The organism is Dechloromonas aromatica RCB, assembly GCF_000012425.1.
In genome coordinates this window covers 254,108-311,778 of the sequence record NC_007298.1, presented here as the reverse complement: position 1 = coordinate 311,778, position 57,671 = coordinate 254,108, and the positions used below count along the sequence as shown (strand labels likewise).

The following is a 57,671-nucleotide window of genomic DNA, read 5'->3' as shown; positions in this document are numbered from 1 at the left end:
GAGCTATCTCGACGTCCGGCAGGCGCTGGATGAACTGGGCATCGATGACCAACTGGCCGCCGAAATCGGCATCCGACTGTACAAGGTCGGCATGGTCTGGCCGCTGGAACCGGAAGGCGTGCGGCAGTTTGCCGAGGGGCTGGAGGAAATCCTCGTTGTCGAGGAAAAACGCCAGCTGCTCGAATACCAGCTCAAGGAAGAGCTCTACAACTGGCGTGATGATGTCCGCCCCCGCGTCATCGGCAAGTTCGACGAAATCGGCGAGTGGTCGGAAGGCAACTGGCTGCTGCCGGCCGCCGGCGAGCTACCGGTCGCCACCATCGCCCGCGTCATCGCCGAGCGCATCGGCCGCTTCTTCACCTCGCCAACCATCGCTGCCCGCCTGAAAGTCATCGCCGACAAGCAGAAAGCCGCCCAGACGCCCATCGTGCTCGCCGAGCGCAAGCCGCACTTCTGCTCCGGCTGCCCGCACAACAGTTCGACCAAGGTGCCGGAGGGCTCGCGCGCCGTCGCCGGTATCGGCTGCCATTACATGGTGACGTGGATGGATCGCAGCACCTCGACCTTCACCCACATGGGCGGCGAAGGCGTGCCCTGGGTCGGTCAGGCGCCCTTCACCAGCGAAAAGCACATCTTCGCCAACCTCGGCGACGGCACCTATTTCCACTCCGGCCTGCTCGCCATCCGGCAATCCATCGCCGCCAAGGTGCCGATCACCTACAAGATCCTCTACAACGATGCCGTGGCGATGACCGGCGGCCAGCCGGTCGACGGCATCCTCAGCGTCGCCCGCATCACCCGCCAGCTGGAGGCCGAGGGCATAGCAAAGATGGTCATCGTCGCGGCCGAACCGGAGAAGTACGCCGAGATCGTCGACCTCGCCCCCAATGTGCCGATCCGCCACCGCGATGAACTGGACGCCGTGCAGCGCGAACTGCGCGACTATCCCGGCGTCTCGATCCTGATCTACGACCAGGTCTGCGCCACCGAAGCCCGCCGCCGGCGCAAGCGCGGCAAGATGCCGGCCATCAGCCAGCGCGTCTTCATCAACGAAGCCGTTTGCGAAGGCTGTGGCGATTGCTCGGTGCAATCCAACTGCCTGTCCGTCGTGCCGGTCGAAACAGCCTTTGGCACCAAGCGGCAGATTGATCAATCGTCGTGCAATCAGGACTTTTCCTGCCTGAAAGGCTTCTGCCCCAGCTTCGTCACCGTCGAAGGCGGCAAGTTGAAAAAAGGCAAGGCCGCCCAGCCGGATTCGGTGGATGCCGAAGACTGGCCGCTTTTGCCGGCCCCCGTTCTGCCTTCGACGGCCCAGCCCTACAACCTGCTGATCACCGGCGTCGGCGGCATGGGCGTCATCACCCTCGGCGCCCTGGTCGGCATGGCCGCCCACCTCGACGGCAAGGGCATCTCGACGCTCGACATGACCGGACTGGCGCAGAAGTACGGTGCCGTCTTTTCCCACCTGCGCATCGCCGACCGGCCGGAAGACATCCACGCTGCCCGCATCGCCACCGGTGAGGCACATGCCGTTCTTGGCGGCGATCTGGTCGTCAGCGCCGGCAGCGAGGCGCTGTCCAAGATGCTCGAAGGACGCACCCGAGCTGTCGTCAGTTGTACCGACACGCCGACCGCCGACTTCACCCGCAACCGCGACTGGCACTTTCCGCTGCCCGGGCTGCAAAAAAGCCTGACCGAAACGCTGGGCAGCGCAGCGGTCGATTTCATCGATGCCCAGCATCTTGCCACCCGGCTGATGGGCGACGCGCTCTACGCCAACATGCTGCTCCTCGGCTACGCCTGGCAAAAAGGTCTGGTACCGGTTTCCGCCGCCGCACTCGAGCAGGCCATCGAACTCAATGGCGCCGCAGTCACCGCCAACCGCGAAGCCTTCCTGTGGGGGCGGCGGGCAGCAGTCGCCCCGGAGAAAGTGGCCAAAATTGCTGGTCCGCTCGGCGGCCAACCCTTCGTCGAACTCACACTGGACGAGCTGATCGCCAGCCGCATCGCCCATCTCACGGCCTATCAGGATGCCAGCCTGGCCCACCGCTACGAAAACCGGCTGGCCAGCATCCGCGCCATCGGCAACGAGACTCTGACGCGCACGGTCGCCACGCAATACGCCCGCCTGCTCGCCCCCAAGGACGAATATGAAGTCGCACGCCTGTATGCCGCCAGCGATTTCCGGCAACGGCTGGCCGACACTTTCGATGGCGACGTCCAGCTTGCCTTCCACCTCGCACCACCACTTTTTTCCAAACCCGGCAGTGACGGCCGACCAAAGAAAATCCGCTTCGGCCCCTGGCTGATGCCAGTGCTCGGCCTTCTGGCCAAGGCAAGAAGGCTGCGCGGCAGTTGGCTCGATCCTTTCCGGTTTGGCCACGAAAAAGCCGCAGAGCGCAGCCTGTTAGCCGACTACGAAGCCGATCTTGATCTGATCAGCAGCCACCATAGCGCCGACAGTACATTGGCACTGGCCACGTGGCCGGCCGAGGTCAGAGGCTTCGGCCCGGTCCGCGCCGCGGCCGAGAGACAAGCCAGACAGGCAAGAGAAAGGGCGAGAACGGCCTTGATGGCATAAAATTCGGGGATGACCTCACCCCCACTTCGCCAATTCGCCCTGCAAGGGGCGGCGGCCATTCTTGTTCTCTCGCTGGCGTGGCCCTACTACGGACTGAATGACGAAGTCATGCCCTGGCTGCAGACCAGCCTGGCGATCGGTGGCGTCGCCCTGATCTTCGCCACGCTTTCCCGCCAGCCCTGGTGGTGGCGGGTCATCCACGCCGGTTTCATGCCGCTCGTCTGGTTCACCCACACGCTGGCCATCGATCCGGGCTGGTTCCTGCTCGCTGCCATCCTGCTGCTGCTCGTCTTTCGCGGCGCACTATCTGGACAGGTGCCGCTCTATCTATCCAACAAGCAGACCGTCGCCGCCTTGGCCGAACTGCTGGCCGCACGCGGCCCGACCCGCTTTCTCGATCTCGGCGCCGGTCTCGGCAGCACCACGGTGCCACTGGCCGACGCCCTCCCCGACAGCCATTTCACCGGCTACGAAAACGCCCCGCTGACCTGGCTGGTCGGCCGTTTTTTCAGCCTGGGCCGACCCAATATCCGTTGGCGCTGGGATGATCTCTGGATGGCAAAACTCGGTGACTACGACGTGGTCTATGCCTTCCTGTCGCCGGCTCCGATGCCTCGACTCTGGGAAAAGGTAAAAGCCGAAATGCAGCCAGGCAGCCTGTTCATCAGCAACAGTTTTCCAGTACCCGGCATGACGCCCGAGCGGGTCATTGAGGTCGACTGCACGCCACCTCGGCCGCTCTATTGCTACCAGCTGTAGCCCGCATGCCCAGCAGAAAGCCCGAAACTCTCGCCCTGAGCATTGCACTGGTCGGCACGCTGGTGGTTTTGCTTGTTTTTCTGGCCGACCTCGCCCTGGCACGACACCGCGACCTGGAATCCGGCGAACGTCGGCTCCAGCATTTCGGTCTGATGATGGCCGAGCATACCGCCCGGACTTTCGAAGCCGTCGACGTGCTGCTTCGCGAGACGGCAACCGATCTCTCGCACAGCCGCCGCGACTGGGAAACGTGGGATACCAGCAAGGGCTGGGAATACATTGCCCAGCGCCATTCGCGGGCCATGCCGCAGCTGCGGGACCTGATCATTTTTGATCGGTATGGCAACCAGCGCTTTATCTCGACCTTCTTCCCGGCCCCCCACATCAACGTCAAGGACCGCCCCTATTTCATCGCGCTTGAGGATGGAGCTGAGTCCTCCACCTTCGGCCCCTATATCGGCCGCAACAGCGGGCGTTACACCTACGCCATCGCCCGCCGCCTGACCGGTGACAACGGACATTTTGCTGGCGTCGTCTTTGCGGCCATGGAGCCGGCCTATCTCCAGGACTTCTGCTGGTCGAACCGGCTGTCCGACGATTTCGAAACCGTCCTCATCAACCAGAAAAGCGAAATCATCGCCTCCTGCCGCCCCTCCGACCTCAGCCGGCAATCGCCGATTCTCGGCGCCCAGGCCGCAGCAGTCTTGTACGGTGGCCAACTAAAGGGTTTCATTCCGGAGAATGGCTTGACCAGCGGCAACGGTTACCTGATCGCCGTATCCCAAGTCCCCGGCTTTACCGACCTGCGAGTTCTCAGCGTGATCCCGGAAAAGACACTGCTGGCCGCCTGGCACAACCGCCTGTTCGAACTGGGTACGCTGGCTCTGCTCGTCAGCATCGTCCTGCTCGTCACCGGACTGCTGGTTCGCCGCCAGGTTCGCGACATGGCGGCCATGACCGAGGAACTGGCGGCCAGCCACGATCTGCTCGAAGAACGCGTCCGCGAAGCTACCCAAGAGCTGGCCGGACAGAAGAATGCCGCCGAACGCGCCAACACGGCAAAGAGTCGCTTTCTCGCGGCGGCCAGTCACGACTTGCGCCAACCCTTGCATGCACTATCACTGTTCGCCACTGACCTGCAGCGCCAGATTCGCAGCGGCACCCCGCAGGAGCTGCCCCGGCTGGCCGAACAAATATCAGCCTCGACGACCATTCTTGGCGAACTGCTCGATTCGCTGCTTGATATCTCCCGACTCGACGTCGCCGGCATCAAGCCCGATAGCCGCCCAACCCCGTTGCAGCCGATCTTCGAGCGCCTCGCCAATTCCTTCCGGCGCGCCGCGACCGACCGCAATATGAGCTTGCGTTTCCATCCGACCACGCGATGGGTGGAAACCGATCCGATCATGCTCGAACGCATGATCGCCAATCTGGTATCCAATGCCTTGCGCTATACCCCGCCCGGCGGCAGCGTGCTGGTTGCCGCCCGCAACAGGGGCGACAGGGTGCTGATCGAAATCAGGGATAACGGTATCGGCATTGCCCCCCAACACCAGGCCGCCATTTTTGCCGAGTTCTACCAGGTCGGAAACACGGCCCGGGAACAGAACAAGGGGCTGGGATTGGGCCTGTCCATCGTCGATCGACTGGCCAAAGCGCTGGGGATCGAGGTAAAGCTCAACTCAAGGCAGGGGGAAGGAACCAAGTTCACGCTCAGCGTAGCGAGCAGCCAGCCAGTTGTTGCCGGGCCGGCCGCAAGCGACAAACCGCCACAAGCCGGCAAGGTTCACTGCATCGGCACCTCGGAAGAGATGCTGTCCTGCATCGAACTGATGAAACGCTGGGACTATGCCGTCAGCAGCGATGATGGCAGCCGGACCGAGCGCCGGCCCGAAGATGCCGTATTGATCGCTGAACCCGAACTCGCCGCCGCCGCCAGTGCCGAACTGGTGACCGGCATGCCCTTGGTTGTCCTGGTCCGTGACCCGGGCGCAAGCCTGCCGGCCGGGGCTCACGCGCTGCCCGTACCAGTGCGCCCAGCCAAGCTGCGGGCGCTACTGAACCAGCTTCAGAAGACGCTTTCGAAATCGATGCCGTAACGGGCAACGGCAACCAGCGCTTGCGTCCGGCTGCTGACGCCTAGCGCCTTGAATACCGCCGTCGCATGGATCTTGACCGTCCCCTCCGACAAGCCAAGCTGATCGGCAATGTCCCGGTTCGACAAGCCACGCACCATCAAGGCAAGCACCTGTCCCTGACGGTCAGTCAAGCCAATCTCGTCGGGACGCACCCCGTTTTTCGGCGGCGGCGGCACCGGCGTAGCGTCGTCCAGCCGTGCTGCCGACTGGCCGTTCGGCCGGAAGATGTTGCCGGCCAATACTTCGCGCACCGCCGAGAGCAAGGCCTCACCGGAGAAGGCCTTGGGAATGAATCCGGAAGCGCCCAGATTCAGCACGCGCGTAATGGTCGGCGTATCGTCGAAGGCCGACACGACAGCAACCGGCATGGCCGGGTAGCGGCGGCGCAGGATATCGAGACCGGCAAAGCCGTCGATTCCCGGCAGCGCCAGGTCGAGCAAGACCAGATCGAACTCACCTTCATTCTCGAGCACATTCAGCGCCGATTCGAAGTCCGCACTCTCCAGGACCTTTGCGCCAGCTTCGATCTGCCCAAGCAGGCGAACCAGACCTTCGCGAACCAGCGCATGATCTTCAACCACCAACAGCTTCAACATACCGTCCCCTTATTCAACAGGCCGCTAATTTATCATTTTGCATTACGAAGTGGTTTAAGATGATGTTATCCAACCGGAGGAGAAGAACATGGCCGAAGAACAGGTACACGACCCGCTCAATTTCATGCGCAACATGTGGGGCAATATGGGTTTCTCGCTCCCCGGCATGGTGGCGCCGACTTTCGATCTCGACGAACTCGACAAGCGCATCAAGGACATGAAGGCCGTCGAGGGCTGGCTGCGCATGAACCTGTCGATGCTGCAGATGACCATTCAGGGCCTGGAAATGCAGCGCACCACAGTCGGTGCGGTGCAGGCCATGGGCAAGATGGCCTCGGAAAGTGTCAAGGCCATGTCGCCGGAAGCCGCCGAAGCCGCACCGGCCGAAGCGCAGCCCAATGCCTTTTCCGATGCAGCCATGTGGCCATGGCAGATGATGCAGCAGATGCGCGACCAGATGCAGCAGTCGGCCGAAGCTGTTGCCCAGGCAGCCGCCGAAGAAGCAGAAGAGACAAAACCAAAGGCCAGGCGGCCCGCCGCCACCAAGAAGTAATCAGAGTCGAGCCAGCCACGCTGCCCACAGCGGCAGCGTGAGCATCGACCCCAGCGTGGTCGCCGAAATCAGCCAGGCAACACTACGGCCGTCGCCACCCATGCGCATGGCCAGAATATAGGCCGACGACGCCGTCGGTAGCGCCGCGAACAGCACCACCACCTGATAGTTGAGTCCGGACAGACCAAGTAGACTCCCCACGCCAAGCGCCACCAGCGGTAGTGCCAGCAGTTTCACCAGCACCAGCCACAACGAAAAACCCCGCACCCCCGGCGTACTTTCCAGCCGCAAGGCCGCGCCGACCGTGATCAGCCCGAGGGCAATCGAGGCATCGGCCAGGCGTCCGAGAAAGGCCTGCAACGGCGCCGGAGGCACGAAGCCGGCGAGGTTGAGCAGGAAGCCGGTCGCTGTTCCCCAGATCAGCGGATTGCGCGCCACTTCGCGCCACAGGCCAGCGTCGCCATGACGGGCCAGCATCCACACCGAGACCAGATTGGCGAACGGGACGGCGGCCCCGACGATCAAGCCCATGGTTGCAATGCCCGGCGAACCGAACAGCATGCCGGCCACGGCCAGCGCAATGTAGGAGTTGAAGCGGTAGGCGCACTGGAACATCGAGGCATAGGTCAGCGCCGGCAAGCGACTGAACAGCTTGGGCACAATGCCGAGCAGCATGCCGCCGGCCATCGCCGCCAAGGCCGTGGCGAGCAGCGGCAAGGCGGCGCCCAGATCGAGTCGGGTCTTGATGATGGCGTTGATCAGCAGTGCCGGAAACAGGATGAAATAGACCAGCTTCTCGACGCCGTTCCAGAAATGGTCGCCCAGATGCATCCAGCGGCGGATGGCCGCACCGAGCAGGATCAATGAAAAATCGGGAAGGAGCAGCAAGGCGGTATTCATCGCTCCATTTTAGAGGCTTGCCGCCCCGTCCCCAACTGTGGCCAACCACAGCTTGGTTGACCTGCTCAGGCAAACCCTAAATACTCGCCGGAACAAGGAGAAGAAAATGCATCCTGAATGGTGGCACTGGGTTGTCGGCGGCATCGTGCTGGTTCTCGCCGAACTGATCATCCCCTCGTTCTTCATCGTCTGGTTTGGTTTGGGCGCCCTGCTCGTCGGACTTCTGGCCCTGGCTTTCGACCTCTCGCTGACTGCCCAGCTGGCGACCTGGACCATTGCTTCGCTGGCCATGGTCGTGCTGTGGTTCCGCGTCTTCAAGCAAAGTTTCGTCAAGACCCGCTCGGGTACGGCCGATGGTGAGGCCATCGGCGAAATCGGTCTGCTGGTCAGTGCCGTCGCTCCTTTCGAGCGCGGCAAGGTTCGTTTTCAACGGCCGATCCTCGGCTCCGAGGAATGGGTTTGCCTGTCGGACACCGCCATCGCGGCGGGCGAGCGGGTCAAGGTGACGGCCGTCGAGGGTAGTTTCGTCAAGGTCAGCAAGGCTTAGAGGGATAGCAAAATGGATATGAATGCAGGATTTGTCGTCACACTGGCCATTCTGGTCTTTGTCGTCGTCACCATCGCCAAGGGCGTGCGCATCGTGCCGCAGGGCGAGGAGTGGATCGTCGAGCGGCTGGGCAAGTACCACGGCACGCTGAAACCGGGCCTCAACATCGTCATTCCCTACCTTGACAAGGTGTCTTACCAATTGGTGACCAAGGACATCATCCTCGACGTCCAGGAGCAGGAGGTCATTACCCGCGACAACGCGGTGATCCTGACCAATGCCATTGCCTTCATCAAGGTCACCGACCCGGTCAAGGCGGTCTATGGCGTCACCGACTTCTCCGAAGCCATCCGCAACCTGATCATGACCACGCTGCGCTCGATTGTGGGCGAAATGGAACTCGACGAAGCGCTGTCGTCGCGCGACAAGATCAAGGCCCGGCTGCGCGAAAGCATCGCCGACGAAGCGGTCGACTGGGGCCTGACCGTCAAATCGGTCGAAATCCAGGACATCAAGCCCTCGCAATCGATGCAGAAAGCCATGGAAATGCAGGCGGCGGCCGAGCGCGAGCGCAAAGCCGTCGTCACCCGCTCGGAGGGTGCCAAGCAGTCGGCCATTCTCGAAGCCGAAGCCCGCCTCGAATCGGCCAAGCGCGACGCCAACGCCCAGGTCATGCTGGCCGAGGCTTCAGCCGAGGCGATCCGGCGCATCACGGCCGCCATCGGCGACCAGACCGGCCCGATGTCCTACATGCTCGGCGAAAAATACATCGCGGCACTGGAACGCATGGGCGAAAAAGACAACGCCAAGCTTGTCGTCCTGCCGGCTGACCTTCAGGAGGCAGTACGCGGACTGTTTGGACGAAAAGGCTGATCCGGAAGCCGGGCATGAAAGGCCGGACCCGTCGCACTGAGCGATCACCGGTTCACCCGGGCCTACATCCGCTTTCAATACCTATACAAAACTTTGCATACAAATCTGCGGCAAGTGCTAACCTTCTGTCGCTCTTGTCATTTTCGGAACTTTCCGAAGATAAGGCTGCCCCACTGTTAAACCATAACCACATCTGAAGATTGGCCCCATCGCGGCATGATTGCACCGGCAAATGCCGGCGCCGATTCAGCCAGAAAAGAAAGCCATGCAGGAAAAAACGACTCGCCGTAGCCCTCAAGATAAGCCGGCGCCCCAGGCGATCAATCACGCCTATCTGGTGCACGGCGCAGTACACGAAATTTCAGGCCAAAGCGCGACACTTGACGAGGCTCTGCTCGGCAAGCTGTTTCGCCGCCGCCTGAAACGACTGGAGCGAGTCCTCGCTGCACATGGCGGGTCGATCATTCGGCAGATGCCACAAAGCCTGCTGGCATCGTTCGAGACCGCTGAAGCTGCCTTGTTCGGGTCTTGCGAAATGCAGCGCCGCTGCGCCGTGATCCCCCAAATTGCCGACACCCAGATCGCGCTCAAGATTGGCATTCACCTCGCCACGGCCGGAAGAGTTTCAACAAGTCCCGTCGATCCGGCCGAGGCCACCGCCAGCAAACTTTCTTCCCTGCTTGATGAAGCGAGCATCGTGATTTCCGAAAGCGTGGCGCAAGCACTGCCTGCCAACCTGCGGGACAAAACGGTAGCGGTTGCCAATGAAGGCTCGGAAATACCGGCTTATTCCATCGACTGGAATGCACTTCCGATGTTGCGCGCGACTCCCCAAAGAAAAGAAAGCATCCCTGAATCCAGTCCGACTCCCGATACTCAACGATCTGGAATAATCATTCGCCAGGGTGAGCGCACCCTCCGTTTCTCGACCGATCATCCGATGCTGACAATCGGCCGGGATCCCGCCAGCGATATTGCAATCAATTGCCCGAAAGCCTCTCGGCAGCATTGCCGCATCATCTATCGCCAGGGCAACTATGTGCTGGTAGACCTGAGCACGAACGGCACCTACGTTACCGCACACAACGCACCGGAAACGCTGATCCGTAAAGAAATGGTCACGCTCAACGGCAATGGCCGGATCAGCTTTGGCCAATCATGGCAACAGGGCAGCGACCACGCATTCGAGTTTGAGGTCAGCCTGATCGAGCCTTGATCCAGACCGGGAAGGCGAACTACTTCCCGCCATCCCCGTATTGCTTGCGCAACCGGTTCAAGCCCTGCTGGAATGCCGCAGCATCACCATAATCGAAGAAATTCGGATAGCGGTCATGCGAAGCCTTGATTCGTCGGGCATGCTTGATCGGGCACCAGTACTGTTCGGTGCGCGCCGCCACTTCCCGCGTATATGCCGCCACCCCGTTGCCGTATGAGCAGTAGAAGCAGTTGAATTTCTCGATGATGTTCAGGTAAGGCAGATCCTGGCGATCGAAAACCAGATAATCGGAACGCCGCACCTTGGGGATTCGGTAGATCGGAAAGCAGATCGCCTGATAAATACTGACAAACAGGTCCATCAGCAGAAAAGGCAACCAGCCCAGATAGATGATGGGAGCAGTCAGCACAACCAGGAAACGGGAGCGCAGCATGAAACGGAACAGGCCGGTCTTGTAGCGACGCTGCTGGCGAAGAAGCTCATCGGCCAGTTCCTGTTTCTTCTGCGCCCACTCCTCGCGCGTCTTTCGGTATTCCTCCTCAAGCTCATCCTGCAGACCATGGATTCGCTCCAGCAACTCGTCGATATTCTTGTTCATGATTTCTGACCTTTTGCCTGATTGGCCTGCTATCCCCGCAATTGATCGAGTGTGCCTGATCAAAGCGCCAGCGTCACGCCCGACAGCGGCCAATCTGGGCTTTTCCTGGAGACACCTGAGACTGGATAATAAGGGACATCCACTGGACTTAGCCGCCAACCGGCATCAACCCAAACTCTCCTCCGGAAAATCAATGCAAAACGCCCCAGAAACGAAAGCACGTGGCCCATTGGCCGGTATCAAGGTCATCGAATTCGCCGGTATCGGCCCCGGGCCTTTCTGCGGCATGCTGCTCGCCGACATGGGCGCCGAAGTCACCTTGCTCGAACGAGCCGGTGGCACCTTTGCCTCGCAACTGTTTGGCGGTGGGCGCAAGGCCGTGGCCAATCGCGGCAAAAAATCGCTGTGCATCGACCTCAAGCACCCGGAAGCCAAAAACCTGGTTTTCAAGCTGATTGCCGAGGCCGATGTGCTGATCGAGGGGTTCCGGCCCGGTGTCATGGAACGCCTTGGCTATGGCCCTAAGGTTTGTCTGAGCCTCAATCCGCGGCTGATCTATGGCCGCATGACCGGCTGGGGCCAAACCGGCCCGCTGGCTCCGCGTGCCGGTCACGATGCCAACTACGCCGCGATTGCCGGCGTGCTCGATACCGGCCGCCGCCATGGCGGCGCCCCCTGGGCCCCACCCACCCTGGTCGGCGACATGGGCGGTGGCGGCCTGATGCTCGCCTGGGGCATCGCCTGCGCGCTGCTTGAGGCTCAACGCAGCGGCAAAGGCCAGGTCATCGATGCTGCGATGTGCGAAGGCGCTGCCGTTCTCGCCCACGGACTGTTCAATCTCGAAGCGCTGGGCGAATGGGAAGGCCACTGCGCCATCGATTCGAGCGCGCCCTTCTACGACGTCTATGAATGCGCCGATGGCCTGTGGATCAGCGTTTGCCCACTTGAACCCCAGTTTTACGCGACCTTTGTCGAGCGCCTCGGACTGAGCGGTGATCCCGACTTTACTGGCCAGCAATATGACAAGACACGCTGGCCACTCATGCAGCAGCGGCTGGTCGAAATTTTCAAACGGGAACCACGCAAGCACTGGGAAGCGCTGTTCGATGACACGGACGATTGCGTGTGGCCGGTGCTGAGCATGAAGGAAGCCCCGGCTCACCCGCACAATCTGGACAGAGAGGCTTTTGTCGACGTCGCGGGGGTCAGGCAACCCGCCCCGGCCCCTCGCCTTTCGCGCACACCGGGAGCAATTCAGGCCCCGCCGCCGCTATTGGGGGAACATAGCCGTGAAGTTTTGACTTCGTTAGGGCTGTCCGACGTCGAAGTCGAACAGCTGGCGGCCAATGGCGTGGTCAGCGAGAAACGATAAACTCGAGTGCGAACAGGCTCACTGCTCGCAAACCCCGAGCAGATCGGCCTCCAGTTCGATTTCCATACCTTTTTCCAGCTTCCGGTCGAGGAACATGCCGCGATACAGCCGGCCGGCATTTTCAGCCTTCTTGGCATGCGGTGTTTCCCAATCGCTGACCCGGACACGAACGACACCAATCTGCTCGTCACGCTCCGCCACGTCCTGCGCCACGCAGGGGTAGGCAATGGCGTGGCGGTTGAATTCATCGCGGCTGTATTGCTCGATATTCTTGCCGGCTACCACCGGGCACTTGGCCAGGTGGCGCGACTGAACTTCCGCCGTAATCACTTCACCTTTGAGGTAGAAAATGGGATCGGTGACGATAAAACCGGCCCCGCCCTCTTCATAACGCACGCACTGCCCCGCCCTCAGCATCTCCGGCTGTTTGAACAGCAGCCGCGCGGATGGACGCAGGACAGGCTCGGCGGCCTGCGCCGAGAGCGCCAGCCAGGCCAGCGCAAGTACGAAAATTCGCATGAAAGATATCCGGATCAGTAGACCCGGCTATCTTCGATCACCTTCCCGTCGTTGGGCAAGCCCCCCGGTGCCGAAAAAGCAACTTCACCGCGCAACTTGGTCACTTCACGCAAGCTGCTGACCACGGCCTTGTCCAGAACCTCATTACCGGCTTCGATCTCGCAATACAGGACCATGCGATCCTGGCCGCCAGGATTATCAACCACCAGCCGCATGCGATAAATTTCCGGGTGACGTTCAGCGATCTCGGCCACCTGCTCCGGATGCACGAACATGCCCTTGACCTTGGTCGTCTGGTCGGCCCGACCGAGCCAGCCCCTGAGGCGGATATTGCTGCGCCCGCAAGGTGAGCGCCCCGGCAGGATGGCCGACAGGTCGCCGGTGGCGAAACGGATCAGCGGGTAATCCGGGCTGAAGGTGGTCACCACCACCTCGCCGACCTCACCGGGCTCGACCGGATCACCGGTGCCGGGACGGACGATCTCGACCAGCAACTCCTCTTCGACGACCAGTCCTTCCTCAGCCTCGGTTTCATAGGCGATGGCTCCGATATCGGCTGTGGCATAGCACTGACGAACCTTGATGCCACGCTCGTTGAGCCAATTGCGGGTGATACCCGGCAAGGCTTCGCCGGAAACCAGCGCCTTCTTCAGTGATGAAATGTCGGCACCGAGTTCCTCGGCCTTCTCGACGATGATGCGCAAAAAGGACGGTGTGCCAACATAGCCATCCGGCTTCAGGTCGACCATGGCCTGAACCTGCTGCTCGGTCTGGCCGACGCCCCCCGGGAAGACGGCACAGCCCAGCTTGCGTGCCCCGCCTTCCATCAGGAAAGCCCCCGGCGTGAAGTGATAGGAAAAACAGTTGTGCACCAGATCACCATGACGAAAACCAGCGGCATACAGCACCCGCGCCATGCGCCAATGATCCATGTCCATGCCCTGCAGCTCATAGATCGGCCCGGGCGAAGCAAATACCCGCTTGGCCTTGTGACGCGCCAAGGCGTTGAGTCCGCCAAACGGCGGATGCTTTTTCTGCAATTCGATCAGGTCACGCTTGCGGGTCAGCGGCAGCTTGGCCAGCGCCTCGCGCGTGATGCAGTCGAACGGATTGATGCCGGCCAGCGTCTGGAAATAATAGGACGTCGTTTCCTTGGCATGCGCCACCTGACGGGCCAGCTTGTCCATCAGATCGGCTTCGCGCTCATCCGGATCGCGGGTTTCGAGCGGATCGTAATAGCTCATTTCAAATTTCTCCGTTTTTTCCGGTTGACCGTGGCATTCGGCTTTTTAGCGAAACACCGAGACAGCCCGAGGGTTGCAAAGTAGCCCCGCAGGGCAAGGCGGAGGCCGGCGCCGTTGGCTCCTGCCAACAAGCCGGCCGACAACGCCGCCATGCGCGGCGCACTGCAACCCGTTAAGACAGCCAGCGTTTGCGGCGTCGATAGTGCTTTACGTCCTTGAAGGATTTTCGGCCAGCTGAACTCAGCCCCAGATAGAACTCCTTAACATCCTCATTGGTCCGCAGATCTTCCGCGTCCCCTTCCATCACCACCCGGCCGTTTTCCAAGATGTACCCGAAGTCGGCATAACGCAGCGCCACCATGGTGTTCTGCTCAGCCAGCAGGAAACTGACGTTCTCTCGGGTGTTCAGGTCCTTCACGATCTCGAAGATTTCCTCGACGATCTGCGGTGCCAGGCCCATCGACGGTTCGTCGAGCAGGATCATTTCCGGCTTGGCCATCAGCGCCCGGCCGATCGCGCACATCTGCTGCTCGCCACCGGAGGTATAGCCGGCCTGCGAGGTGCGTCGCGTCTTCAGGCGCGGGAAGTAGTGATAGACCTTTTCCAGGCTGTCTTTCAACTCGCCGCGCGAAATCGAGCGGGTGTAGGCGCCGGTCAGCAGGTTTTCCTCGATGGTCAGGTGGCCGAAACAATGGCGCCCTTCCATGACCTGAATGACACCGCGCTTGACCAGTTCGTTCGGAGTCAGCTGGTCGATACGATTACCTTTGTATTCGACCGAACCCTTGGTCACATCGCCGCGTTCGGCATGCAGCAGGTTGGAAATCGCCTTCAGGGTCGTCGATTTGCCGGCACCGTTGGCACCGAGCAAGGCGACGATCTTGCCTTTCGGCACGTTCAGCGACACGCCCTTGAGCACCAGGATCACGTGGTCGTAGATGACCTCAATGTTGTTGATGCTCAGGTAGTTGTCGGGCACGGCAGCGGCAGTTTGTGTATTCATCATCGTTTCCGATTCATGGGACGGAGAGAAAGAGCGAGGGCTCATGCCCCCACTCCCTCCTCCTGCCGTCTCATTTTTCCTTGGAGCAATCGCGCGGCGTGATGCCCTTTTCCTTGGCGTACTGCTTGGCAGAGGCCTGGAACAACGGGTGGATCAGCGATTTATTACCTTCAATCCAACCGGATACCGGCACCCACTTGGCACCATCCCACTGCTGGATCTTCACCTTGCCGGAACCTTCGTGGTTGTCGCAGGAGGTCTTGATTTCCGGCAGCAGGTCAGTGGCGCCCAAAGCCTTCAGGCGGGCATCGTTGATGTTCAGGTTTTCCAGCGCCCAGCGAGTCTGCTCGCCGTTCAGCGCCTTGCCCTTGCCATACTTCTCCTGACCCTTGCGGATCGCCTCGACCGACAGCACGGCGGCAGAAACACCACGGTTGTAGAGGACGGTGCCGATCTTGGCGACATCCTGCAGGTTGCCCTTGCCGGCGCCGTAGACCACCTTCTCGATGTCGGCGATAACCGGTACCTGCTTGCCGGCGACGTTCCAGGTCGCGGCCATGTAGCCCTTGGCGGCATCGCCGGCCGGGATGACGTCTTCCTCCGAACCGGTCCACCACGAGCCGATCATCTTGTCACGCGGGAAGCCGACCTTCTGGGCCGCCTTCAGCGCCGTCTGGTTCATCACGCCCCAGCCCCAGAACACCACGTAGTCCGGCTTTTCCTGGCGGATCTTCAGCCACTGGGCGCCCTGCTCGTTGCCTGGGTGGGCGACCGGAATCTGGACCAGCGTGAATTTGTTCAGCGATGCCTCGGCTTCCATCGCGATGATGGCTTCCTTGCCGTAGGCGGAGTCGTGATACAGATAAACGATCTTCTTGCCAGCCAGGTTGCCACCGTTCTTGTCCTTGATGAACTTGACGATGGCCGAGGCCTGCATCTGGTAGGTGGTGACCAGCGGGAAGGCATAGGGGAAGACCGAGCCATCGACCGCATCGGTCCGGCCGTAGCCCATCATGGCCAGTGGCAGCTTGTCCTGGGCCGACTTGTCGACCAGGGCGTAGGAGATGCCGGTCGACATCGTGTGGATCGGGCCGGCCGACTTGGCGGCCTTGCTCTTCAGGCGCTCATAGCACTCGACGCCCTTGGCGTTGTTGTATTCCGTTTCGCACTCTTCCCAGGTCATCTGAACGCCATTGACGCCCTTTTCCTTGATGTTGACGTAGTTCAGGTAGTCGATGAAGCCGCCGTAGAAGGCCTGGCCGTTCGAGCCATAGGGGCCGACGCGGTAGTCGATCAGCGGGAAGAATTGTTCTTCGGCGGCAGCTGCACCTTGAGACAGCATCGCCAGGGAAAGCGCAACAGCACTCAGGGCAGGTTTGAAGCTTTTAATCATGGTTTTGTCTCCTCTAGTTATAAAGTTGCGGCAAACCCGGCTTAGTGCGGGAACGGCCACAGGCGCAGCTTTTCCTTGGCGATTTGCCACAGACGGGCCAGCCCGTGCGGCTCAACGATCAGGAAGAACATGATCAGCGCACCGAACACCGTAATCTGGATGTGCGAGACGGTAGCGCTGGAAAACGGCAGACCGAACAGGTCGGCAAAAAACGGCAATGCGATATCGAGAAAGATCGGCAGCAAGAGAATGAAGGCCGCCCCCAGGAAACTGCCCATGATCGAGCCAACACCGCCGATGATGATCATGAACAGAATCTTGAACGACATTTCCAGCGAGAAGCCGTCCGGCTCGACCGAGCCGAGGTAGCAGAAGGCGTACATCGCACCGGCTACGCCGCAGTAAAACGAACTGACGGCAAAAGCGAGCAGTTTAGTCGGCATCAACTTGATGCCAATCACCGAGGCTGCCACGTCCATGTCGCGCACTGCCATCCAGGCCCGACCGGTGGTCGAACGGACCATGTTCTTGGCGGCCAGCGCCATGACGACGACGATGGAGAGGACCAGCAGGTATTTCTCGACCGGGGTCTTCAGCTCATGGCCAAAGAAGATCAGTTGCTGCGTCGAAATCACGCCGGAAGACGAGTTATTCGACAACCAAGGGAATTTGGTCAGGCACCAGACGATGAAGAACTGCGCTGCCAGCGTCGCCACAGCCAGATAAAACCCCTTGATGCGCAGCGATGGCAAACCGAACAGGATGCCGACACCGGCTGCGGTCAACCCGGCCAACGCGAAGGAGACCAGAATCGGGATGCCTTCGATGCGCAACTGGAAGTTGTAGGCCGCATAGGCGCCGACCGCCATGAAGGCAGCCGAGCCAAGCGACAACTGGCCGGCGTAGCCGGTCAGGATGTTCAGGCCCAAGGCCGCCAGCGCAAAGATCAGGAAGGGGATCAGGATGGCCGAGAACCAGTATTCGCTGGCAAAGAACGGCACGCCGAGAAAGGCGACGACAAGCAGGGTGATGACACCGATCCGGTCCTGTCTGATCGGGAAGAGCTGCTGGTCGGCGGCGTAGGTGGTCTTGAATTGACCGGCTTCACGATAAAGCATGTTGTTCTATCCTCTCTTACACGCGGTCGATGTGCTTCTCGCCGAACAAGCCTTCCGGCCGGACGAGAAGGAACAAAAGAGCCAGCACATAAGGGAACCAGCCCTCGATGCCGCCGAAGTTGCCGCCGAACAGATCCTGCATGACCGGTGGGATGTAGATTTCAGCCAGTTTCTCGGAGGCGCCGATGATCAGGCCGCCGACGATGGCACCCGGCACCGAGGTAAAGCCACCGAGGATCAATACCGGCAAGGCCTTGAGTGCCGTGAAAGTGAGCGCAAACTGCACACCGTTGCGAGCCCCCCACATCATGCCTGCCACCAGCGCGACGAAACCGGCGACGCCCCAGACGATGGCCCAGATGTGCTGCAGCGGTATGCCGATCGACAGTGCGGCCTGATGGTCATCGGCCACGGCACGCAGGGCGCGGCCGATCCTGGTGTATTGGAAGAACAGGGCGAGCGTCGCGACCAGTACAGCTGCGACACCTGCGGCGACCAGATCGAACTTGGAAATCACCATGTTCCAGTTATCGAGAATCCATGGAATCGGCTCATCGACGATGCCCAGTTCCAGCGCCCGCGGCTCGCTGCCAAAAATCATCGGCGCGACACCTTCGATGAAGAACGCCAGGCCGATGGTCGCCATGAACAGCGCGATGGGCGGCTGGTTGACCAGCTTGCGCAGCACGAACTTTTCGGTGGCGATACCGAACACCGTCATGATCGCGAAGGCGAGGATGATGGCCAGCCAGAGTGGCGCGCCCTTCTCCATGCAACCAACGACCGACAGTGCAGCCAGATAGACCATCGCCCCCTGGGCAAAGTTGAACACCCCGGACGCCTTGTAGATCATCACGAAACCGAGGGCCACCAGCGCATACATCACGCCGGAAAGCAGGCCACCGATCAATACCTCTAAAAAGAAATTCATCTCGCCCGCTCCTTAATGGCCAGCACCGAGGTACGCCTTGATGACGTCTTCGTTGTTCTTAACTTCGTCAGGGACGCCATCGCCGATCTTCTTGCCGTAGTCGAGCACGACGACGCGGTCGGAGATATCCATCACCACGCCCATGTCGTGCTCGATCAGCACGATGGTGGTGCCGAACTGGTCGTTCACATCAAGGATGAAACGGCACATGTCCTGTTTCTCCTCGACGTTCATGCCGGCCATCGGCTCATCGAGCAGCAACATTGAGGGCTCGGCAGCCAGGGCGCGACCGAGTTCGACGCGCTTTTGCAGGCCATAGGGCAGGCGGCCGACCGGCGTCTTGCGGATGTGCTGGATTTCGAGGAAATCGATCACCTCCTCGACTTTCTTGCGATGCTCCAGTTCCTCGTTCTTGGCCCGGCCGAACCACAGCGCATGCTCGATGAAGTTGGCCTTCATCTTGGTGATGCGCCCGGTCATGATGTTGTCGAGTACGCTCATGCCCTTGAAGAGCGCGATATTCTGGAAGGTGCGCGCAATGTTCTGCTGGGCCGCCATGTGCGGCTCCATGCGCTTGCGCTCGTTACCGTGCCAGAAAATCTTGCCCTCCTGCGGGTGATACACACCGTTGATGACGTTGAGCATCGAGCTCTTGCCGGCACCGTTCGGGCCGATGATGGCGCGAATTTCGTGCTGGCGGACGTTGAAGGAAATGTCGGTCAGCGCCTTGACGCCACCGAAGCGCAGGGAAATGTTCTGCAGGTCGAGAATGACGTCGCCTATTTTTTTGCTCATGTTCAGGCAGCCTTTTTCACGATCGGGAAGGTCTTGGCATCGATGATCCTCAGGTCGGCGGACACCTTGCCACGCCGGCCATCCTCGAACTTGACCTCGGTTTCGATGAACTGGTTGGACTTGCCCGAATAGAGCGCGTCGATCAGCACCTTGTATTTTTCGGCAACGAAGTTGCGGCGCACCTTGCGGGTCCGGGTCAGCTCGTCATCGTCCGGATCCAGTTCCTTGTGCAGGACCAGGAAACGATGGATCTGCGAATCGGCCACCATCGTGTCATTGACCAGATCGGCGTTGATCTGCTCGACGCACTCGCGGATCAGCTCCAGCACCTCCGGCTTGCCGGCCAGATCGGCATAGCCCGAGTAGGCGATACCGCGCCGTTCAGCCCAGTTGCCGACCGCACCAACGTCGATATTGACGAAGGCGCAGACCATGTCACGCTCGTGGCCGAAGCAGACCACTTCCTTGATGTGCTGGAAGAACTTCAGCTTGTTTTCGATGTAGTTCGGCGCAAACATCGCACCGTTCGACAGCTTGCCGACGTCCTTGGCACGGTCGATGATCTTCAGGTGGCCGTCTTCATCGAGGAAGCCGGCGTCGCCGGTCATGAACCAGCCGTCAGCGTTGATCGTCTCTGCGGTGGCATCCGGGCGCTTGTAGTATTCCTTGAGCAGCATCGGCCCCTTGACCAGCACCTCGCCGTTGTCGGCAATCTTGATCTCGACGCCCGGCGCCGGCTGACCGACCGAGTCGAACTTGATCGCGCCATCCGGCTGCAGGCAAACATAGGCACAGGTTTCGGTCTGGCCGTAGAACTGCTTGAGATTGATGCCCATCGAACGGTAGAAACGGAACAGTTCCGGACCAATCGCCGCGCCGGCCGTGTAGGCCACGCGGATCCGGCTCATGCCGAGCACGTTGCGCAACGGGCCGTAGACCAGCAGGTTGCCTAGCCAGTACTGCAGGCGGTCGCCGAGGCCGACCGATTTGCCGTCCAGAATGTCCGAGCCACAGCGCTTGGCCACCGCCATGAAGTGGTGGAACATTTTCTGTTTGAGCTTGCCGGCGTCTTCCATGCGGATCATCACGGAGGTCAGCAGGCTTTCGAAAACGCGCGGCGGGGCGAAGTAGCAGGTCGGTCCGATTTCGCGCAGGTCGCTCATCACCGTTTCGCCGGATTCCGGGCAGTTGATCGTGAAACCTGCCACCAGCGCCTGGGCGTAGGAGAACAGGTGATCGCCAACCCAGGCCATGGGCAGGTAGGACAGGATGTCGCCATCCGGCCCCAGCTTGTCGACCTGCACCCCGCCTTGGGCAGCGGCGATGAAGGCAGCGTGCGTCTGGCAGACGCCCTTCGGCTTGCCGGTGGTACCCGAGGTGTAGAGCATGACCGAGGTGTCGTCGAAGTGCCCTTGCTCGACCTCGGCATTCAGGAAGTCCGAATGATTGCGGTCATGAATCCGGCCCATCTCCATCAACTCGTGGATATCGTGCAGGAAGGGCTGGGAGTAGTGGCGCATGCCGCGCGGGTCGTCATAGACGATGTGCTCCAGCGTCGGCACCTGATCCTGGATTTCCAGCATCTTGTCGACCTGCTCCTGATCTTCGACGACCACGAAGCGGATGCCGGCATCCTGCAGCACGAAGAGCATTTCGTTGGCCACGGCGTCCTGATAGAGCGGCACCGGTACGCCACCCAGACACTGGGCAGCGGTCATCATCATGTAGAGATGCGGACGGTTGTCGCCGATGATGGCCAGATTGTCGCCGCGCTTGAAACCGAGCGAGGCCAGACCACAAGCCAGGGCGCGAACGCGCTCGGCGACATCCAGCCAGGTCCACGTTTGCCAGATGCCGAGATACTTCTCGCGCATGGCCGGGGCATTGGGACGCGTCTGGGCGTGATGAAACAGCAACCGCGGGAAGGTATGCAAACCATCCACCGCGGCGAAATTCGCCTGCGTGGGCATTCTTTAGTCTCCTCATCGCCGCGTTTTTGGGCACGCGGTCTAACGTTCGTTTGAATCATTGTGGGCTGCACTGCCTTACACAAACCTTGCGCCGCACCACGACAATCTCTCACAGTTGCGGCTCAGTGTATGCACACCCCGAGCTTATAATTGTCATCCGGCAGACATTCCAGGAAATAAATTGAAGAACGCTGAGGAACTGCTTCGCACCTCCCTCTGGGGCCAGTCGCTGACAGCCGAGGAAATGGATCGCGCCCTGGCCGGCACGATCGAGCGTTCTTTCGCGCCCGGCGCCTTCATCTGCATGAAGGGCGAGCCGGTCGATTACTGGATGGGCATCATCGACGGGCTGGGCAAGATGGCCAGCCACTGGACGACCGGCAAGACCACGTCGCTGACCGGCATCAGTGTCGGCGGCTGGTTCGGCGAAGGCTCACTGATGAAGAAGGAGCCGCGGCGCTATGACGTGATGGCCCTGCGTGAAACCCGGGTCGCCTTCATGAGCCGCAACACCTTCAACTGGCTGCTCGACCACAGCATTCCGTTCAACCGCTACATGATCGCCCAGTTGAACGAGCGCCTCGGCCAGTTCATCGGCATGATCGAGAACGAGCGCATGCTCGATACCGACGCCCGCATTGCCCGGGGCCTGGCGGCCCTGTTCAACCCGGTGCTTTACCCCGGTACCAATCGCCTGCTGCAGATTTCTCAGGAAGAACTCGGCTACCTGGCCGGCGTCTCCCGCCAGCGCGCCAACCAGGCGCTCAAGGTGCTGGAGGATGCCGGGCTGGTGCGCAGCGAATACGGCGGCATCCACATTGTCGATCTGGAAGGCTTGCGCAGTTTCGGCGACTAGTTTTTCAAAAACAGGCCTCATGACGTTGCAATAACGTCAAATCGATATCACCAAATTCCCTGATCCACGCGGAACTGCTTTGCCCGAATAGTTCATTGTCATATATTCCCAGGGCTTAGGACAACGCGCTTATCGCGCATCTTCCAGCCTCAAAAAATGTCTCTAACGCTGGGAGGTGTCTCATAACCAGGATCAGGAGAACCTCATGAACATCAATCCATTCGCCAAGCACCTTGCGCAATTGACGTGCGCTCTCGGGCTGGCGTTCGGCATCCAGTCAGCACACGCCGCCCCGGACTGGCAGATCAACCCGGAAGGCCTCGGTGCGGGCGGGGCGACCACCGTATCAGCGGCCAATGTCGGCGGCGTCGGCTTCGTGCAAGTAGTGCCGAGCCCCACCAACCCGGGCGCGTTCACCTTCATCGAGCACGGCGCCTACCAGCTCCTGCAGACAGGGAGCACGAACCCGTTCGGCACCAGCGACATTACCGTGACCTACGAGGTGAGCGGCTCGGGGAACTGGTTCAATCCTGCCGCGCTACATTTCAGCTCGGGAAGCATCAAGCTGTTCAGCGACATAAACTTCGATTTCGGCAGTGCCAACGGGACCTATGGTGCCGACAATGGCAAGGCGATCGGCAGTTTTAGCGTCTTCGACGGCGGCCTCTTGAATGGCGGACTGGTTAATGTCCAGGCACAACTCGACGCCGGTAGCCTGCTCCCCGGCTACCTGTTCGATGCCGACGGCAATGACATGACCAAGGCCGGCAAGGTGTTGCTGCAACTGGGCATTTACAACCAGACCACCAACCCGGATGCGCTGCTGGTCTCGGAAATCATCTGCGGCATGGCCGGCTATGGTGGCGCAGGCTGCGATGGCACGGCTTTCATCAACTCGCCGCAGGCCTATGCGGTCAGTGATGGCGGCTCAGTGACACTATCGGCCGTGCCGGAGCCAGCGTCCATTGCTCTACTGGGTATCGCATTGGGTGCAATACCCGTTTCCACCCGCCGCCGCTCGAAAAAAGCAGCCTGAGTCTGACTTGCCAGACACCACTGCCGCCCACGCGGTAGTGGCATTCACCGGGCAGGCAGCTATTTCACATAGCCCCAGCTCTGCAGCCGGCTGTAGGAATACTCTGCCGCCTTGCCCTTCTGGGTCCGCTTCAGATAAGCGGCATACTGGTTGGCCGCCTCCTGCTGGCGCCCCAGCCCTTCCAGTGAGACGCCCTTGAGGAAGGTCACCCCGGCATCCCCCGGCATCAGGCGATCGTAGCGGTCGAGATGCTCGTAGGCCTTGGCCGGATCCTTCTGGCCGAGCGCCAGGATGCCGACCATCTTCTGGGCCTGCGCCTCCTGCGGATAAATCTTCGTCGCCGTCTGGGCGTATTCCATGGCCTGCGCATCCTTGTCCTGAACAGACAGACACTTGGCCATCAGCACATTGGCCGCATAGTCACGCGGCGTTGCCTTCAAGGCCGTACGAAACTGCTCCTCGGCCTTGCCGTAGGCTTTGCCGGCCATGGCCACTTCACCCTTCTGGCAGGCATCGATGGTCGGTTTGATGCGGCGCAGTGAAGCAGTGTTGTCCAGGAAGCGGTCGCGCCCGGCATCGCGCGTGTTGCTCGCCGCATACTTGCTCTCGGCCAGTTGCCGCGCAGTGTCGCGCCGTTCGCTGCTCATCGGGTGGGTCGAGAACATGGTTTTCAGCATACCCGGCGATTCCTTCTGCTGATCGACCAGCAATTGCTGCAGGCCGACCATGCCGCTGGCCGGATAGCCGGCCCGCACCATGTATTCCTGCCCCAGCGAATCAGCTTCGCGCTCGTTGTCGCGGGAATAGCTGGCGAGCAGCACACTGGCGCCGAGCTGGGTACCGATATCGGTCAGGCTGCCAACCCCGGCCACCGCCCCGATGATATTCACGCCCGTCATCGCCACCTGCGTCACCATCGCCGTACCCTGCCGCTGCGCGGCGTGACGGGCATTGACGTGACCCAGCTCGTGACCGAGCAAGGCCGCCAGCTCGGCCTCGTTGTCGAGATCGACCAGAATGCCGCGCGTCACCCCCATCGCCCCGCCAGGGAAGGTGTAGGCATTGACGTAGTTGGCGTTCAGCACACGATACGAATAGGGCATCTGCGGCCGGTGCGACTTGCTGTGCAAACGTTGGCCGACTTCCGTCAGGTACTGGTTGATCGGCGCATCCTGCACCGCCCCCAGATCCTGCGAAAACTGCTGTGGGGCTACCTTCTGATCGACAGCCTTTTCCTCGTCCTCGCTCATGCCGACCAGGATGGCGCCCCCACCGATCGGCGACGAGGCACAGCCGGACAAGGCACTGGCGCCAATCAGCCAGAGCATCTGGCGGCGGGTGATGCTGTTATGGAGCAGATTGTCTGCCAGTGATTGATGCTGACTCATGCCAGTTTTCTCCGGGTTATCGCCACATTTGAAATCGTAGGGGAAGGCGCCGGCCAGTCAAGTCGGCGGTGCTGGCAATCGCCTCAGTTGCGCGAGGGGACCTTCCCTATTTAGTAACAAAAACATCAAACAAACCCAAACAAAGTCATTTAACTAACATATTTTACATTCAAATCCGGATGTAACAATTTAGTTAAATATCTTTTCCAACAATGACTTACGAGAATTTTCTTCTGTTAATTTCAGCATTCCACCCTATAGTAAAAATGGATATTTGAACTAAAAAGAACAGTCGGAACAGGGAGGCTTCATCATGTCTGCGCACCCGTGTCCAATCTCCCACAAGCATCTTCGTGGAGTGGCAAACTCCTTGGCTGCCCGAGCAGCCACTTCAAGCGCAGCGCATCGTGAACGCGCCACTGTCCAAGCGCTGATTCGGCAGATGCTGATCAGCCTCGCCATTGCGCAGCTTTTCCTTCCGTTGCCGGGGAAGCTCCATGCCGAACCCGACCCCTGTAGCCTGCAAACACCCAGCAGCGTGCTCTGCAACGGTAATCAGTCCGGCGGCATTGCGACAGGCCGCACGCTGCTGATCGACGGCAGCACCCTGCAATCGCCACCGGTCACAAGCATCGACGTCAATACACTCAACGCTGCGGTCGCCCCCGGTAGCGGCTTGCCGGGCATCTACCTGCATAACGAAGCCGGCAATGCCGTGACCATCAATGCTGGAACCTCCCTGGCGCCGATTTCCATCACGGCAAACGGCGACAACACAGGCGGTATCGTGGTGAACGGTTTCGGAACGCCAACCCAGACCAACAACTTCTTCGGCCTGCCTTTGCCGTCCGGAAGCGGCGGAACGGGCGGCAACGTGACAGTTAACAGCTTTGCAACGATCAGCACGGATGGCGATCAAAGCCCCGGTATCAGCGCCCGCAGCCGGGCGGGCGGTTATTCCGATGCTGTCGTCAACACGTACAAGCAGCTCCTCGGCACCAACCAGGGGGCCACCTTCGGCATCAGCACGGTGCAAGGCGACAGCGCCAAGATCGGCCAGGCAGTCACCGGCTCCAACGGCGGCACATTTACCCTGAAGAACAACCTCCTGGGACTCGCCCCCGCCTACACCTACAACCTCAGCGGCATGGCGCTCAATAATCTGGCGCCAGGGCAGCACATCGACACCTCGGTGTCCTATACCGTGACCTCGATCATCGGTTATGCCCCATCCAACGCCGTACTCACGTTGCGCGTCACGCGCCTGGCCGATGGGTCGCTGAGCGTCTTGCCGGCAACGTATTTCGACGTGTACGGGCGCGCCTACGAGGCACCGCAGGCCATTGCCTACGTCGACGGCGCAACGCCCCTGTCGGGCCAGATTTCGCTGGCGCCCAACTTCGATGCCTACATGACCCGCCTGCTGGAAGATTCCGCCATCGGCGGGGCCGGCGGCAATGTCAGCGTAACGACCAGCGGCTCGATCACGACGAAGAACGCGCTCTCGTTCGGCCAGGCGTCGTACGGCATCCTGGCTCAAAGCAAGGGCGGCACCGGGCTACCCGGTGGTGGCGGCGTTTTCAGTGGTGACACCGGCAATGCCGGCTCGTCGGGTGGCAGCGTCATGGTCAACAACACAGCGACCATCCACACCTTTGGCGAAGGCGCCCACGGCATCGTTGCTTCCAGTGCCGGCGGCAACGGTGGGCGCGGCGGCGGTGCCAGCTTTGCCGGCAACGGCGGCGCGGGTGGCACGGGCGCCAAGGGTGGCGAAGTCACTGTCATCAACTACGGCAACATCACCACCGAGTCGACCAACGCCTTCGGCATCCTGGCCCAGACGCTCGGTGGCCAGGGCGGACAGGGCGGCGGCGGCGGCTGGCTGGGAGGTGGCGGCGGCGCAGGCGGCGCGGGGACGGTGAACGATCCGGTCATCGTCGGCAACGCGGGAACGATCACGACCTTCGGTGACGATTCGCATGGCATTCTGGTCCAGAGCATTGGCGGATTCGGTGGTGGAGGCGGCGGCGCAGGGGGTATCGTGGCCCTGGGCAGCACCGGCGGCAATGCCGGGACGGGAGGCATCGCAACGATACTTAACCTCGGCAAGGTAAGCACCGCGGGCTGGAACGCCAACGCGCTGATGGCCCAGAGCATCGGCGGCGGGGGCGGCAGCGCCGGCGGGACGGGCGGGCTCGTCGCGCTGGGTGGCGACGGAACGGCAGGCGGCAACGGCGGGATGGCCTCGGTGTACAACTACGGCGAACTGAACGCCACCGGTGTCGGCGCACGCGGCATCGTTGCCCAAAGTATCGGTGGTGGCGGCGGCCATGGCGGCGACTCGGGCGGACTTGTGGCCATCGGAGGTGACGGCGCCACCACCAGCGATGGCGGCGCCGTCATTGTCGGCAACACGGGCAAGATCACCTCGGCCTCCAACGCCATCCTCGCCGAAAGCATCGGCGGCGGCGGCGGCACCGGCGGATCGAGCGGCGGCTGGTTCGGCGTCGGCGGATCCGGCGGCGGGGGTGGGAATGGCGGCACGGTCACGGTCGCCAATAGTGGCGACCTGACGACCTCCGGGCGCAACGCAGCGGCGCTTTTCGCGCAGAGCGTCGGCGGCGGCGGCGGCAACGGCGGCAATGTCGTCGCCGTCGGGGCGTTTGCATCGGTTGCCATCGGCGGCGCTGGCGGCAATGGTGGCGACAGCGACAAAGTCGTGGCGAAGAGCACCGGCGGAAGCATCGAGACATGGGGTGTCCAGTCGCATGGCATCTATGCCCAGAGCGTGGGTGGACGCGGCGGCAATGGTGGCTTTGCGGCCGCTGCCTCGGCCGGCAAAGGCCTTTCTCTCTCGCTGTCCGTCGGACGTAGCGGTGGTGGTGGCGGGGATGGAGGAGAGGTACAGGTCGAAAGCCAGAGCACGATCACGACGCACGAACAGGACGCATACGGCATCTATGCCCAGAGCGTCGGTGGTGGCGGCGGTAACGGCGGGTTCTCCGTAGCTGCCAGCGCAGCCGTTCAGGGCGTGGCGGTTTCCTTCTCGGTGGGTGGCAAGGGCGGTGTGGCAGGCGACGGCAAGAAGGTGGAGGTCGGCAAGGACGCCCCGATCACCGGAAAGATCACCACGAACGGCGCGAATGCTTACGGTATCGTTGCCCAAAGCGTCGGTGGTGGCGGCGGACATGGCGGCCTGGCCGTGGCAGCCACGCTTTCGGCCGGCACGAACGGCAGTGGCAGCCTTGGCCTCGCGCTCGGCGGCGAGGGTGGGTCCGGAGGGGCCGGTGGGGCTGTCGTTGTCAATAGCGCAGCCACCATCAGCACGCAGGGTGAGAAAGCCTACGGGATCAAGGCGCAGAGCGTCGGCGGCGGCGGCGGTGATGGTGGCCTTGCCGTCGCAGGTGGCGTGGGCGGCGGCTTGGGCTCGGATTCGCTCAAGCTCAATGTCGCCGTGGGCGGCTCGGGGGGCGCGGGCAGTATGGCCAGCACGGTTGATGTCGACATCAGCGGTGGCAGCATCGAAACCTGGGGCAAGAATGCGCATGGCGTGTTCGCCCAGAGCGTCGGCGGTGGTGGCGGCGATGGTGGCATCGCCATCGCCGGGACACTCGGACTGGGTGGCAAGAACACGAACGTCAGTATTTCCGCCGGTGGCGTTGGTGGCACAGGCAGCATCGGCGACACCGTCACCGTGAGCAACGCCGCGACGATCAAAACGCACGGCGAAGCTGCATTCGGCATCTTCGCGCAGAGCCTGGGCGGGGGCGGCGGGATTGGCGGAGCCGCGTTCAGTGGCGCCGGAGACCTGAACATCGGTCAGGAAGGCTATAACGTCAATATCGATTTCGCCTTCGGCGGCAAGGGCGGCTCAGGCAACAAGGGCGGCATGGTCGATATCACCAACACGGGAACGATCGAGACATTTGGCACTGCTTCGCACGGCATTTTTGCCGAAAGCGTCGGTGGCGGTGGCGGACAGGGCGGCAGTGCGCGCACCATGTCAATCAATGCCGCCGTAATGCCGGTCAGCACGCTAGGCAAATATGCGTCGTTCAGCCTTAACCTCGGTGGCAAAGGCGGTTCAGGCAGCGATGGCAATACGGTCGACATTGATAACCAGGGCACGATCATCACGCATGGCGCCGACTCCCACGGCATTTACGCGCAAAGTGTGGGCGGAGGCGGCGGCACCGGTGGCGAAGGAGCGCATGGTTTCTTCGGCATTCCGGCCTTGATGTTCGACAAGACACCGATGTACCAGCAGGTATCCATCTCGATGGGCGGCAGTGGCGGCGCAGCGGGTAGTGGCGGCGCGGTCAATGTCATTCAGCACGGCAACATCACCGCCCATGAGCAAGGATCAGATGGCATCTTCGCGCAGAGTATCGGCGGCGGCGGCGGCACGGGCGGTGTCGGGGCCATCGGCTTTACCGGCACGGTCGGGATCGGCGGCTCAGGCGGCGCCTCCGGCAATGGCGGCAAGGTCGATGTGATCGTCGATGGCAACATCAACACCTACGGCGGTGCCGGCTATGGCGTTTTTGCCCAAAGTATCGGCGGCGGCGGCGGCATCGGCGGCAATATCGACCGGGGCCTCGCCACCAGCTGGAACGTGGGGCTCGGGATTGGCGTCATTCGCAATTCACAGAATGGCGGCAACGGAGGTGAGGTGACGGTATCCGGTAGCGGCCTGATCCACACCCGGGAACTCGGCGCCACGGGTATTTTCGCGCAGAGTGTTGGTGGCGGCGGCGGCGTGGCCGGCTACCAGAATCAAAGCTGGTGGGGTTTTGCCGGAAGTGCCGGCGGCAACGGTTCAGGGGATCGTGTCACGGTCGACTGGCGTGGCAGCATCTGGACTGACGGCGAAAACGCTCACGGCATCTATGCCCAGAGCGCTGGCGGCGAGGCTGTCGACGTGGTCGTTTACGATGAAAACGGAAATCCTACGGCGAAGACGCTGCAGGGCTATCAGAACCTCGGGAAGGATGTCAGCGTCACTGTCAGGGGCAACGTGATCACGAGCGGGGTACGGTCGAATGCCATCTACGCGGAGAGTTCGGGCGCCGAAGGCAAAGGCAACATCACCGTGAAGATTCTTGAGCAGGGCACAGTGAAAGGGGGATCGGGAGCGGACGCTGCCGGTGTTCACCTCGTGGGTGGCACCCAGAACCTGATTGAGAATACCGGGTACATCGGCACGGTCAGCGGCATCAGCGGGCTCGCGATTGCCGGCGACACCGGCAACGACGTAGTGAGCAGCAGCGGCACGGTGACTGGCTCCGTATCTCTGGGCACAGGCACCAACGCTTTCACGAATGCGTTGGGTGGTCTCTTCAACAGCGGGCCACTCGTCGACCTCGGTGCTGGCAACCAACTGATCAACAGCGGCACGCTGGCCCCCGGCGGCCTAGGTTCGGCTGCGACGACGACACTGACCGGCAACCTGCGGCAGAACAGCAGTGGTTCCTTGGCAGTCGACCTCAGTCTGGCCGGACGGGCCAGCGACCTGCTGAATATCGTCGGCGCCGCGCAGGTCGACGGCAAGTTGAGCGTGCGTCCGGTAGATACCGGGTTTGCCCGCCCCGGCACCCTGCGCAGCGTGGTGCTGACCGCCAGCGACGGTGTATCTGCCGCCGATCTGACGCTTGCCGCACCGCACTCCTTGCTGACCAGTTATGTGCTGCTCTATCCGAGCGCCAACGAGATCGCCGTTACCCGCAGCATCGATTTCGCGCCCCGCTCGCTCAATCCGAATGCTCAGCGCATCGGTGCCCACCTGAACGCCATCCAGGCAACAGGTGGTACCGCCAGCCTGGCCCCTTACATCGCCGCACTGTTCGCCCAGCCAGACGACCAGAGTCTCGCGACGGCCTACGAAAAGCTCGGTCCGGGCGCGCTAGGGACGTTGACCAAGTCATCAACTGCATCCAGCCTGGAATTCAACGACGCGATGCATAGTTGCCGTCAGCGCGATGGCGACTATCGTTTCATCCGGGAAGGGGAATGTAGCTGGATTCGTTTCGGCGGCAGCATTCGCGATCAGGAAAGGGATGATCAGAATCCGGGCTACAGGCAGGATATGGTCACGATGGCCGGCGGCTTCCAGAAGGCGGTACGCGAAAACCTGCACCTCGGCCTCGGCGTCTCCTACCAGCAATCTGCGCTCAACTCGGTCTTTTCCGATGTCAATGGCGAACGCTTCGAGGGCGGCATGATCGTCAAGCAACGCTTCGACGCGACCCGCCTGTCCCTGTCCTTCAGCGCCGGCTATGGTCACTACAACACCCGGCGCCTGGTCGACATCGCTGCACCGGGCACCTATGCCCAGGCCAGGCCAACCTTGTGGTCGGGCGCCCTGCACGGCCGGATCAGCCATGACATCATGGCCAGCGAAAACGCCTACATCCGCCCGATGCTCGGCCTGGGGGTCTCCTACGTATCACGCGATGCGTATGACGAAACCGGGGCCGGCGGTGCCAATCTGCGTGTCGAAAAGGCCAGCGATACCTTCGTCTCACTGCATCCGGCCATCGAGTTCGGCGGTGAAAACAGTATCGGCGGCGAGGGAACCCTGCTCCGCCATTTCGTACGCGTCGGCATGACCCAGTTCATCGGCAGCAGCGAACACCACGTCACCGCCAGCCTGGAAGGTGCGCCATCCGGCGTCCAGCCTTTCACGGTCACGACAACGAGCGACAAGACCTATGCCGATCTGGTCATTGGCGTCGATATCCTGCGCAAGAGCGGGACCACCGTTCGCCTGGAATATAGCGGTCAGTTCTCGAACAACAGTTCGACCAATGCGATCGGCGTGAAGGTGGCGATGCCGTTCTGACCATTCCCCAGGAATTCCCGGCATCAGCGCGGAAGCCCCAATGAAAACGGCGAGGTTCATGGCCTCGCCGTCGTTTTTGACAGAAACAGTCAGCGCTCAGCCGTGCGCCAGCCAGCGCAGCAGGCTGGCATATAACAGGTCGGGATCGACCGGTTTGCCAATGTGATCGTTCATGCCAGCATCCAGGCAAGCCTGGCGGTCTTCGTCGAAGGCGTTGGCGGTCATCGCCAATACGGGCAGCACAGCCTTGCCGGGTAGCTGGCGGATCAGACGGGTCGCCTCCAGGCCACCCATGACCGGCATCTGCATGTCCATCAAGACTAGGGCATAGGTGCCATGGCGCACCCGCTCGACCGCCTCTGCTCCATTGACGGCAACCTCGACGACCAGCCCGGCCAGGCTTAGAAGCTCCGCCGCCACTTCCTGGTTGATCGGCTCATCCTCGACCAGCAGCACACGGCGGCCGCCGTACAGGCGGGCGATCTGGCTCTCCGGGGCAACGGCCGCGGCATCGGCGGCGAGCGCTTCTGGCTGGCGGGTCGCCACGGCGAGGCAGACCGTCATCCAGAAGGTGCTACCGACCCCGAGAGCACTGTCGACACCGACATCGCCGCCCATCATCCGGGCCAGATGCCGGTTGATCGCCAGGCCGAGGCCGGTACCGCCGTATTTGCGGGTCGTCGAATCGTCGGCCTGGGAAAAGGACTGGAACAGCCGGGCCTGCTGCCCGGCATCCATGCCGATCCCCTGATCCTGAACCTCGAAGCGCAGCATCACCTGCTCGCCATCCCGGCGGTCGACCCTGGCCCGCAGGGCAATTTCGCCCCGTTCGGAAAACTTGATGGCATTGCCGACGAAGTTGAGCAGGGCCTGGCCGATACGCACCGCATCACCGCACAGCAAGGCGGGCACGTCACTGGCCAGATGGCTGGTCAGGCGCAGGCCCTGGGCGGCGGCGCGTTCGTCGAGCATGCTGATCGTCTGCCGGAGCACTGCTTCCGGCGAGAATTCGCGAATTTCCAGGGCCAGGCGCCCGGCCTCGATCTTGGAGAGATCGAGAATGTCGTTGATGACGTTGAGCAGATGATTGGCCGACTCGCCGATCTTGCCCAGACGCTCGCGGGCTCGCGAGTCGAGCACATCTTTTTGCAGCAGATGGGTCAGGCCCATGATGGCGTTCATCGGCGTCCGGATTTCATGGCTCATGTTGGCCAGGAAGGAACTCTTCGCCCGGTTGGCCGCCTCGGCCGCATCCTTGGCCCGGGCGAGTTCGACGGTACGCGACTGGACCAGGGTTTCGAGATGCTGGCGGTAGTGTTCCAGTTCGGCCTCGGCCTGCTTACGCACCGTGATATCGGTTGAAATGCCACACAACGCGTAGATCTGACCATCCTGGTCGCGCAGCGGAATCTTGATCGACAGGAAAGCGCTGGTGATCTGGCCGTCCACCGTCCGATTGACCTCCTCCTCGACCACCCGCTCGCCTTGTTCGATGACCCGCCGGTCGTTGCGGCGCAGGTTGGCGCAAGTCGCCGGGTCGAAGAACTCGGTGTCCTGGTGGCCGACAATGCCGTTCATCTCCCGCGCGAACAGTTCGCAAACCCGACGGTTGGCGTACTGGTAGCAGTAATCCGTGCCCTTGATGTAGATGTAGGCCTCGACACTATCGAGGATGGTCGCCATCTTGTACTCGCTGACCCGCAAGGCTTCCTCGATCTGCTTGTGTTCGCTGATGTCTTCCTTGACCGCCAGGAAATGCAGGATCTGCCCCTGCTCGTCGATGATCGGCGAAATCGAGGCCCGCTCCCAGAACAGCGAACCATCCTGGCGCCGGTTGTGAAACTCGCCTTGCCAGGTCTGGCCGGACTTGATCGTCCGCCACAACTCCCGGTATTCGTCCGGCGATTTTTCGCCGGAACTGAGGATGCGCGGATTCTGACCGAGCACCTGCTGGCTGGTATAGCCGGTGACCTGCTCGAATTTCGGATTAACGTAGCGGATGCAACCACCGGTATCGGTGATGACAATCGAGACCGGACTCTGTTCGATCGCCCGCGACAGCACCTTCAGTTCGTCGGCCTGGACGCGCAGCGCCGCCTCCTGGGCGAGCCGCTGCTGGTGGTAGTCGGCAAACAGCCGTTTCGACCAGCGCGAAAACAACAGCGAACTGAGCAGCCCCAGGCCCAGCGCGGCGACGATGGCGATCAGCAGATTGAGCAGGCGCTGGTCATGGCCGGCCTCGTGCTTGCGCAGCTCCTCGCCGAGCAGGCTCTGGAAATCATCATCAAAGGTGGTGGCAACGACAAACCAGTTCCACGGCTTGACGACGTTGACCAGCGCCGTTTTATTGACCAGCTGGCCGTTCTCCGGATTGAGCCATTGATAACGGACAAAGCCGCCGCCGCGCTCGCCTGCCGCCAACAGCTTTTCGAGGGCAGCCTTTTCCGGTGCCGCCATGTCGTGGATCAGCATGCCATCCAGCGCCCTGTCGCTCGGCGACAGCAGATTGCGCCCGCTACCATCGAGCACGCCAAAACGGCCGCTCTGTCCGAAATGCAGGGCGCGCAGGCGGGCCAGCGCCTCCTTTTGCTGTAGCGCCTCCCACTTGTAGGTGTAGTCGCCAGTGCCGATCAGCCAGTCGTAGGGGGCGAAATGCCTGACGTATGCCAGTTTGTCGGCCATCTGCGTTGCATCGTCGGGCCGGTACCAGCGATAACGTGAGAAACCTTCGTCGCGCGGCTGGCGTGCCGCCTCGATCAGGCCACGCATGATGTAGTGGCCGGTGTCGTCCCGGTTGTCGAGGATGGTCTTGCCTTCCAGCTGCGGCGCGGTCGGCAGCAGGATGAACTGGCCCTGCATGTCGTCGATGAAGTAATAACCGCGCCCTTCGTAAAACCGGGCCGGGCGCAGTGCCTCGATGATCAGGCGCTTGACCTCGGCCGGCGGCCGACGCCGTGCCTCCTGGGCATAGATGGATTCGACGATCTGGTAGGCAGTATCGACCTGTTCGGTCAGGCTGCGGCGCAGCACATCCTCGGTCCGCGAACGGGTGAATTCGATGAAATTGGTCACCCCGTCCATCTCGGCCTGCAGGCGGGCTTCCAGCTGCTGGGTAGCAGCCAGTTCGACACGGGCGAAGGCGGCGCGCTGCTCACTCAGACTTTGCCATGAAAAAAAGCCGCCGAGCGCCAGGGTCAGAACCAGCACGGTCAGCAAAGTGCCAATCAGATGAATACGCGGGACCGTCTTTTCGTCAGCCGTCAGCCTCACTCTCCTGCGCCCCTTTATCAAATTCATCAAATATAGCGGCGCATTGTAGCCCTCTTCCCTGCCTGCTGCTCCCCCCCGCCAAGCCAGTCCTGGCAAGGAAAACCGACGTCATACGACAATGGAAAATAAAACGGCGAGGTACTTAGCCTCGCCGTCGTTTTGCTCCTCCGCCCTATCGGGTTCGGGTTGCTGTTCGCCTTTTCAATTGGCCTTTACATGCTGCGCCGGTACTGGCCGCCGACTTCATACAGCGCCGAGCTGATCTGACCGAGTGAACAGCACTTGACGGCATCGACCAGCACGGCGAAGACGTTGCCGTCTTCAATGACCGTCTGCTTCAGCTTGGCCAGCATGGCCGGCGACTTGTCGGCATTGCGGGCCTGGAAGTCGCGCAGGCGCTTGATCTGCGACTGCTTTTCTTCATCGCTTGAACGGGCCAGTTCGATTTCCTGCTGGGCCATGCCCTTCGGATTCAGGAAGGTATTGACGCCGATGATCGGGTACGAGCCGTCATGCTTCTTGTGCTCGTAGTACATCGACTCTTCCTGAATCTTGCCGCGCTGGTAGCCGGTTTCCATGGCACCCAGCACGCCGCCGCGCGAGGCGATGGCTTCGAATTCCTTCATCACGGCTTCTTCGACCAGATCGGTCAATTCGTCGATGACGAAGGCGCCCTGGTTCGGGTTCTCGTTCTTGGCAACGCCCCATTCGCGGTTGATGATCAGCTGGATGGCCATCGCCCGGCGCACGGATTCCTCGGTCGGCGTGGTGATCGCTTCGTCGTAGGCATTGGTGTGCAGCGAGTTGCAGTTGTCGTAGATGGCAATCAGCGCCTGCAGCGTCGTACGGATGTCGTTGAAGTCCATTTCCTGGGCGTGCAGCGAACGACCGGAGGTCTGGATGTGGTACTTCAGCTTCTGGCTGCGCTCGTTGGCGCCGTACTTGTTCTTCATGGCAATCGCCCAGATGCGGCGGGCAACGCGGCCGATGACCGAGTATTCCGGGTCCATGCCGTTGGAGAAGAAGAAGGACAGGTTGGGCGCAAAATCGTCGATGTGCATGCCGCGCGCCAGGTAGGACTCAACGTAGGTAAAGCCGTTGGACAGCGTGAAGGCGAGCTGCGAGATCGGGTTGGCACCGGCTTCGGCGATGTGATAGCCGGAGATCGACACAGAATAGAAATTTTGCACCTGGTTATGGACGAAGAATTCCTGAATGTCGCCCATCATCTTCAGTGCGAATTCAGTCGAGAAGATGCAGGTATTCTGGCCCTGGTCTTCCTTCAGGATGTCGGCCTGGACCGTGCCGCGCACGCTCTTCAGAACCCACTCGCGAATCTTTTCAGCTTCGTCTTCGGTCGGCTGACGGCTATTTTCCTTCTCGAACTTGACCATCTGCTGGTCGATCGCGGTATTGAAGAAACAGGCCAGGATGATCGGGGCCGGGCCGTTGATGGTCATCGACACGGAGGTGGTCGGCGCCAGCAGGTCGAAACCGTCGTAGAGCACTTTCAGGTCATCGAGCGTGGCGATCGACACGCCAGAGTTGCCGATCTTGCCGTAGATGTCCGGACGCTCGTCGGGGTCGCAGCCGTACAGGGTCACCGAGTCGAAGGCGGTGGACAAGCGGTGGGCCGGCATGCCTTCGGAGACGCGCTTGAAGCGGCGGTTGGTGCGGAAGGCATCGCCTTCGCCAGCGAACATCCGGGTCGGATCTTCACCTTCGCGCTTGAAGGCGAAGACGCCGGCGGTGTAGGGGAAAGAACCGGGGACATTCTCGCGCATCAGGAAGCGCAGGGTTTCGCCGTCGTCGCCGAACTTCGGCAGGATGACCTTCTTGATCTTGGTGCCGGACAACGATTCGGAAACCAGCTTGGTACGGATTTCCTTGTCGCGGATTTTCACGACGTACTCGTCGCCCGAATAGGCTTCGACAGTCGCCGGCCACATGTCGAGCAGCTTCTTGGCTTTCGGGTCCTGCTCGGCATCCTTGAAGGCCTGCATTTCGTCGAAATCGGCCACGTTCTTGTCACAGCCAGCGAAAACACCCTTGGCGATGCGCAGCGACTGGCGTTCGCGGGCAATCTTGACCTGCTCTTCGGTATGGGCGTGGTAGCCGCGTACGGTGTCGGCAATTTCGGCCAGATAACGGACGCGCTGGGCCGGCACAATGGCGCGCTGGGTCGAGGACTGCTTGACGGTCACGATCGGCAATTGGCCTGGCTTCAGGTTCAAGCCCTTTTCGGTCAGGGCCGGGACCAGCGCCTGATACAAAGCGGTGACGCCATCGTCGTTGAAGCGAGCAGCCTGCGTGCCAAACACCGGCATGTCATCGGTCGGCGTCGTGAAGGCTTCGCGGTTGCGCTGGTACTGCTTGCGCACATCGCGCAGCGCATCCTCGGCGCCCTTGCGGTCGAACTTGTTGATCGCCACGAAATCAGCGAAGTCGAGCATGTCGATCTTTTCGAGCTGCGAGGCAGCGCCGAACTCCGGCGTCATCACGTACAGCGACAGATCGACGAAAGGCACGATGGCCGCATTGCCCTGGCCGATACCGGAGGTCTCGACGACCACCAGATCGAAGCCGGCCAGCTTGCAGGCAGCAATGACTTCCGGCAGCGCAACGGAGATTTCCGAACCGGTATCGCGAGTCGCCAGCGAACGCATGAAGATATTCGGATGCTCGATGGCGTTCATCCGGATACGGTCGCCCAACAAGGCGCCACCAGTGCGCTTGCGCGACGGGTCGATCGAGATCAGGCCAATCTTGACGCTGTCGTTCTGGTCGAGGCGGAAGCGACGGACCAGCTCGTCGGTCAGCGACGACTTGCCGGCGCCACCGGTGCCGGTAATCCCGAGTACCGGAATATTCGTTTCAGCGGCAGCCTTGAGCAGCGGTTCCTTGAGCGCCGGGGCTTCGCCGTTTTCGAGCAGGGTGATGACCCGGGCCAGCAAGCGCTTGTCACCGGCCTTCAGGCCAGCCAGCACTTGCTCGACGGTCGGCACGCCTTCATCGGCCACGTCGAAGTCGGACTTCTGCACGACTTCGTTGATCATGCCCTGCAGACCCATATGGACGCCGTCTTCCGGGGCATAGATGCGGGTCACGCCGTAGTCGTGCAGTTCCTTGATTTCGGACGGCACGATCACACCGCCGCCACCGCCGAAGACCTTGATATTGGCACCGCCGTTGGCCTTGAGCAGGTCGATCATGTACTTGAAGAATTCGACGTGGCCGCCTTGGTAAGACGTGATGCAGATGCCCTGCACGTCTTCCTGCAGCGCGGCATTGACGATTTCCTGCACCGAGCGGTTGTGGCCAAGGTGGATCACTTCGGAACCGGTCGATTGCAGGATGCGACGCATGATGTTGATCGATGCATCGTGGCCGTCGAACAGCGAGGCGGCCGTCACGAAACGTACCTTGTTCTTGGGTTTGTACGGGGACAACTTCTTGGCAACGGACAAATCGGTCATGACGTCAGCCTCATCGGAAAAGATGGAAAGGCGCCTATGGTAGGCCGCTTTATCCCTCGCACCATTGTGGCGATAGACGACAATCATGCAAATTCAGCCAAGGTGATAGACTGGGAATCCACGCTTTAAAATCCAATCAAAAATGGTGCACCGCACGATCGGAAATTCGTCACCTCGCTCGCAAGCCACTGTCGCAATGGGATTTGTGACCGGCATGCTGGCTGGCATAGCGCATCGACAAATCGACCTGTCGCCACTGCTGGCGGCACTGGAGATTGATATTGCAGACACAGCCAGCCGCATCCCGATCGACCGCTATGCCGAGCTCTACAACCGGCTGAACCGGCAACTGGACGACGAGGCCTTTGCCCTTTTCGCCCAGCCGATGCGCGTCGGCAGCTTTGAATTTCTGTGCCGAGGCTGTCTGAGTGCCGCAACGCTGGCCGATGCGCTGACTCGCGCCGCCCGTTTCCTGCATGTCGTGTTGCCTGACCTGGCGGTCAGCGTTCGTCGTTCGCATGGCCATGCCGAACTGGTCATCGCCGAAACCCGGCGGCTTGCCGACAATCCGGAAGACCCCGGCCGCATCTTCGCCTTCGAGTGGCTACTCCGCCTGCTGCATGGCCTGTCCTGCTGGTTGGCCGGGCGTGGCATCGGCCTCGACAGCGTGATCTTTCCCTACCGCAAGCCGGCCCACTTCGGCGACTACGCCCTGATCTTCACCGAGGACTCACGCTTCGCGCCAACCGTGCCAGGCGGCATGGGCACGCTGGTCGCCAGCTTCAACGCCAACCTGCTCGATCTCCCCATCCGTCGCGACGAGGCGGCGCTGGCCAGCTTTCTCGATGGCGCGCCGGGCAAGATCACCATGCTCTACCGGCGCGACCGGGAAATGGTCATCCGGGTCCGCGACCTGTTACGCGCTGCGCTGCCTGAAACCCTGAGCCTGGACGACATCGCCGACCGACTGCACCTGTCGCCACGCACCGTCCACCGCCGGCTGGAAGAAGAAGGATCGAGCTTCCGCGGCATCAAGGACGCCCTGCGTCGCGACATGGCACTGGCCCGCCTGACCAAGACCCGCGACTCCATCGCCAAGGTCGCCGCCGACCTCGGCTACGCGGACACCTCGGCCTTCTATCGCGCCTTCGTCGAATGGACCGGCATGGCGCCCGTTCGTTACCGCCGCCAATGGGCAGCCAAGGGATGAAATAGCCATTTCCTGCAAATATCCTTAGTACTTGCAGGGCCTTTTGGCGCATACTTTTAAACGCCAAAATCACAAATAGTGAGGCAACCTGTGCGCACACCCAGCCATCTATTAAAAATAGCAAGCCTGCTCATCGCAGTGCTTATCGGCAGCGCGAGTCATGCTGCCGGCGCCTACAGCTTCGCGGTCGTTCCACAATTTGACCAGCGCAAGCTTTTCGCCACTTGGAAACCGATCGTCGACAACATCAGCAAGCGAACCGGCATTCAGCTCAATCTGGTGGCCACCCTGACCGTTCCTGAATTCGAACGCGAACTCTCCAAGGGCAGTTTCGATTTCGTCTATGCCAACCCCTACCATATCCTGCGCGAAGAAGACCGCCAGGGCTACGTTCCGCTGATTCGCGACAAGACCCCGCTGCGTGGCATCCTGGTCGTAGCCAAGGATAGCCCGCTCAAATCTCCGGCCGATCTGGATGGCCAGCAAATGGCGATTCCATCGTTCAACGCCCTTGGCGCCAGCCTGTTGCTGCGGGCCGATCTCGCTCAGATATTCAAGATCAAGGTCACGCCGGTCAATGTCAAAACCCACAGCTCGGTCTACCTGTATGTCGCCAACGGCTTGATACCCGCCGGTGGCGGGGTCGAAAAGACCTTCCAGGAACAGGAACCTGCCGTCCGCGATCTGTTGCGGGTGCTGTACACCACCCGCGAAATGCCATCCCATCCCATCGCCGCCCACCCACGTGTACCTGCCAAGGTTCAAGCCGCCATCAAGCAAGCCTTCCTTGAACTGGCCGCCACTGACGAGGGCCGCCGACTACTGCAGGAAATTCCGATGACCGATGCGGTCGCCGCATCGATGAAGGATTACGCGCCGATGCGCGCCTGGGGGCTGGCAAGCTACTGGGTCGATCCGTAACGTCATGGGCCTGCGCCAGAAATTCCTGCTGCCGCTGTTCCTGATCAGCCTGCTGGTTGGCGGCCTGCTGCATTTTGTCTGGATTCCGGCGTCGATCCGCAGCGCCGAAGAGACCCACCTGCGACTGATCGAGCGGCATCTCGACAGTGTCGTCGAAGGCTTGATCCCGCTTTTACTGTCCGATCAGTTGGCGAACATTTACGAAAACCTCGGGGCCCTCGAAAAACGCAACGGCGAATGGCACCAGGTCAAACTATCAAACGTCAAGGGGCAGCAACTCTATCCGCTGAAAGGAGCGAACGCAGGCGCTAGCGGCCCGGTGCCATCCCCCGCCGAACGGCAATTGAGGCGTCCGATTCGCTATATCGACATCGATCTCGGGCAGTTGGAAGTCACCATCGATTTGCGCCCCTTCATCGCCGACAACCTGGCTCACCACCGTGATTTGGCGGCCCTGCTGTTGGCCATGCTCCTCGGCCTGAGCGGCGTCATGGCTGCCCTTCTGGAATTGGCCGTCATCCGGCCGACGCACCGCCTGGCAATCGCCGCGCACGAACTGGCGCAAGGCCATTTCGACACCCCGCTGCCACACACGAGTCATGACGAAATCGGCAATCTGGTCGACAGTTTCGCCAGCATGCGCTCCGAACTGCAGGTATCGCGTAGCGAGTTGCTCCTTGAAATAGACGAACGCAAAAAAGCGGCCAATGCCTTGCAGGAACATCAGGAACAACTCGAGCAGATTGTCAGCGAGCGGACTCGCGAACTGGTCATCGCCAAGGATGCGGCCGAATCAGCCAGCCGGACAAAAAGCGCCTTCCTGGCCAACATGAGCCACGAAATTCGTACGCCGATGAATGCCATCGTCGGCCTGACCCACCTGTTGCGCCGAGATACCACTACCCCCAAGGATGCCAAGCATCTCGACAAGATCAACCTGGCCGCCCAGCACCTGCTCAGCATCATCAACGACATTCTCGACTTCTCGAAGATCGAAGCCGACAAGCTGATCATCGATGAAGCCGATTTCGAGTTCGAACAGATTTTCCAGCAGCTGAACACCCTGATTACCCCGCAGGCCATGGACAAGGGACTCGAAGTCGTCGATCGCATCGATCCTGAAATCCCGGCTGTCGTCCATGGCGATGCCATGCGCCTGGGCCAGATACTGGCTAACTTCGCCAGCAACGCGGTGAAATTTACCGAACACGGCAGCATCGTCTTTCGGGCCCGCCTGCTTGAACAAATAGGCAATCTGCTGCGTATCCGGTTTGAAATTACCGATACCGGCATCGGGCTGGCACCGGAGCAGCGTGATCGCCTGTTCCTGCCTTTCGAGCAGGCCGACACCTCCACGACGCGGAAATTTGGTGGCACCGGCCTCGGGCTGGCCATCAGCAAGCGCCTGACGGAATTGATGAACGGCCGCATCGGCGTCGATAGCACGCCGGGGCAAGGCAGTACCTTCTGGTGCGAACTACCCTTGCAATGCGCGCATAGCCAGCACGAGCGACCACGCCGCAACAGGCTGCCGGAAACGATCAATATCCTGCTCATCGACGATGATCCGAATGCGCTTGAGGCCATCAGCCACATGCTGAAGGCCTACGATGCCCGGATTACGACGGCCGACTCCGGAGAAGCCGGCCTGAACTGTGTGCACAGCGCGCTGGCCGAAGGGCGCCATTTCGATCTGGTACTCACCGACTGGGCAATGCCCGGCATGGACGGGATCGAAACCAGCCGACGGATCCGGGAAATCCTGCCGCAAGCGCCGCGCATCGTGCTGGTGACGGCCTACGGCCGCGAATGGCCGATGGAACGACTGCGCGAAGCCGGTATCGTTTACCAGATCAACAAGCCGGTCATTCCCTCGGAACTCGAAAGCGCCCTGCTCGAGGCCCTGCTCGGCGAACACACCGCTGAATCGGACCACATCAAGCACCATGCAGAAACGAATCTCGCGCCGTTGAGCGGACACCGCGTACTGCTCGCCGAGGACAATCCGATCAACCAGGAAGTGGCACTGGAACTACTCAAGGACGTCGGGCTGCGGGTCGATATTGCCGAAGATGGCCGACAAGCAGTTGAGCTCGCAGCCGCCAACGACTACGACCTGATCCTGATGGATATCCAGATGCCGAACATGGACGGCATCGAGGCCACACACGCCATCCGTCACCTGCCGCAACGTACGGCCACCCCCATCCTGGCGATGACGGCCAACGCCTTCAACGAAGACCGCGATGCCTGCCTGGGGGCAGGCATGAACGACCACATCGCCAAGCCGGTTGATCCACAGAAACTCTACGAAGCCCTGCTGCGCTGGATACGTATTCCCCTACCGGCCCAGATAGCCCCCGTCGAGCCAGAGCGTACCCAGAACGACGAGCAATTCCGCCGGGAACTTGCGCATGTCGAGGGTCTGGATGCCGAGGCCGGCCTGCATGTCGTCTCCGGCAAAGTGCCGCTTTACCGCCGTCTGCTGGCGCTGTACATCACCGTCCACGGCAGCGATGCCGGCAAGATCATCGAGGCGCTGGACAATGCCCAACTGGCTGAAGCACGCAATATCGCCCATTCGCTGAAAGGTGCCTCCGCCAATATCGGCGCCCTGAATGTACAAAAAATCGCCGCCGCCATTGAGCTGCCGCTTAAGCAGCAACAAATCAACGCCCCGGCTGTCGCACGCCCCCTCCTGCCTTATCTGCAAACCACGCTGGAAACGCTGACCGCCCAACTCGAGGCACTCCTGCACAAACCCGGGAACGGCGCGCCGCCCCCAAATTTTGTCGCCGACTTCGATCCCGCTCCGCTGATCGAAACCCTGCGCCAGCAACTGACCACCGCAGAGATGACCTCCCAGCGCTATTTCGTCGAACACCGCAGCGATTTCGAGCAAAGCCTGGGCCGTGAAACAACGGGCAAGCTCGCGCTACTGATTGGCAGCTTCGAATTCGAAAAAGCACTCTCCCTGCTGCCTGCGGTAGACTCACAAGCCTCACCATCATCCCCGCCCTAAACGCGATGAAACTCAAGTCAGTCCTGTTTGCAGCCAGCCTGCTGGCCGCCAATGCCTGCTGGAGCGTCGGCCTGCTCGAAAAGGAAATCTACTTTTCCGAAGCCGATATCCAGGCCCAGGTCGAGAAGAGCGGCACCATGCAGAAAAGTTACGGCAACGGCATGATCGTCGTCGCCTTCATCGAACCGCCGAAAATCCAGCTCGGCAACCCGGAAGGCAAGGCTGCACTGTCTGCGCGCATCAAGGTCTCGCTCCTCGGCAACCCGCCGATTCCGGTGGACGTCCAGGGCACCTCCGGCCTGCGCTACGACGACAACGCCAAGGCCTTCTTCCTCGAAAACCCGGTGGCCAATTCGGTGCAGTCGCAAGCCCTGTCCCGCGAAAGCGAACCGATGGCCCGCCAGGCGATCACCCAGCTGATGACCGCCTATTTCCGCAGCAAGCCGGTCTATGTGCTGCGCGAAGACGGTTCGCTGCAGGAAAAGGCGGCTCGCTGGTTGCTGCGCTCCATCCGCATCGAGCCAGGTCGCGTCGCCGCCGTTCTCTCACCTGCCTGAGGCCGCTCAGTCGGCCCCGAACTCACGGGCATACGGCTCGCGCAAATCGACTGGCCGGACGGCCTTCTTGCGCATGCGGATGTTGAGCATCTCGACACCGACCGAGAAGGCCATCGCGAAGTAGATGTAGCCCTTCGGCACGTGATGGCCGAAACCATCGGCAATCAGCACCACGCCAACAACGACCAGGAAGGACAGCGCCAGCATCTTGATGGTCGGGTGATTCGACACGAAGTCACCAATCGACTTGGCGAACAGCATCATTAGGCCGACCGAAGCGACCACGGCAGCGATCATCACACCGACCTGGCTGACCATGCCGACCGCCGTGATGATCGAATCGAGCGAAAACACCAGGTCGATAACCATGATCTGGGCAATCACGCCGACGAAGCTCGACGCCACCTTGGCCGATTCGCTGCCCTCCTCGCCTTCCAGTAACTGGTGCACCTCGCCGGTGCTCTTCCAAATCAGGAACAGGCCGCCGGCGATCAGGATCAGGTCGCGCCCGGAGATGCCGTAGCCGAACAGCGTCAGCACCGGCTCTGTCAGGCCAACGATCCACGACAGCACCAGCAACAGCCCGATGCGCATGAACATGGCAAGAAACAGGCCGATCTTGCGGGCCAGCTCCTGTTTTTCCTTCGGCAGCTTGTCGACCAGGATGGAAATGAAAATGATGTTGTCGATGCCGAGCACCAGTTCCAGCGCGGTCAGCGTGAAAAAGGCGATCCAGATTTCGGGGGAGAGCAGGAATTCGAGCATGATATGAGTCGTTTCGAATGATCAGAGGGCGATTTTAAGAAGACTGCCAACAAGGAACCACCCCGCTCACCGTCAACAACCATTCGAAAAACCCGAAGTGTTCCAGCGCCCATCGTTCGTCATCTCAACGTCATAGACGATTCATGACATCGGACTATTCTTGAGCCTCCCCCACAAAAGGAGCTCGACATGCGCATGACACTGCCAACACTCGCCACGCTGCTGGTCGCGGGTGCCCTGAATCTGGCCGGCAGCACACCGGCACAGGCCCATGACCACCACGGCGGACTCGACAACCGGGGGCCGCTGGTGGTCGGCCATCGGGGCACCGCAGGCTACCTGCCCGACCACACGCTCGAAGGCTACACGCTGGCCATCGAACTCGGCGCCGACTTCATCGAGCCAGACCTCGTTTCCACCAAGGATGGTTACCTGATCGCCCGCCACGAACCGAACATCATCGCCACCACCGACGTCGCCAGCCGCCCCGAATTCGCTGCCCGCAAGCGCACCCGCCTGGTCGATGGCGCGGCCGAGACCGGATTCTTCGCCTCCGACTTCACACTGGCCGAAATCAAGACCCTGCGGGCAAAGCAGCCGATCCCGGCCGACCGGCCGACGCAATTTGACGGCAAATTCCAGATTCCGACCTTCGATGAAGTGATCGAACTGGCCAAGCGCAAATCTGCTGAAACCGGCCGCACCATCGGCATCTATCCGGAAACCAAGCACCCGACCTACCACCAGTCCATTGGCCTGCCGCTGGAAGGCAAACTGCTCGCAGCGCTGACCCGAGCCGGCTGGAACAACCGCCACGCTCCGGTCTTCATCCAGAGTTTCGAGCAGGCCAACCTGAAAGCGCTGAGCAAACTGACCAAGGTCCGCCTGATCCAGCTGGTCGACGCCGACGACGTCAACGCGGATGGCAGCCTGGCCTACAACGCACCGTTCGACCGCCCGTACGACTGGACGGCCTCCGGCAAGCCGGAACTGCTGGCCCGCACCTTCGGCTGGTTCGCCACCGATGCCGGCCTCGATGAAGTCGCCACCTACGCCTACGGTATCAGCCCCTGGAAGCGCTACATCGTCAGCACCGTTGATGCCGGCGCCAGCGGCCCAGGTGAAGCAAGTCGCACCCTGAGCACGCCGACCGACCTGATCGAACGTGCCCACGCCCGCGGCCTCAAGGTGCACACCTGGACCTTCCGTAACGAGCAGCGCCGCCTGGCCAGCGACTACACCGGCAACCCGGTCAATGAGTACCTGCAGTTCTACCGTCTCGGTATCGATGGCGTCTTTTCTGATTTTGCCGATACCGCTGTTGCCGCCCGCACGCTGTTCAAGCTGGAACAGGACGGCTACAACAAATGCTTTACCGGCAGCGGTCTGAACCGCGCCGAACTGCGCGCCTGCGCCGCTGGCGAGTAATCGCCGAAAGCCGGACGCCATTGCCATCCGGGTACTGGGCCGCCTCGTTTCGGGCGGCCATTTTGGTTTCAATTCAGTGCAGCAATCGCCTCTCCAGCACACGCTCATCCTTTGCGCACCTTGCCATAAGCAGCGCCTTTGGCGTACATCTGCGACGCAAACGGCTATCCTTGCAGCAGCAGCCTCGCAAGCAACCAAGGACAATGGCGCATGGACAGCAAGACCCTACTGGGCCAGGAGTGGCAAACCCTGCAGAACAATCACGAACAGCATGAGCGCAACGCCCTGTGCATCAAGCTGGTCTGCCTCGCGCTTTGCCTCGTGGGCCTGGCGCTCCGGGCGCCCCCGGTGTGGATCGGCATTACGGTGCTACTCTGCTGGGCGCAGGAAGGCATCTACAAAACCTACCAAGCCAGACTCGCCGAACGTCTGCTGCGCGTCGAATCGCTGCTCGGGCAAGCGGAAGCAACGCAAGCGAGCATGCAACTCCATACCGAGTGGACAGCCAGCCGCCCCGGCTGCACCGGCCTGATCGGCAGCTACGCGATCAGCGCCTGCCGGCCGACCGTGGCCTTTCCCTACCTGCCCATCGTCCTGATGCTATTGGTCGGCCGCTGGCTGACCTGGTTCTGAATGACAACACCACCAAGGAAGCCTTGAATGAGCCATGCCAAATCGCGCGAAGTAACGCTCCCGCTCAAGATCACTGAAGAACTGGGACTAAGCCTCGACAAGCTTCGTCAGGCGTGGAAGGAGAACCCGGCCAGCGTACCGAAGGGCCTGTCCTGCTCAGAGTCCAAGGAGGGGCAGTTCGTGCTGGTCGCCGCCGAATCGGCTTTTGTCACCCTGCCCGGCGCCTGCGTGATCAAGGGCATTGGTGCCATTGAAATGCTCGGCGAGGAACCCTTGTTTGAGGCAGGGGCCAATTCGAAATCCCTGCTGCTCAAGGCCAGTCCGGACGGCTGGAAGTTCTCAGTCAAATTCGTGCCGCCCATCGTTCGCGAGCGGAACGCCAAGTAATCAGGCAGAGGAGTTGTCGTCCAGCAACTCGTACTCGGCGATCACCTGCGCGCCGAGCAGTAGCAGCGTGGCCCCGAGTTCCATGCAGAACAAGGCCACCACCGCCGTGGTCAATGAGCCATAGACGACGCTGACCCGCGACAGGCTGGTCAGGTACCAGACCAACACATGACGGAGCGCCTCCCACAGCAAGGCGGCCGAAAAACCACCGATCAGCGCGTGGCTCAGCAACGTCCGCCCGACCGGAATGATCAGGTAGAGCGAGGTCAGCACGGCAGTCTCCATGAGCAGTCCGAGCAGATAGAACAACAAGCCAGAGACACCGCGCAGCGGCCATTCCCAGCCAAGAAAATAGATGCTTTCGTGCGCCATTGCCTGCAGGCTGGCCGAGGCAAAGGTGACGGCCAGCAAGGCGATGCCCAGCACGAAGACGAAACAATAGGGTAGGACGGCGGAGACCAGAAAATGCCGCTTTTTTTGGCGGCCACGGTGGAAAAAAATGATCGCCATCGCCTTTTCCAGCCCGGAAAACGCCAGTGAACTGAAAAAAAGCATGGTTCCCAGCAACAAGGCACCGATCCCGATACCGTTTTGCAGAAAGCCGGAGACGTCGGCCAGCACGGCCTGTGACTGACTGGGCACCAGCCATTCCAGATAGCGCCCGAGGACATCGAGCAACTCCACCTGACTGACCAGATGCGAGAGGACAAAGACAGAAAGGATCAGCAGGGGTACCACCGAGAGCAAGGCGTAGTACGCGATGGCCCCGGCCAGCAACAATCCCTGGTTGCCACTGAATCCGCGCAGTATCCGCAGCACGAAGGCCAGCGGATGCTTCAGCACCTGCATGGCGGGCGGCTCGCCGCGCAGGGCGAGGAAGGGATCCGTCACCTCGCCCTCCCTGGCAGGCCAGCCAACAGATGCCGCTCCGGCATCCGGGCATCCGTTGTCGCCGGCCAGCGCACCTTAGCGGATTTCCAGCAGGCTTTCGTCCCAGGCCGCATGCTTCTCCAACCCGAGCAGGTTGGCCACCGTGGCCGCGATGTTCGACAGGCCGGCCGTCTCGGTCTGCTTCAGGCCCAGCTTGCCACCACTGACGTTGTCGTAGAGGATCAGCGGCACCGGGTTCAGCGTGTGCGCCGTCTTGGCCTTGAACGAGCCATCCTTGTTCATCGCCGGCTGCTTCGTTTTCTTGTCCAGTTCGAACATTTCATCGGCATTGCCGTGGTCGGCCGTGATCAGGGCGACACCACCAGCCGCATCGATGGCCTGCAGCACACGGGCCAGCGACAGGTCGACGGCCTCGACGGCCAGCGTCGCGGCGCTGAAATTGCCGGTGTGGCCAACCATGTCGCCGTTGGCGAAATTGCAGCGCAGGGTCCGGTACTGGCCGCTCTGCAGCGCGGCGATCATCGCGTCGGCGATTTCGGCCGCCTTCATCCACGGCCGCTGCTCGAAGGGCACGACGTCGCTCGGCACTTCCTGCCAGGTTTCGCCGTCGAACTTGCCGGAGCGGTTGCCGTTCCAGAAATAGGTGACGTGACCGAATTTCTGCGTTTCCGAACAGGCGAACTGGGCAATACCGGACTTGGCGAACCATTCGCCGGTCGTATCCTTGATCGCCGGCGGGGCGACCAGGAAGCGGGCCGGCAATTTCAGGTCGCCGTCGTATTGCAACATGCCGGCGTAGGTCACTTTCGGGAAGCGAACGCGGTCGAACTTGTCGAAGGCTGCCTCTTCGAAAGCCCGGGTGATCTCGATGGCGCGGTCGCCGCGGAAATTGAAGAAGACGACCGAATCGCCATCCTCGATGGTGCCGATGGCCTTGCCGTTCTCGGCAACGACGAATTCCGGCAGATCCTGGTCGATGGTGCCCGGATTCTGCTCGCGCAGGCCGTTGACTGCCGCCGTGGCGTTGGCGAACTGCGTGCCTCGGCCGAGGACATGGGTCTGCCAGCCCTTGTCGACCATCGCCCAGTTGGCGTCGTAGCGGTCCATCGTAATGTACTGGCGACCACCGCCGGAAGCGATGCGGGCATCAAAGCCGTCGCTGCTGATCTCGGCCAGGAAGGCTTCGAACGGAACAACGTAATCGAGGGCGCTGGTTTCCGGCACATCACGGCCATCGAGCAAGGCATGAATGCGCACGGTCTTGATGCCCTCGGCCTTGGCCTGAACGACCATCGCCTTCAGGTGATCGATGTGGCTATGCACGTTGCCGTCGGAGAACAGGCCCATGAAATGCACGACGCCACGACCAGCCTTGGCGCCAGCAACGATCTGCTGCCATGCCTCACCCTGCCAGATGGCGCCGGACGCAATGGCGTTGGACACCAGCGAGGCGCCCTGGCTGTAAACCTGCCCGGCGCCGATGGCGTTATGGCCGACTTCGGAATTGCCCATGTCGTCATCGGAAGGCATGCCGACCGCAGTGCCGTGGGCCCGCAGCCGAACATTCGGGTAGCTGGCAAACAGACGGTCGAGGGTCGGTTTCCTGGCGGCAGCGATGGCGCTGCCGACGTCGGTCTTGGGCAGGCCGTAACCGTCCATCACGATAATGACGACCGGGCCTTGAACGCCGGGGAAGGAAGAGAGCTTCGGTAGCATGAAGGGATTCCTGCAGGAAAATGAAGTCGGGCGAGGCGGATTTGGCGCGGCTGGATGGCCGCTGCCGATCACACAGTCAATCCGCTATTTTACCCTCTGGACAGCTCTGCGACAGGCTAACTAGGCCTCACCGTGGCTGGTGCCCCGCGCAACCCCATCCATTTACCCAGCATCTTTTCCAGGTCATTCAGATTGACTGGCTTGGACATGAAATCATCCATCCCGGCGACCAGGCAGTGCTGCCTATCCTCATCGAAAGCGCCGGCGGTCAGGGCAACGATAGGCAGGCGTGGCAGCCCCGTTTCAGCCTCCCGCTGACGGATCAGCATCGTCGCCTGGATTCCGTCCATCACCGGCATCTGGACATCCATCAGCACCAGATCAGGGCGCATCCCCTGCTCCAGGGTATCGACTGCCGCTCGCCCGTTGTCCACACTGTCGCTCCGGATATGCAATTTCCGGAGCATGGCCTCGATGACCTTGCGATTGGTCGGATTGTCTTCAACGACCAGCACATGCCCCGAGATGGCCGGTTCGACAGGTGCCGGCGCCACGACAGGTCGTTCGATACTGCGGCTTTCTTCATTTTCATGCAGACACTCGGCCCTGATCCGCACCCAGAAGCGCGCCCCCTGGCCGGGCTGACTTTCGACGCCGGCCTCGCCCCCCATCAGTTCCGCCAGGCTGCGAACAATGGACAGCCCAAGCCCGGTACCGCCGTACTGGCGCGTCGCCGAGCTATCCAGTTGCGAAAATGGTTTGAACAGCAAGGCCCGTTTCTCCGGTGCGATGCCAATTCCGCTGTCGATCACTGCAAATTCCAGCCTCGCCCATCCGTCTTCACGCTCGATTTCGCGCGCTTCGATCCGGATAGCGCCCTCCTTGGTAAATTTGACGGCGTTGCTCAGCAGATTCGTCAATATCTGGCGCAAGCGAATCTGATCGGCCCGGTAACGCTGAACGGCCGGCCCATGCCACTGCGCGGTAATACTTAATCCCTTGGCTTCTGCCTGGGCGAAAAACAGCCCGACGACTTCCTCGATGACTCCCTGCGGCGCGAAGACGGCCGGCTTCAATTCAAGCTTGCCGGCCTCGACCTTGGAGATATCCAGAATGTCGTTGAGCAAGGAGAGCAGCGTCTGGCCTGAATTCAGAATGGTTCGGACGTATTCGTGACGTTCGTCTTCAGCGCTTCCGGACATCAACAGCAACTGCGCCATACCGAGTATCCCGTTCATCGGCGTCCGGATTTCATGGCTCATGGTGGCCAGAAAACTGGACTTGGCCAGGTTTGCCGCCTCGGCTGCCAGCTTCAGTTGCTCCATCTCCGCCATATCCGCTTCGCGTTGCCGCAGGTTGCGAACCAGAATGAGAAGAACGATCAGCAAGCTCATCGCACCGACGAGACTGACCCCGGCAATCAGCCAGGCCGAGCGGCGCCAACCGGCCAGAAACAGGTCATCGGTCGCCACGATGGCAAGCACCAGGGGATAACGATCAATCTTGCGGACTGCAGCCACCCGCAGCTCCCGCTTGCCGGTCGAAAAGCGTGGCGTATCGCGCAGCACCACGCCCTCGTCCTGCTTGAGTACCGCGATCACGTCGTAGGCGGTACCACTCCGATTGACGGTACCGATTACCTCATCCCTGTGCGGCCAGCGCGTCAGCAAGGTCAGATCGTCACGAAACAGGCTGATGCTGGCGCCCTCGCCCAGGTTGTGGGCCACACGCTGGTAAAAGTTGGTAAACACTTCAACCGAGATGCCGACCAGGACCAGTCCGAGAAACTCCCCTTTGGCATCATTGAGCCGGCGGCTGATGTAGAAGGTCCACTTGCCGTTGCCCTTGTTGCGCACCGGCTGACTGATGAAATCACCAAGGCCGGGGTTGCTCAGGTGCGCCTTGAAATAGTCGCGCTCGGCCAGGTTGATCGCTGGGATCGGGTAGGCGCGACTGAAATTGATGTTGTCACCATTGGCGGCAACAATCGATGCGACATCGACCTGGGGCAGGCCACGGATCTGGTCACGCAACATCTGAAACATTTCGGGCGTCGCCAGTCGGGCGCGGAAACTCGCCTGATCCGTCACTTTGGCCTGTCGGACACGCTCAGTGACGGAATCGAGCACGACATAGGCCGACAGAATGGTCTGCGAAGTATGCTCGGCAAGGATCAGCGACATATTGCCCATCTGCTGACGCCAGTCGTCGATTTCCTGGTCGCGCATCGCCTTGACGGCGACGGCGACCGCAGCCAGCATGGCAATCAGGATCACGATGCCAAACCAGCCGACCCGCCGGCTCATTTCCGCTTTGCTGTGAAATACACCCATCGTATCCGGCCACCTCCCTTGGAGCAGTCTAGCAGCCTGCTCCGAACTTCGGAAAACAGACTTGCGCCACCCTGCGCTTCGCACAGCGGACCACCGGGGCTCCTCAATGACCAGATCGAGCTTCCCGAAAACGCCCGGCACGACTAGCATCCAAACATACCGTCCGAGGAGTTGCCCAATGCCCACCTTGCTCAAGCCCAGCGAAATCGTCCGCCGCCTTTCCGACCACGTGATCGGCCAGGACGACGCCAAGAAAACACTGGCTGTCGCCATCTACGCCCATTTTCGCCGCATGGCGAATATCGCGGAAGACAGTGTTGAGCTGACCAAAAGCAACATCCTGCTGATTGGCCCGACCGGCACCGGCAAAACCCTGCTTTGCGAAACGCTGGCCCGCATCCTCGACGTCCCCTTCGTGACCGCCGATGCCACCTCGCTGGCCCAGACGCAATTTGTCGGCGACGAAATCGAAGCCATCCTGCATCGCCTACTCGACCGGGCCAACGACGACCTGGCACTCGCCCAGCGCGGCATCGTTTTCGTCGATGAAGTCGACAAGCTCAAGGCCGTCGGCGGCGAATCCCGCGCCACCTCCGGCGAAAGCGTCCAGCACGCCCTGCTCAAGATCATGGAAGGCGCGCCGGTCCGCCTGAAGGATGGCCGCCATATCGACACCACCAATATCCTGTTCATCTGCGGCGGCGCCTTTGTCGGGCTCGACCACATCCTGACCAAGACGCACACCTTTGGCTTTATCTCGACCGCCGAAGGCGACGACCAGAAAATCCTCGAACGCTTGAACGCCCGTGTCAAACCGACCGACCTGCTCGAATTCGGTCTGATCCCCGAATTTGCCGGCCGCCTGCCGATCGTCACCCGCCTGCATGATCTGTCGCAGGACATGCTGGTCCGCATCCTGACCGAGCCGAAAAACGCCATCTACAAGCAATTTCAGGCCATGCTGGCGGCCGATGGCGTCGACTTGCAGGTAGAACCCAACGTTTTCCGCCAGATGGCTGAACTCGCCATCGAATACAAGGCCGGCGCCCGCAGCCTGCGCGGCATTTTCGAGGAAATGATGGTCGACGTGATGTACGCCGTACCGGACAACCCGGCCATCGGGCGCGTCATCATCAGTTCGCTGTTCGAAAGGCCAAAACTGGCCGCCGCCGAACCAAAGGCGAGCTGAAGCGAAACCGCCGGGCGGGCACGGAATAATCAGCCGCCACGACAAATTGACTGGTTCGCCAATGGCAACCAGTTTGCGCTATGACTCGCCACGATCAGCTATTGGTTCGCGATGCAGACCAGGTGACAGGGCTCCGCCTACCACCCTTTCGATGTTCAGAAGAATTCCACTTCGTCGTAAGTCTGGGGTTCGAAAACGCCAGATTCGACCAGTTCCTGATAGGCGTAAACACGATTTCGCCCATCCTGCTTGGCCTGATAAAGACTGCGATCGGCCCGGCTGAGCACTTCGACCGGCAGAATATCGAGTGAGACCTGGCTGTAGCCGATACTGACCGTCAGCTTATCGATACGAGGAAAGACATGCGCTTCAATGGCCAGACGGACGCGCTCAAAGACATTTCTGGCAATGGCCGCGTTCTCGGCAGCGATGATGGCGACGAATTCCTCGCCACCATAGCGGTAGAGCAGGTCTGAGCCGCGGAAAGTAGTGATCATCAGGCGCGAGGCCAGTAGCAAGATCTCATCGCCGACCATGTGGCCGAAGCGGTCGTTGATGCTCTTGAAGTGGTCGATATCGATCACCGCCAGCCAATAGTTCTCGCCCGGCGAACTACGCCGGCCATTTTCCCGCTCGGCAAAGTGATCTGGGCGACCGAGCGCCCGCCAGATGCGGTCAAAGCTGCTTTCCAGGGCTTGGCGGTTGAACAGGCCGGTTAGCCGGTCGCGCTGGCTGATGTCGAGCAGCGCATAGTAGTTCGAGAACACTTCGAGGACGCCTCGGATCATGGCATCCTCCGTGGCCTGCACCTCGCGGTCGCGCTGGAAGACGAAGTAGCCGCAAACGTCGTTCCCGCCAAATAGCGGGTAGGCAACGAGCAGTTCCTGGTCCAGCTTGCGGGTGCACGGTTTCCCTAGCAGGCGCACATTGTCGGTCAGGGCAATGACCTCAGGCGGCAGGTCATTCAGGCGTGAAACCTCCTCGACCCGCTCGACCATCCGAGCCACACCGTCGGCTTCGATGACCTTGGAGCGATGGTAGTTGATCACGCGAGCCATGTGCTGCTGCTCGTCGGTACGGTAAAGCGAAGTATCCAACACACCGAGCAACGGCCCCAGCGTGCGCAACAAACTTTGTTCGAGCACCTCCGTATCACGAATCGAGGTCATTTTTCCCAGCTTGCCCAGGAGACCGGGCAGACGGTTTGCTCCAGTGTCACTCATCAGCGTCCTTCAACATTCAAAATTAATACTTTAGTAATACACAAACGGTAAGCATAGCGCCGATTTAATGAACAATCGATAATTTTTGTAAAATCTACATAAATGTCATGCCAAGACAAAAAAAGGGAGCCCGAAGGCTCCCAAAAGGAATGAGACAACGGTTGCTGTTCTCCGAAGTCTCTCCCGCAGAGTACTTAGTGTTCCGTCGCAGCAGCGCCCCGGAACGGCAAGCAGATTATTTCGCGGGCCCCTTACGGATAAAGCCGAAGGGCTTGCCGAGAGGAATCAGCGTACGGCCGAAGTAACTATTGAGGAAAAGGCCGCCGGCTGTGTAAAAGCCAGCCAAGGAAATCAACAGTTCTGACCAGGCGGCCAGGGCCGAAAACAACGGTGGATTGACGCCAAGAATGGACAAGCCAAGCGAAGGCAACAGAACATTGATCAAAACCAGCATGAGGGCAAACATCTTGTTGACCTCAAACGCCGCCACCATGATGAACAAGGAGAAAAAGAAATACCCGAAACAAGCGTAGGCAAGCTGACGCGGGTCTGCCTTGGCGGGATCGACAGCACCAAGCCAACCCTGGCTGATCGCCCAATGCATGGCTACGGCAGACCAGAACAAGCCATAAGCCCCGAGTACGATGGAGCCGAAATAGTTGTTCTTCTTGAAGTCGATCGTCGAAGCCCAGATCTGAGCCAGCGACCCCAACAACAAGGCCCACGGAATGATGTAGGTCGCTCCTGTGGTCCAGCCCATTTTCTGGGATGCAGCAACGAAAGTGACCATCGATAAGCCGAACACCCCGAGCGCTGTCGGATCGGACATCATGATCTTGGTTTCGGTAACTGTCGCAGTTGATGCTGTCATGAATTACTCCCTGATTAGTATTATTTTGCAGCGATGACCTGGCAGAGAAAGCTGACTACATGTTTGGGTAATTCGGCCCGCCGCCCCCCTCTGGCACCGTCCAGTTGATATTCTGGGTCGGATCCTTGATGTCGCAGGTCTTGCAGTGCAGACAGTTCTGGCCATTGATCTGCAACCGTGGCTTGCCCTCTTCCTCGCCGAGGATTTCGTACACGCCGGCCGGGCAATAACGCGTTTCCGGTGCACCGTACTTGGCGTAATTGACTGAGATGGCCACCGACTCATCCTTCAGGCGCAGGTGCGTCTGCTGGTTTTCCTCGTGGTTGGTCGCCGACAGGAAAACCGAGGACAGGCGATCAAAGCTGATCTTGCCATCCGGCTTCGGGTAATCGATTTTCGGATAAGCGTTCTTGTCGCCCAGCTGGCTGTGGTCGTCGTGATGACGCATGGTCCACGGCGCCTTGCCGCCGAACAGGAAGGTGTCGATGGCGCCGTAGGCCAGGCCACCCAGCAAGCCCCACTTGAAGGCCGGACGGATATTGCGGACCTTGTACAACTCGGCCCACAGCCAGCTCTGCTTGATCTGTTCGCCATACTCGACGACCTCGGCCCCGGCGTTGTCCTTGCACAGGTGCTCGAACACCGCCTTGGCGGCAACGATGCCGGATTCCATGGCCATGTGCGTGCCCTTGATCTTCGGCACGTTGAGAAAGCCGGCGGTATCGCCAACCAGCAGGCCGCCCGGGAAATGCAGCTTGGGCACGGACTGGTAACCGCCTTCGGACAGCGCGCGGGCACCGTAGGAAATGCGCCGGCCGCCCTCGAAGAAGCCACGAATGGCCGGGTGCGTCTTGTAGCGCTGGAATTCCTCGTACGGCGACAGCCACGGGTTCTTGTAGTCGAGGCCGACGACATAGCCCACCGCCACCAGGTTGTTTTCCAGGTGGTAGAGGAAGGAACCGCCATAGGTGGCCGAATCCACCGGCCAGCCCACCGTATGCACGATCAGGCCGGGCTGGTGCTTGGCCGGGTCGATTTCCCACAGTTCCTTGATGCCGATGCCGTAGGTTTGCGGATCGACGCCGTCGCGCAGGTTGAACTGGCCAAACAATTCCTTGGTCAGCGAACCGCGACAGCCTTCAGCGAAGATGGTCTGTTTGGCATGCAACTCCATGCCCGGCTGGAAGTTATGGCCCGGCTGGCCATCCTTGCCGATGCCCAGGTCGCCGGTAGCGACGCCCTTGACCGAACCGTCCTCGTGATAGAGCACCTCGGCGGCGGCGAAGCCCGGGTAGATCTCGACACCCAGCGCCTCGGCCTGCTCACCCAGCCAGCGGCAGAGGTTGCCCAGGCTGATGATGTAGTTGCCGTGGTTGGACATCTGCGGCGGCGTCGGCAGCTTGAACGAACCGCCTTCAGTCAGGAACAGGAAGCGATCCTCGCCGGCCGGCGTGTTCAGGGGCGCACCGCGCTCCTTCCAGTCCGGGAACAGTTCGTTCAGGGCATGCGGTTCCAGCACGGCGCCCGACAAGATATGGGCGCCGATTTCGGAGCCCTTCTCCAGCAGGCAGACCGACACTTCCTTGCCAGCCTGTTCGGCCAGCTGCTTGATGCGGATCGCCGCCGACAGCCCCGAAGGGCCGCCGCCGATGATCACGACATCGTATTCCATCGCATCGCGATCGGTACGCATGGTCATTTTCAGAACAGGGTTTCGGCCAGGCCGAGCGTCGAGGCCGCACCACCGGTGACTTCGGCAGCGTAGGCAGCGGCGAACGGCAGCTGGTGGGTGGCGAAGTACTCGGCGGTCGCCAGCTTGGCCTTGTAGAAGTCGTCGGTGCTACCGTCAGCCAGATGCTTGGCGGCAATGGCGGCGGACTTGGCCATCAGCCAGCCGCCGACCACGATGCCGGTCTGCTTCAGGAAAGGCACGGAACCGGCATGGACCGCCTGCGGGGCGCTTTCGTAGTTGGCGAGAATCCAGTCGACGGCCTTCTGCTGGGCGGCGATAGCGGCCTTCAGGTTGGCGGCGATATTGGCCAGCTGGGCATTGCCGGCGAGTTCTTCGGCCGTGGCGGTCATCTCGGCGATCAACGTCTTCATCGCAGCGCCCGGCACCTTCTCGCGAGCCAGCTTGCGGCCGACCAGGTCATTGGCCTGGATGGCGGTCGTGCCTTCGTAGATGGTGGTGATGCGCGAATCGCGGTAGTACTGGGCCGCGCCGGTTTCCTCGACGAAGCCGACACCACCGAAGACCTGCAGGGCCGTCGACGACAGCTCGACGCCCTGCTCGGTGCTCCAGCCCTTGATGACCGGGGTCAGCAGATCGATGCGGGCCTGCGCGGCGGCATCGCCGGCATGCGCCTTGTCGATGTTGGCGGCGCCGTAATAGGCCAGCGTGCGCATGGCTTCGGTGCGGGCCTTGCAGTCCATCAGCAGACGACGGACGTCCGGGTGATGCAGGATGGGCTTCTTCTCGCCGGACTTGTCACCGATGATGCCGCCCTGAACACGTTCGCGGGCATACCACAGGGCGTGCTGGTAGGCGCGCT

Annotated in this window: 41 protein-coding genes (2 of these 41 running past the window's edge); 19 read left to right on the top strand and 22 right to left on the bottom strand. The window is 61.2% G+C overall.

The genetic code is table 11. From position 1 onward, the window contains the following. The 3 genes in view from DARO_RS01425 to DARO_RS21455 are tightly spaced (at most 9 nt apart) and all read left to right on the top strand, a layout consistent with a single transcriptional unit that may run on beyond the window. On the top strand, positions 1–2,581 hold the 3' portion of the coding sequence (locus DARO_RS01425; RefSeq protein WP_011286036.1) for an indolepyruvate ferredoxin oxidoreductase family protein. The gene continues 872 nt to the left of window position 1, outside the view; only the last 2,581 of its 3,453 coding nucleotides appear in the window; its start codon lies off the left edge, out of view; it ends in the stop codon at positions 2,579–2,581. 9 nt (positions 2,582–2,590) lie between these two features. Next, the gene (locus DARO_RS01420) at positions 2,591–3,340 is read left to right on the top strand and encodes a class I SAM-dependent methyltransferase (RefSeq protein WP_011286035.1); all 750 of its coding nucleotides are present in this window, start codon (positions 2,591–2,593) and stop codon (positions 3,338–3,340) included. A gap of 5 nt (positions 3,341–3,345) precedes the next feature. Then, on the top strand, positions 3,346–5,439 hold the full coding sequence (locus DARO_RS21455; RefSeq protein WP_011286034.1) for a sensor histidine kinase: 2,094 nt from the start codon (positions 3,346–3,348) through the stop codon (positions 5,437–5,439). Here DARO_RS21455 and DARO_RS01410 read toward each other — a convergent pair. Beyond that, a complete protein-coding gene (locus DARO_RS01410; RefSeq protein ID WP_011286033.1) occupies positions 5,409–6,074 on the bottom strand; it encodes a response regulator transcription factor in 666 nt (221 codons plus the stop codon). The genes DARO_RS21455 and DARO_RS01410 overlap by 31 nt on opposite strands. Positions 6,075–6,162: 88 nt before the next feature. On the opposite strand from DARO_RS01410, the gene DARO_RS01405 reads away from it, so the two are divergent. Further along, positions 6,163–6,627, top strand: coding sequence for a PhaM family polyhydroxyalkanoate granule multifunctional regulatory protein (locus tag DARO_RS01405; protein ID WP_011286032.1), 465 nt, complete (start codon positions 6,163–6,165; stop codon positions 6,625–6,627). On the opposite strand, the gene DARO_RS01400 is transcribed toward DARO_RS01405, so the two are convergent. Then, a complete protein-coding gene (locus DARO_RS01400) occupies positions 6,628–7,527 on the bottom strand; it encodes an AEC family transporter (protein WP_011286031.1) in 900 nt (299 codons plus the stop codon). A gap of 106 nt (positions 7,528–7,633) precedes the next feature. Here DARO_RS01400 and DARO_RS01395 point away from each other — a divergent pair, with 106 nt between their 5' ends. The 3 genes from DARO_RS01395 to DARO_RS01385 all read left to right on the top strand — a co-directional run bounded on the left by DARO_RS01395 (position 7,634) and on the right by DARO_RS01385 (position 10,163). After that, positions 7,634–8,074, top strand: a complete 441-nt coding sequence (locus DARO_RS01395) for an NfeD family protein (RefSeq protein ID WP_011286030.1) — start codon at positions 7,634–7,636, stop codon at positions 8,072–8,074. A 12-nt stretch (positions 8,075–8,086) separates the two neighbouring features. Next, complete coding sequence (locus DARO_RS01390; RefSeq protein ID WP_011286029.1) at positions 8,087–8,947, top strand: SPFH domain-containing protein; 861 nt, start codon at positions 8,087–8,089, stop codon at positions 8,945–8,947. Positions 8,948–9,179: 232 nt separating this feature from the next. Next, the gene (locus DARO_RS01385) at positions 9,180–10,163 is read left to right on the top strand and encodes an FHA domain-containing protein (RefSeq protein WP_011286028.1); all 984 of its coding nucleotides are present in this window, start codon (positions 9,180–9,182) and stop codon (positions 10,161–10,163) included. A 19-nt stretch (positions 10,164–10,182) separates the two neighbouring features. Here the strand turns inward: DARO_RS01385 and DARO_RS01380 are convergent, their stop codons facing one another. Next, complete coding sequence (locus DARO_RS01380) at positions 10,183–10,761, bottom strand: hypothetical protein (RefSeq protein ID WP_011286027.1); 579 nt, start codon at positions 10,759–10,761, stop codon at positions 10,183–10,185. A 193-nt stretch (positions 10,762–10,954) separates the two neighbouring features. Between DARO_RS01380 and DARO_RS01375 the strand changes: the two genes are divergently transcribed. After that, positions 10,955–12,133, top strand: a complete 1,179-nt coding sequence (locus DARO_RS01375) for a CaiB/BaiF CoA transferase family protein (protein ID WP_011286026.1) — start codon at positions 10,955–10,957, stop codon at positions 12,131–12,133. An 18-nt stretch (positions 12,134–12,151) separates the two neighbouring features. Here DARO_RS01375 and DARO_RS01370 read toward each other — a convergent pair whose 3' ends face one another. From DARO_RS01370 to DARO_RS01335, 8 genes are all read right to left on the bottom strand, one after another. Then, positions 12,152–12,652 carry a hypothetical protein gene (locus DARO_RS01370; RefSeq protein ID WP_011286025.1) on the bottom strand — a complete coding sequence of 167 codons (501 nt, stop codon included), beginning with the start codon at positions 12,650–12,652 and terminating at the stop codon, positions 12,152–12,154. Between the two features lie 14 nt (positions 12,653–12,666). Beyond that, the gene (locus DARO_RS01365; RefSeq protein ID WP_011286024.1) at positions 12,667–13,896 is read right to left on the bottom strand and encodes an AMP-binding protein; all 1,230 of its coding nucleotides are present in this window, start codon (positions 13,894–13,896) and stop codon (positions 12,667–12,669) included. A gap of 172 nt (positions 13,897–14,068) precedes the next feature. Then, positions 14,069–14,899 (bottom strand): ABC transporter ATP-binding protein, encoded by an 831-nt coding sequence (locus tag DARO_RS01360; RefSeq protein ID WP_049758372.1) that lies wholly within the window; start codon positions 14,897–14,899, stop codon positions 14,069–14,071. A 70-nt stretch (positions 14,900–14,969) separates the two neighbouring features. Next, entirely contained in the window at positions 14,970–16,292 is a 1,323-nt protein-coding gene (locus DARO_RS01355; protein WP_011286022.1) for an ABC transporter substrate-binding protein, read from the bottom strand. Between the two features lie 41 nt (positions 16,293–16,333). Further along, complete coding sequence (locus DARO_RS01350) at positions 16,334–17,410, bottom strand: branched-chain amino acid ABC transporter permease (RefSeq protein WP_011286021.1); 1,077 nt, start codon at positions 17,408–17,410, stop codon at positions 16,334–16,336. A gap of 16 nt (positions 17,411–17,426) precedes the next feature. Then, positions 17,427–18,341, bottom strand: coding sequence for a branched-chain amino acid ABC transporter permease (locus DARO_RS01345; RefSeq protein WP_011286020.1), 915 nt, complete (start codon positions 18,339–18,341; stop codon positions 17,427–17,429). 12 nt (positions 18,342–18,353) lie between these two features. Then, positions 18,354–19,136, bottom strand: a complete 783-nt coding sequence (locus DARO_RS01340) for an ABC transporter ATP-binding protein (protein WP_011286019.1) — start codon at positions 19,134–19,136, stop codon at positions 18,354–18,356. Positions 19,137–19,138: 2 nt separating this feature from the next. Then, the gene (locus DARO_RS01335) at positions 19,139–21,106 is read right to left on the bottom strand and encodes an AMP-binding protein (RefSeq protein ID WP_011286018.1); all 1,968 of its coding nucleotides are present in this window, start codon (positions 21,104–21,106) and stop codon (positions 19,139–19,141) included. A 181-nt stretch (positions 21,107–21,287) separates the two neighbouring features. Here DARO_RS01335 and DARO_RS01330 point away from each other — a divergent pair, with 181 nt between their 5' ends. Both DARO_RS01330 and pepA read left to right on the top strand, forming a co-directional pair. After that, the gene (locus tag DARO_RS01330) at positions 21,288–21,962 is read left to right on the top strand and encodes a Crp/Fnr family transcriptional regulator (RefSeq protein WP_011286017.1); all 675 of its coding nucleotides are present in this window, start codon (positions 21,288–21,290) and stop codon (positions 21,960–21,962) included. Positions 21,963–22,167: 205 nt separating this feature from the next. Next, positions 22,168–22,998 (top strand): flocculation-associated PEP-CTERM protein PepA, encoded by an 831-nt coding sequence (gene pepA / locus DARO_RS01325; protein WP_011286016.1) that lies wholly within the window; start codon positions 22,168–22,170, stop codon positions 22,996–22,998. Between the two features lie 59 nt (positions 22,999–23,057). Here pepA and DARO_RS01320 read toward each other — a convergent pair whose 3' ends face one another. After that, a complete protein-coding gene (locus DARO_RS01320) occupies positions 23,058–24,386 on the bottom strand; it encodes a M48 family metalloprotease (protein WP_011286015.1) in 1,329 nt (442 codons plus the stop codon). A gap of 442 nt (positions 24,387–24,828) precedes the next feature. Here DARO_RS01320 and DARO_RS22705 point away from each other — a divergent pair, with 442 nt between their 5' ends. Continuing rightward, positions 24,829–31,227 carry an autotransporter outer membrane beta-barrel domain-containing protein gene (locus DARO_RS22705; protein ID WP_157037121.1) on the top strand — a complete coding sequence of 2,133 codons (6,399 nt, stop codon included), beginning with the start codon at positions 24,829–24,831 and terminating at the stop codon, positions 31,225–31,227. Positions 31,228–31,323: 96 nt separating this feature from the next. On the opposite strand, the gene DARO_RS21445 is transcribed toward DARO_RS22705, so the two are convergent. After that, a complete protein-coding gene (locus tag DARO_RS21445) occupies positions 31,324–34,497 on the bottom strand; it encodes a cache domain-containing protein (RefSeq protein WP_049758368.1) in 3,174 nt (1,057 codons plus the stop codon). 212 nt (positions 34,498–34,709) lie between these two features. Beyond that, positions 34,710–37,973, bottom strand: coding sequence for a fused isobutyryl-CoA mutase/GTPase IcmF (gene icmF / locus DARO_RS01295; RefSeq protein ID WP_041224632.1), 3,264 nt, complete (start codon positions 37,971–37,973; stop codon positions 34,710–34,712). 196 nt (positions 37,974–38,169) lie between these two features. Here icmF and DARO_RS01290 point away from each other — a divergent pair, with 196 nt between their 5' ends. From DARO_RS01290 to DARO_RS01275, 4 genes are all read left to right on the top strand, one after another. After that, on the top strand, positions 38,170–39,183 hold the full coding sequence (locus tag DARO_RS01290; RefSeq protein ID WP_157037120.1) for an AraC family transcriptional regulator: 1,014 nt from the start codon (positions 38,170–38,172) through the stop codon (positions 39,181–39,183). 138 nt (positions 39,184–39,321) lie between these two features. Further along, complete coding sequence (locus tag DARO_RS01285) at positions 39,322–40,104, top strand: phosphate/phosphite/phosphonate ABC transporter substrate-binding protein (RefSeq protein WP_198134086.1); 783 nt, start codon at positions 39,322–39,324, stop codon at positions 40,102–40,104. A 4-nt stretch (positions 40,105–40,108) separates the two neighbouring features. After that, positions 40,109–43,126 carry a response regulator gene (locus tag DARO_RS01280; RefSeq protein ID WP_011286009.1) on the top strand — a complete coding sequence of 1,006 codons (3,018 nt, stop codon included), beginning with the start codon at positions 40,109–40,111 and terminating at the stop codon, positions 43,124–43,126. Between the two features lie 5 nt (positions 43,127–43,131). Continuing rightward, positions 43,132–43,683, top strand: coding sequence for a YceB family lipoprotein (locus DARO_RS01275; RefSeq protein ID WP_011286008.1), 552 nt, complete (start codon positions 43,132–43,134; stop codon positions 43,681–43,683). A gap of 6 nt (positions 43,684–43,689) precedes the next feature. Here the strand turns inward: DARO_RS01275 and DARO_RS01270 are convergent, their stop codons facing one another. After that, positions 43,690–44,448 (bottom strand): TerC family protein, encoded by a 759-nt coding sequence (locus DARO_RS01270; protein WP_011286007.1) that lies wholly within the window; start codon positions 44,446–44,448, stop codon positions 43,690–43,692. Between the two features lie 189 nt (positions 44,449–44,637). Here DARO_RS01270 and DARO_RS01265 point away from each other — a divergent pair, with 189 nt between their 5' ends. From DARO_RS01265 to DARO_RS01255, 3 genes are all read left to right on the top strand, one after another. Beyond that, positions 44,638–45,876: a glycerophosphodiester phosphodiesterase gene (locus tag DARO_RS01265; RefSeq protein ID WP_011286006.1), complete on the top strand. Its 1,239-nt coding sequence runs from the start codon at positions 44,638–44,640 to the stop codon at positions 45,874–45,876. Positions 45,877–46,086: 210 nt separating this feature from the next. Beyond that, positions 46,087–46,509: a hypothetical protein gene (locus DARO_RS01260; protein WP_011286005.1), complete on the top strand. Its 423-nt coding sequence runs from the start codon at positions 46,087–46,089 to the stop codon at positions 46,507–46,509. A 27-nt stretch (positions 46,510–46,536) separates the two neighbouring features. After that, a complete protein-coding gene (locus DARO_RS01255) occupies positions 46,537–46,896 on the top strand; it encodes a hypothetical protein (protein ID WP_011286004.1) in 360 nt (119 codons plus the stop codon). Here the strand turns inward: DARO_RS01255 and DARO_RS01250 are convergent, their stop codons facing one another. From DARO_RS01250 to DARO_RS01240, 3 genes are all read right to left on the bottom strand, one after another. Beyond that, on the bottom strand, positions 46,897–47,787 hold the full coding sequence (locus DARO_RS01250; RefSeq protein ID WP_011286003.1) for a YihY/virulence factor BrkB family protein: 891 nt from the start codon (positions 47,785–47,787) through the stop codon (positions 46,897–46,899). A 75-nt stretch (positions 47,788–47,862) separates the two neighbouring features. Further along, complete coding sequence (gene gpmI, locus DARO_RS01245) at positions 47,863–49,503, bottom strand: 2,3-bisphosphoglycerate-independent phosphoglycerate mutase (protein WP_011286002.1); 1,641 nt, start codon at positions 49,501–49,503, stop codon at positions 47,863–47,865. Positions 49,504–49,619: 116 nt separating this feature from the next. Beyond that, positions 49,620–51,809, bottom strand: a complete 2,190-nt coding sequence (locus DARO_RS01240) for a hybrid sensor histidine kinase/response regulator (protein ID WP_049758366.1) — start codon at positions 51,807–51,809, stop codon at positions 49,620–49,622. Positions 51,810–52,014: 205 nt separating this feature from the next. On the opposite strand from DARO_RS01240, the gene clpX reads away from it, so the two are divergent. Beyond that, positions 52,015–53,025 carry an ATP-dependent Clp protease ATP-binding subunit ClpX gene (gene clpX / locus DARO_RS01235; RefSeq protein ID WP_157037119.1) on the top strand — a complete coding sequence of 337 codons (1,011 nt, stop codon included), beginning with the start codon at positions 52,015–52,017 and terminating at the stop codon, positions 53,023–53,025. A gap of 155 nt (positions 53,026–53,180) precedes the next feature. Here clpX and DARO_RS01230 read toward each other — a convergent pair whose 3' ends face one another. From DARO_RS01230 to DARO_RS01215, 4 genes are all read right to left on the bottom strand, one after another. Further along, a complete protein-coding gene (locus DARO_RS01230; RefSeq protein ID WP_011285999.1) occupies positions 53,181–54,248 on the bottom strand; it encodes a GGDEF domain-containing protein in 1,068 nt (355 codons plus the stop codon). A 235-nt stretch (positions 54,249–54,483) separates the two neighbouring features. Beyond that, positions 54,484–55,119, bottom strand: coding sequence for an acetate uptake transporter (locus DARO_RS01225; RefSeq protein WP_011285998.1), 636 nt, complete (start codon positions 55,117–55,119; stop codon positions 54,484–54,486). 55 nt (positions 55,120–55,174) lie between these two features. Continuing rightward, on the bottom strand, positions 55,175–56,818 hold the full coding sequence (locus DARO_RS01220; protein ID WP_011285997.1) for an electron transfer flavoprotein-ubiquinone oxidoreductase: 1,644 nt from the start codon (positions 56,816–56,818) through the stop codon (positions 55,175–55,177). A 2-nt stretch (positions 56,819–56,820) separates the two neighbouring features. Next, a protein-coding gene (locus tag DARO_RS01215; protein WP_011285996.1) for an acyl-CoA dehydrogenase C-terminal domain-containing protein crosses the window boundary here: on the bottom strand, positions 56,821–57,671 show its 3' portion. The gene runs 928 nt beyond the window's last position; the window shows 851 of its 1,779 coding nt (coding positions 929–1,779); its start codon lies beyond the right edge, outside the window; the stop codon is at positions 56,821–56,823.

Bases quoted from the DNA above. Each gene is read 5' to 3' on its own strand.
- DARO_RS01420 (WP_011286035.1), top strand. From the start codon at position 2,591: ATGACCTCACCCCCACTTCGCCAATTCGCCCTGCAAGGGGCGGCGGCC.
- DARO_RS21455 (WP_011286034.1), top strand. From the start codon at position 3,346: ATGCCCAGCAGAAAGCCCGAAACTCTCGCCCTGAGCATTGCACTGGTC.
- DARO_RS01410 (WP_011286033.1), bottom strand. From the start codon at position 6,074: ATGTTGAAGCTGTTGGTGGTTGAAGATCATGCGCTGGTTCGCGAAGGT.
- DARO_RS01405 (WP_011286032.1), top strand. From the start codon at position 6,163: ATGGCCGAAGAACAGGTACACGACCCGCTCAATTTCATGCGCAACATG.
- DARO_RS01400 (WP_011286031.1), bottom strand. From the start codon at position 7,527: ATGAATACCGCCTTGCTGCTCCTTCCCGATTTTTCATTGATCCTGCTC.
- DARO_RS01395 (WP_011286030.1), top strand. From the start codon at position 7,634: ATGCATCCTGAATGGTGGCACTGGGTTGTCGGCGGCATCGTGCTGGTT.
- DARO_RS01390 (WP_011286029.1), top strand. From the start codon at position 8,087: ATGGATATGAATGCAGGATTTGTCGTCACACTGGCCATTCTGGTCTTT.
- DARO_RS01385 (WP_011286028.1), top strand. From the start codon at position 9,180: ATGCCGGCGCCGATTCAGCCAGAAAAGAAAGCCATGCAGGAAAAAACG.
- DARO_RS01380 (WP_011286027.1), bottom strand. From the start codon at position 10,761: ATGAACAAGAATATCGACGAGTTGCTGGAGCGAATCCATGGTCTGCAG.
- DARO_RS01375 (WP_011286026.1), top strand. From the start codon at position 10,955: ATGCAAAACGCCCCAGAAACGAAAGCACGTGGCCCATTGGCCGGTATC.
- DARO_RS01370 (WP_011286025.1), bottom strand. From the start codon at position 12,652: ATGCGAATTTTCGTACTTGCGCTGGCCTGGCTGGCGCTCTCGGCGCAG.
- DARO_RS01365 (WP_011286024.1), bottom strand. From the start codon at position 13,896: ATGAGCTATTACGATCCGCTCGAAACCCGCGATCCGGATGAGCGCGAA.
- DARO_RS01360 (WP_049758372.1), bottom strand. From the start codon at position 14,899: ATGAATACACAAACTGCCGCTGCCGTGCCCGACAACTACCTGAGCATC.
- DARO_RS01355 (WP_011286022.1), bottom strand. From the start codon at position 16,292: ATGATTAAAAGCTTCAAACCTGCCCTGAGTGCTGTTGCGCTTTCCCTG.
- DARO_RS01350 (WP_011286021.1), bottom strand. From the start codon at position 17,410: ATGCTTTATCGTGAAGCCGGTCAATTCAAGACCACCTACGCCGCCGAC.
- DARO_RS01345 (WP_011286020.1), bottom strand. From the start codon at position 18,341: ATGAATTTCTTTTTAGAGGTATTGATCGGTGGCCTGCTTTCCGGCGTG.
- DARO_RS01340 (WP_011286019.1), bottom strand. From the start codon at position 19,136: ATGAGCAAAAAAATAGGCGACGTCATTCTCGACCTGCAGAACATTTCC.
- DARO_RS01335 (WP_011286018.1), bottom strand. From the start codon at position 21,106: ATGCCCACGCAGGCGAATTTCGCCGCGGTGGATGGTTTGCATACCTTC.
- pepA (WP_011286016.1), top strand. From the start codon at position 22,168: ATGAACATCAATCCATTCGCCAAGCACCTTGCGCAATTGACGTGCGCT.
- DARO_RS01320 (WP_011286015.1), bottom strand. From the start codon at position 24,386: ATGAGTCAGCATCAATCACTGGCAGACAATCTGCTCCATAACAGCATC.
- DARO_RS22705 (WP_157037121.1), top strand. From the start codon at position 24,829: ATGCTGATCAGCCTCGCCATTGCGCAGCTTTTCCTTCCGTTGCCGGGG.
- icmF (WP_041224632.1), bottom strand. From the start codon at position 37,973: ATGACCGATTTGTCCGTTGCCAAGAAGTTGTCCCCGTACAAACCCAAG.
- DARO_RS01290 (WP_157037120.1), top strand. From the start codon at position 38,170: ATGGGATTTGTGACCGGCATGCTGGCTGGCATAGCGCATCGACAAATC.
- DARO_RS01280 (WP_011286009.1), top strand. From the start codon at position 40,109: ATGGGCCTGCGCCAGAAATTCCTGCTGCCGCTGTTCCTGATCAGCCTG.
- DARO_RS01275 (WP_011286008.1), top strand. From the start codon at position 43,132: ATGAAACTCAAGTCAGTCCTGTTTGCAGCCAGCCTGCTGGCCGCCAAT.
- DARO_RS01270 (WP_011286007.1), bottom strand. From the start codon at position 44,448: ATGCTCGAATTCCTGCTCTCCCCCGAAATCTGGATCGCCTTTTTCACG.
- DARO_RS01265 (WP_011286006.1), top strand. From the start codon at position 44,638: ATGCGCATGACACTGCCAACACTCGCCACGCTGCTGGTCGCGGGTGCC.
- DARO_RS01260 (WP_011286005.1), top strand. From the start codon at position 46,087: ATGGACAGCAAGACCCTACTGGGCCAGGAGTGGCAAACCCTGCAGAAC.
- DARO_RS01255 (WP_011286004.1), top strand. From the start codon at position 46,537: ATGAGCCATGCCAAATCGCGCGAAGTAACGCTCCCGCTCAAGATCACT.
- gpmI (WP_011286002.1), bottom strand. From the start codon at position 49,503: ATGCTACCGAAGCTCTCTTCCTTCCCCGGCGTTCAAGGCCCGGTCGTC.
- DARO_RS01240 (WP_049758366.1), bottom strand. From the start codon at position 51,809: ATGAGCCGGCGGGTCGGCTGGTTTGGCATCGTGATCCTGATTGCCATG.
- clpX (WP_157037119.1), top strand. From the start codon at position 52,015: ATGCCCACCTTGCTCAAGCCCAGCGAAATCGTCCGCCGCCTTTCCGAC.
- DARO_RS01230 (WP_011285999.1), bottom strand. From the start codon at position 54,248: ATGAGTGACACTGGAGCAAACCGTCTGCCCGGTCTCCTGGGCAAGCTG.
- DARO_RS01225 (WP_011285998.1), bottom strand. From the start codon at position 55,119: ATGACAGCATCAACTGCGACAGTTACCGAAACCAAGATCATGATGTCC.
- DARO_RS01220 (WP_011285997.1), bottom strand. From the start codon at position 56,818: ATGACCATGCGTACCGATCGCGATGCGATGGAATACGATGTCGTGATC.